Here is a 45,604-nt window from a genome sequence, read left to right as displayed (position 1 = left end):
TCCAGCGGCGGCGCAATGTATCCTCTAAAAGGTACAAGTTTTGCAGGATGGTCCCCTGTTGTAAACCAGCTTTGATTGAACCAATCTACAAATTGAGGACTACTATAATTTGATGAATAAAGTAAAGAATCAGTTTGAATAGTTTCTTCCGGAATTAAGAGGTTAGGATAATCAGCATCTTTACCATAATTGCCATGGCAGCCGGAGCAGGATGCTTCAAAAATAAGCTGGCCGTCGTCAGCAAGTTTTACATTAATTGCCTTGGGATACTTTGGTGGCTGCAGTGAATAAATATACGCAAGCACGTCATTAAAGTGTTTATCCACTTCTGCTGCTTCACTTGTATCGGTAACCGTTAGTAAATTAGAAGCCATTAAAAATCTGCCGAAATCTCCTCTCCCAAATCCATTATAAAACATGGCATGTTTCTTTTTGAGCAACCACCAGGGTGGCACGTCGGTAGGTATTAATTCTTCGGGTATGGGCATCTGTGAGCTGTCTTTCCAACGGAAAGTTTTTGGATCTCTGTGAGCCACGAGTAAGGCGGCAAGCCGGTCCGCGACGTTTACTCCTTTAGTTTCAGTTACGAGGTAAGGTGAAACCGCCTCAATAGATTGAATAAAGTTTTTAGCAGCATCATATTTTAAATTGTTGCCGGGGCCGTTCTTCAGAAATTTTTCCAGGAGCCTGGCCGTGCCGGAATGATCAGTTGTGTAATCAGATAATGAGTTGCCCATGCCAATTACCAATTTACCATTGAATTCCTGTGAATGACATTGAAGGCAGTTTGGTGACACGATCTTTTCACCATTTGGTGCGATTACGGCGTTGAATGAATAAGGAATACCCTTGTTAATTCCTTCTCTTCCCAAATCTTCGGCGCTCTTGCCAATACCCATTTGAAAGAATGAAAATGGAATTCCGCTTTTCAAATAATCACCTGTTGTTAGATAATTATAGCCTTCTTCAGCATTACCCGCCCTTTGTTTCGATGCTTCAATATAGACAGGATCTTCCTTCTTTTTTTCTTTTGTAAAAAAACTAAGAGCGACAATAATAGAAGCGAGAAAAAATATTATAAGTTTCGATTTCACGAAGGCAAAGTTATTTTATAATCAAAATTTTTTTATGGGTTTAACATCATCTAAATTTTCTTTAACCAGGAACCAGATAGATTATTTACCATAGATATTGAGCATTTGTTTTAAATCGTCTAATGTATTTATCTCATCAACGGTTTTGTCGTGTCTCCAACGACTCATTCGCGGGAATCTCAATGCCACGCCACTTTTATGACGATTGCTGGCTGCAATACCTTCAAAAGCAATTTCAAAAACCAGTTCGGGTTTTACGGTTCGCACCGGCCCGAATTTTTCAATTGAATTTCGTTTTACAAAATTATCAACCTGGGCAAATTCTTTATCAGTTAAACCTGAATAAGCCTTTGTGAATGCAACCAGGTGATTGCCGTCTTTTACGGCGAAAGTGTAATCTGTGTATAAATTACTCCTTCGTCCACTTCCCTTCTGCGCATAGATCATAACGCAGTCTATCGTTAAAGGATCTATCTTCCATTTCCACCAATCGCCCCTTTTTCTTCCAACTTTATAGTCAGATATTTTTCTTTTCAACATCACTCCTTCGCTATTCACTTCCCGCGATTTATTTCTTAATTCCGACAATTCTTTCCACGAAGTGAAGCTGATAATTTCCGAAATTTTTATGGCAGGAATTTTTATGGGAAGAATAATTTCTTCCAGTTTTTTTCTTCTCTCCGTAAGTGTCTTAAAACGCCAGTCTTCGAAATTGTACTCCAGGAGATCGTATGCAAAAAAACTTATTGGTGCATCAACCAATTGTTTTTTACCAATATTTTTTCTCCCAATGCGGGTTTGTAAAACTGAAAAGGGCAGGGGTTTGCCATCCACCGCCGGAATAATTTCTCCATCGAGAACGATACCGTCAGGCAAAAGATCTTTCAATATATAATATTCAGGAAATTTATCGGTCATCAATTCTTCGCCGCGGCTCCACGCAAATAGTTCGTTATTGCGTTTAATCAGTTGGCCACGAATGCCATCCCATTTCCATTCGGCTTGCCATTCGCCAGGGTCACCTAAATTTTCTGGCTCTTCTTCTAAGGCATAGGCTAAATAGAAGGGATAGGGTTTTGAAAAATCAGTTAACGATGCGGCTTCACTTAGTAGATTATCAAACGAAGTTGTTGAAGGATCCCAATTGCCACTAATTCGATGCGCAATTATTGACGATGATAATTCAATTGTTTTCGCTAATGCGTTCACAATTGTTTTTTGTGAAACGCCTATTCGAAAGCTGCCGGTTATTAATTTATTAAACACAAATCTTTCATCACGATTCATCTGGTTCCAGCTTTCAATAATAAATTTTTTTCTTACCGCTTCATCCTGTTTTTCAATTGATATAAATGTTTCCAAATAATGTGATAAACTTTTGTTCTTCTGTTCTTCCTTTTTTGTTTCTGGCAAAAGCAAGGCAAGTGTTTCAGCAAGATCACCAACAGTAGAATAGCATTCATCAAAAAGCCATGATGGATAATTGGTGATTTCTGCTGACCATTCCCGCATGAGCCTGGAACTCACTGTGCGCCTGGGTCTTCGCCCGCTGAAAATTGCTATCACCCAAACTTTATCGTTATCCGGAGCAATGGCAAAATAATCGGTAAGGATCTGGAGTTTGTCATTTGTTTTTGTTGAAGAACTTAATTCACTGACCAGTTGTGCAAACAACTCCAGCCCGGAAGTGTCTGTGTCATTTCCGGGATTTTCCTTTGCGTTAATAATATTTAGATTCTCTGTCATCACCTTGTGCTACACTGTAATTTCTTTCTCATTTTCGTTTTTTGCTAGTTCTCCAGTTATCTCCTCTTCTTCATTCCCGTACTGCGTTCTTACTTCTGCCGCAATAGCAATTTGTTCTTCATTACAGTAACGGGTAAACGCAGATTTAAATCCGTGAGTAACGTAAAGTCTTTCGGCGCCGGTTGCTTTCACAGCTTCCAGTAATCCGTCCCAGTCAGCATGATCGCTCAATGCAAAGCCTGCATCTACATTTCTTCTTCTCGCATTACCTCTTACCTGCATCCAGCCGCTACATACTCCAACGGAATAAGGGGCAAATTTTTTCATCCAGGTAGTTCCATCTGCCGAAGGAGGAGCAATTACGACGGCACCTTTTAATAAGTCTTTAGGGGTCTCGGGAGTTACTCTTACAACTCGTGCGATATTCCATCCAGCATCTATCAGCATTTGTTGCATATTAAAAATAGCCCCATGTGCGTAAATGGTTTGGGTGGTTTCTTTGATTGCCTGTAACACACGTTGTGCTTTGCCCAAACTGTAAGCAAGTATTATACTTGCTTTGCCATTTTCTTTATTTTTATTGATCCAGTTTATGATGTTATCATAAATTTCCTGTTGCGGTTTCCATTTATAAATGGGTAATCCAAAAGTGGATTCAGTAATGAAAGTGTTGCATTTCACTGGCTCGAATTTGCCGCTCAGGCCGTCGTCCTCTAATTTATAGTCGCCACTTACAACCCAAACTTCTCCTTTGCACTCAACTCTTATTTGCGATGAACCAATGATGTGGCCCGCAGGATGCAACGAAACTTTTACGCTGTTAAAGTAAATTGGTTCATTCCATTGTAGCGTTTGATAATTATTTTCACCAAGTCGTAATTGAAGTATGGATTTTGTATCAGTATGACATAAATAATACTTGTGGCCAAAATATGCATGATCTGAATGGCCATGAGTAATAATTGCTTTATCTACCGGTTTCCACGGATCAATAAAAAAATCTCCTTTCTCACAATAAAGCCCTTTATCAGTAAATGTGATTAAGTCATTCATTTGTTAGAAAGTTACAAAATGCTTGCCTGATTGGCACCCTGTTTTTAGTAACATTTGTTTTTCCTAAAAGTTTTCGATATAGATCTATATCATGAGTTCTCTTTAATAATAAAAGCCCTCGAGAAGGGCTTTATTATTATGAGTTATTAATCCGGAAAATCAACACCAAATATTCTATTGCTTCAGCAAAAGGATATATTTAACCATTTGTTCTGCATCAGCTTCACTTAGCTCGGGATGGGGCGTCATCATTACTTCTCCCCAAACTCCTTTACCGCCCGAAATTACTTTATGAGCGAGGTAAGTGAGTGCTGTATCGTTTCCTGCATATTTGTTGGCAACGTCTTTATATGCCGGTCCAATTAACTTCTCATTTACTTTGTGGCATGTTAAGCAATTTGATTTTGCTACTAACGCTAATCCTTTTTCATAATCGGGATTGGAAGACAGATCGCTGGCTGCGGGTTTTGCTGCTGTGGCAGTATCGGATGTTGCATTGGCTGAATTTTGTTGATCGCTGCTGCCTCCACAAGACGCAATTAAGAAAAGTAAAGGAAGCACTGTGAGAATTTTTTTCATTGTTAAAATATAATTTTAAAATTTTATGGTTGGAACGAAATGAAGGTTAAAGGTATAATAATCAATATTCTGAAACGAAATTTTTTTTCTTTTTTATAGTTAGAAAGAAACGGTGGGATATGAAATGCATTTTCGAAATAGATTCATTTTGTTACAACTAATGATATGTAAAGGGTAGTAGATAATCTATAATTTAATTATTGTGTAATTTTTATTTCTCCTTCTGTAACTTTATCTCAAATCCAGGATCTCAACATGAATTCCTTTTTCAGAAAATTACCTCTTTCAATCAAGTTAATGCTAATAGGCATTATTCCTGTACTGTTTCTGATTTACTTATCCGGACAATTGTATAATGATAAAAAGCAGCGGGTAAAATTAATAGCAGATTATATCGAACATATTCATGAGTCGCAAAACGTGGCGAAACTTATGAGTGAACTTGAAAACGAACGAAAATATTCGTTCCAATACGCTTTAAAAAAGACCAACTATAGCAACATCATATTACAAAGGACCCGAACAGACGCGGTTATTGCATTGCTCGATAAAAGTAAAGATCTGGCCATTTCACAATTTGCTGACTACACATTTTTGAATAAATTATCCAGGATTCGCAATTCGATAGATTCTTCCGGCAATTTCCCGGCGGATGAGCTGATGAAATATTATACCAGCGTAATCTCACGACTTAATACACTAATCTCTGTAGCTTCTGCGAGCAATGCTTTTTTACAACCGGTTTATAAAGACCTGATTGCACAAAAGACGCTTTTTGAAATGGTCACACTTCTTGGTATCATCAGAACGAATATTTATACCTCTTTATATACAAAAAAATATAACAAGGAAACTTTTTCGCAAAATATTACAACATATAATTTTTTAAAAAGTTACGAGGCTGAATTTTTGTTAAAAGCCTCACCCGCATCGATTCTTGCCTACAAGAAACTAAAGGATTCAACTGCACTAAATGCTACGCTGGCTTACATCGATAACCTTGTTGCCAAATCGCTACCGGATACATCAATAAGTGCAGAAGATTGGTGGATACTTTCATCAAAAGGTACTGATGTATTAAAAAAAGAAGGGAATGATTTAGGAATAACGATTGAAGCAGGGATGGATCATATTTACAATGCGGAGGTGAACTCGAGAAACAGGACGCTGATTTTTCTTATTGCTGCCATAGTTTTAGTTATAAGTTTTGTGCTGTTTACGATAAGAGTAATTAGTAAGATGTTGAGTGAACTTAAAGTAGCGGCTCAAAAAATATCTGCCGGCGGTACCGGATTAAGATTAACGAATATGCCGAATGATGTAATGGGTAACCTGGCGGATTCTATACTGGAGATTGACAAAAATAATATAGAACTCGCTCACGCGGCCAACCTGATAGGATCTGGAAATTTTGATGTGAAGGTAAATCCAAGAGGCGAAGAAGATTTGTTGGGCAATTCAATTAAAAAAATGAAAAGAGATCTTCGTGAGCTAACAGCTGAAAAAGATAAAGTGCAGCTGGAGACTCTGGAACTTATGAACAGGAAAGATGATTTTTTAAGTATTGCAAGCCATGAGTTGAAAACACCGGTGACTTCATTAAAGGCGTATACGCAACTTCTGCAAATGGATGCTATCGAAAACGCAGACGACAGAAGGGCGTCTATGCTTGCTAAAATGGACAGCCAGATAGATAAGCTAACCTCTCTGATAACTGATTTGCTCGACACATCAAAAATGCAGAATGGAAAGTTGATATACAATAAAACTTTTTTTCAGCTAGACGAACTTATAAAAGAAAAAGTTGACGAAATACAAGTAACTAATGTTTTTCATAATGTCATTATTGAAAAAAATATTCCGCTGCAATTGTATGCCGATAGGGAAAGAATAAGCCAGGTACTATCAAACTTATTAAGTAATGCAATTAAATATTGTCCCGACTGTAAGGAGATTATCGTAAGGCTGGAAAAAAAAGGTGATGCAGCGATTTGCTCTGTACAGGATTTTGGAAACGGCATAAACAAGGCCCAGCAAAATAAAATATTTGAACGGTTTTACAGGGTAACCGGGAATAATCTGCATACTTACCCCGGCTTAGGCCTGGGGCTGTTTATTTCCAGAGAAATTATAGAAAGGCATAACGGAAAAATTTGGTTAAACAGTGAAGAAGGAAAGGGGAGCACATTCTATTTCAGCCTTCCCATTTCAGTAAATAAAGGTAGATTAGTTCAGTCGGCAGTAATGCATAAATAACATCTAAAAGGATAACCTGCAAAATCAATTTTCCAATTTTTCCCCAAGTTCAACAACTCTGTCTGTTAGAATCTTAAAATCTTCCCTGATAGTTCTATGATTCGTATTGGCAACTCTTAAAGAATATTTGCCTTTCAATATTGTGTAGGAAGGCAGTGCTACGCCGCTCTCGTGCAATTGAAACAGCAATTCTTTATTTAGAGAATTTAATTGTTCTTCGTCAGTTAAATTTCCTTTATACCGAAAGCAAAGAAGGTTAAGTGGTGCGGGGGCTGTTAATTCCAGTTTAGGGTTATTGTTTACAAGTAGTTTTAGATATTGCACCTGTTCAACGTTCTGGGTTACCATTCTGCCAAATTTCTTTATACCATGCTCTTTTATTGACATCCAGATTTTTAGGGCTTTAAAGCCTCTTGATAATTCAACACCATAATCACTAAACCAAATATCGCCGCCACCCATGCCTCTTTTCTCATGCTGAAGATAGGCGGCCTCCAAAGAAAATGCATTATAATGGGTACTCTTATTACGTACAAGCACACACGAAGCTTCATACGGCACATACATCCACTTATGCATATCCATCGCCAGCGAATCAGCCCGTTCAATTCCGGCCACTTTATGTTTATATTTTTCAGATAAATTGAGCATGGCTCCAATTGCGCCATCCACATGAAACCATAGATTTTCTTTTTTGCACAAATCGGCTAAAGCATTAAGATCGTCACAGGCACCGGTATTTACAGTAACCGCATTGCCAATAACACAAAAGGGTTGCAGACCTTGCTTAACATCTTCCTGGATTTGTTGATGCAGATTGTCAATGTTAATTTCATAATTATCATTAACGGGTATTAATCGTAAGGAATCGCTTCCCAGTCCCAAAAGTTCAACCGATTTGTTTACACAATTATGTACCTCTGCTGAAGCATATACCATCATTCTTTTTTGAGAACCATATATTCCTTTTTTACGCAAATCAAAATCGGCTTTCGCATATCGTGCAACAGTAATGCCAATAAGATTTGCCATTGAACCGCCGCTTACGAGCAGCCCGCTTGCACCAGCAGGAAACCCAAATAATTCAATGAACCAATCTATCAATTGTTTTTCTACAAGCCCACCCACCTGGTTGCCGCCGCCCTGGTTAATATTAATGCCTGCAGCAAGCATGTCGGCAAGCATAGCAAAAGGCGTTCCGGTTCCCATTACCCAACCCCAGAAACGCGGATGAATATTGCCAGTAGGGTATGGCCGGATTTTAGTTTTAAAGTCTTCATAAATTGACTCATGCATTTGTCCCTCTGTGGGTACCCTTTGATTAAAAAAATCTTTTACTTCGAGTGGTGGCTCCTGCCAAACTTTTCGTTCGCGAACCGTGGAAAGGAACTGCATCATATCTTTTACCATTTCCATTCCAAGTTGTTCCATCTTTGACCAGTCAGCAGGGTCGAGGGTTTCTTCGTTTGTATACATGTTCTATTTTTTTTATTCTAAATGACAATGCCCGGCAGGCCGGCTTTTTTTATTTCACGATTAATTAAAGAAATATCTGAAGTTTTAATTTTCATCCAAATTGCTTCGAGTTGTTCAAAATCTTTTTTTGAGCTGCCTACTAATTCAACGGAGGTGCTCGTTGGTGGCATGTCCGATTCCTGTAATCTGCTGAAGAGAGAACTGAATGAAGTGTTTACCATGCTGAAACTTTTCGATTTATCTATAGTTTTTGCATTCTCGACATTTATTATTTTTTCATCCAAACTGCTTAACGATGCATGCAGATCACCTTTTGTTTTGGGTAGTAATTCTTTAATTTGATTATGAATACTAACGGTCTGTCTTGAGATTTTCATAATTTGTAGTCTGCCCTCGTAGCAAACCATAGATAGATCATGTTGCTTTTGCAAATCTTTTGCAGATGTTTTTACTCTTGGATCCATTTTAATAATTAATGGTTGCGAAAAAGTTTCATTATTCACTTTTAATATAACGGTATAATTCCCCGGCACCACCCAGGGAGAAGTGGATTCGGGTGCTGTGTTTTTATAAATTGCCGCTATAGGATAGGATGCCGGAAGGTTGAGAGGGGTATAATGTAAATCCCATATAAACCTGTGTGAACCTCGCTCTCCTGATAAAATTTGCTGCGGGCGAATCCAGTAAAGAGGAATGTCAACCTCGGGAATTTTATATAAAGTATCGTTGCTGCTGAATCGTCTTACAAGGTTACCTTTTGCATCGATAATTTCGAGTATTACTTCTCCGTTAGCCTTACCGCTTAAATAATAATCAATAGTGGCGCCATCAGGAGGATTTTGCCCGGCAGGTTCATCTGGCGGCAAAGGAGTATCAGTATTGTTATCCCATCGTACTCTTGTTGCATTTGCTGGTTTAAATAAAATGTTATGCTCACCTGTTTTATTATTAATCTGCCTTAGTGATGTCATGTTATCTAGTATCCAAAAACCTCTGCCATGGGTGGCAATCGCCAGGTCGTCATCTTTAATAATTAGATCACGTACAGATGTGGCAGGCATATTTAAACGAAGTGATTGCCAGTTGTCGCCATCATTAAAAGAAACGTAAACCTGGGTTTCTGATGTGGCGAACAACAGTCCCTTCTTTTCGGTATCTTCTCTTACTGCGTTTATGGGATCGTTAGGTAAGCCGGTTACAATTTTTTTCCAGGTTATTCCGCCGTCGTTTGTTTTATAGATGTAAGGGAGCAGGTCATCACATCTTAACCTGTTTACGGAAGCATAGGCGGTATTCACATCGAAGTGGCCGGCATCTATCATAGATATTTTGCTCCATGATGTTATTGCTGCAGGTGTCACATTTTTCCATGTTTTGCCGCCATCTTTAGTAATGTGAATTAACCCATCGTCCGTTCCTGCCCAGATCGTATTAATATTAATTGGTGAAGGAGCTACTGAATATATTACCCCTCGCCTCTGCATTTTTTTTACAGCATCGTCGGCATAAATTCCTACACTTGCTGGAATATCCCAACTTTTCCTTGACAGGTCGGGGCTGATGACCCGCCAATTGTTACCACCGTCCACGGTTTTGAATAAGACATTCCCTGCATAGTACAATGTTTTGTGATCGACAAGTGAAAAAATAACCGGTTCGGTGCGGACAAAACGATATCCGGAATTTCGTTTATCCGCCGGAGTTATACTTTGAACCTGCCCGGTTAGTTTATTGTATTTAGATAATTTGCCACCATACACAATATTTGAATTCAGAGGGTCTGCCGCGACATATCCATATTCCTGGGCGCCTACCGGGTGCCAGTCGCGAAAGGTGATTTCTCCATCATTACCCCTTGAAGCAATACCTACAGAACCACTTTCCTGTTGGCCACTATATAAATTGTAAGGGAAAGCATTATCGGCACTCACATGATACAATTGCGCAGTAGGCTGGTTGTACCAGGAACTCCATGTGTCGCCACCGTTTACCGTTATTATGGCTCCCTGGTCGCCAGTTACCAACATTACTTGTGTGTTGTCAGGATTGATCCAGATATTTTGATAATCATCGCCACCAGGCGCTCCGCGAATACCCGTCCATGTTTTACCACCGTTAACTGATTTCCAAACGACGATGCTGGTACTATATATCGTTTCGGGATCTTTGGGGTCCACCATAATTGTTGGAACGTCACCACCGCCAATTCTTGCCTGCGGCCTTCCGTCTTCGGTTATTTCATGCCAGTCTTCTCCTCCATCTTCTGAACGGAAAAGCCCCATTCCTGTTCCCGTTCCGTATTCGTTTTCTTTATCAGTACCAACCACTGCATACACAATGTTTGATGACGATGGCGCAATGGCGATATGTGCTTGCACCATATCAGTTGGTAAGTCGTTTGACAATTTCTTCCACGTATTACCACCATCTGTCGATTTATAGATTCCTCCTTTTGTCCCAGACCATTCGCCATTTTCCCATGGACCTTCCCGTGATTGCCATAATGTGGCAAGAATAACATCTGAATTATTTGGATCAATCAATACATCGTCTCCACCTGTATTTTCGTCTACGTGTAGAACGTTAGTAAATGTTTTTCCTCCGTCTTCCGATTTGTAAATTCCTCTTTCCTTATTCGGTCCGTAAGGATGGCCTAACACAGCAACGAAAATTCTATCAGGATTTTTGGGATCAACATCAATCTTAGGAATTTGTTGCCCGTCCTGCAAGCCAAGATGTGTCCATGTTTTGCCAGCATCTATTGATTTATACATTCCGTTGCCGGTTGAGAGATCAGGGCGATGCAAACCTTCTCCGCTGCCTACATAAATAACATCGGGATTTGACGGCGCAACTGCAATGGCACCGATTGAACCGGTTGATTGTTCGTCAAAAACGGGAAACCAGGTTCTTCCATAATCAGTAGTTTTCCAAACGCCACCATTATTTACGCCAATGTAAAATACATTTGGTTGTTGTGGAACGCCTGCGGCGCCTACCGTTCTTCCTCCACGATAAGGGCCGATGCTTCGCCAATGGAGACTGCTGAATAACGACGAATTAATTTGTTGTGCCCTTAAGGCCGGAGGAAGCAAGAATACGCTTGCAAGAAATAAATAGGGTAAGTACGAAATATTTTTTTTCATGAAATAGGCGTAAGTATTTTTTTGGATAAACAAGGCTCCTAAGGTAGGCAGAAATGAAATAGGAGCGTTAGCTCAGAATACAATCAATCTACATAGAAAATTTTTATTCCTTTATGATAGTCTTTTCAATTCGGCGGTCTGGAATGAGCCACATGGCGGCGACGCAAGCATAAAGAAATAAACTAATCGCAGGATTATAGAATGCGACGGCAATAGCAACAAGATATATTACAACTGAAATAATACCTTTCCTATCTTTTCCAATAGCTTTTGCTAATGTTGAATCTTTCCCATGCAGTTTTACGAGGGCCTGCGCAAGTATATAATATGCTAAGCCCGCCATAAAAAGAATGATTCCATATACTACCACGGGCCATTTGGTAAAGTTATTTTCTCCCATCCATCCCGATGCAAATGGTACTAATGAAAGCCAAAAGAGTAGATGAGTATTTGCCCATAACACCGCGCCGTTAACATGTTTCACACTATACACCATGTGATGATGATTACTCCAGTAAATTCCTATATAAATGAAACTGAGAATATAACTGAGGAACACCGGCAATATCGGCCGGAGATCATTTAATTCATCACCATGTGGAATTTTCATTTCCAATAGCATTACGGTAATTATTATGGCGAGTACTCCATCACTAAAAGCTTGTAATCTTTCCGTTCTCATATTTTTTGAGTAATACTTTGCAGAAGAAATTTTATTGTTATGTAAATCTATAGCAAAAAGAAAAACGCTTAAAGCATCGGTTACTTACCATTCTCTCACGACATCTCCGTTTAGAATTTCCATTATAAAAAGATGTTTGTTTTCATAATAGTCAGGTGTTTTGTTTTGCTTTTCGATGTAGACCGGCCGGAAATTATAATTATGAAAAACAGACAGGGTGCTGTCATTTAGATGAGACATAATTTCACCGGGATATTTGAGCAGCAAGCTTGTGAAATACCAGGTTACTCCAAAACCCTTATAAGCCATGTCCGAAGGTTTCGTCCTGTATAATTGGAAATACTTCTTTATTAATAAACTGTCAGCTAAATTATTTTTTGCTTCATAGTGAGGGGTGGTATAGCGTATGGGAAAATCGGTGTAAGCATCTTTTTTATATAGGCTTCTAAATCCGTCCCAGTTGGGCATTCCTATTAAAACCACGGAATGTTTTTTTTGAATTGCATAACATGCATCAGCGAGGCTTTTTGCCAGATCTTCATCTAAAGTTGCTCCAATAATAACGGCAGTGTGTAAGGTGTCTATTCTATTGATTAAGCTATAGGCAGATATAGTACTATCAACCATAATAGTCCTAATATTCAATAACGGTTTCCCTTCCTCATAATTAATGCTTCTTAAATAATTCTCTACCCTGTCATCGCCTTTCTTTTTAACGATATAAATTTTATCGGTTCCATGTTTTTGTAAAAGATAACTAAATATGCCCTCGCAGTTAGCCTTTAATGTTGAGTTAACAATAACCAAAAATGGATTTGCGAGTATGCCCCCATCGTTAGGATAGGTTGCAGAAATAAAAGGAATATTTTTTTCTAGTGCGAAATCAGCCAATTCTCTATAATCGGGATCTTTTACTGATCCTATAATCAGGTTAACCTTATCAAGCTTTTTATATTTAATGAGCCATGATATTGGTTGCCGGTATGATTTTGAATCGTAAATAGACGCTTCTACAGATTTTCCATTAATATTCAAAGTATCAAGAGCAATATGGGCCCCCTGCACAAACTCAACTGCAGGCAAAATAAGTCTTGGAATTGAATTATCGGAAGTTAATTGACCGTTTGAAAAAACAGAATCGAGATATAAAGGAGCAAATATTGCTATATGGTAAGTTACGGGTGGTGCAATCGTTGTGTCGTTCTGGGCAAATAATGTTTGCGGGGATGCTGCAATCATAAAAAGGCACAAAATCAAAATATTTTTCTTCATAAATTAAAGCCTATTAGCAATATACATTATTCAATAAATTACCCAGCTATAGTTGCAAAAAGAACCAACACTTATTCCCATTCAATTGTTGCAGGTGGTTTACTGCTGATGTCATAAACAACTCTATTAATACCTTTTACATTATTAATAATTTCATTAGAAACATGGGCAAGAAATTCATAAGGAAGATGAGCCCAATCCGCCGTCATACCATCTACAGAAGTTACCGCCCTGAGTGCCACAGTAAATTCATAAGTTCTCTCATCGCCCATTACGCCTACACTTTTAACAGGGAGTAAGATAGCACCAGCTTGCCAAACAGTTGCATACAAATCGTATTTTAATAAAGCATTAGTATATATGGCATCTGCTTGTTGCAACAAGTGCACCTTTTCTTCCGTTACTTCTCCTAAAATTCTTATGGCAAGGCCCGGACCAGGGAACGGGTGACGATTTAAAAGTGCCGAAGGAAGACCAAGTTCGGCGCCAACTTTTCTTACTTCATCTTTGAAAAGCGAGCGCAAAGGCTCTACCAGCTTAAGCTTCATATAATCCGGAAGACCGCCCACATTATGATGCGACTTGATAGTTTGAGAAGGACCATGAACGGACATTGATTCAATTACATCAGGATATATAGTGCCCTGTCCTAAAAATTCTATTCCTTCGATTTTATGTGCCTCTTGATCAAAAATTTCAATAAAGCATTTTCCGATAATTTTTCGTTTTTCTTCCGGGCTTACTTTGCCGGCAAGTTTTGCATAAAAATGATCTTTTGCGTCTACGCCTGTTATGTTTAATCCGATGCTTTTGCACGAGGTCAACACCTGTTGAAATTCATCTTTTCGCAATACACCGTTATCTACAAATATTCCAAACAAATTCTTGCCGATAGCTCTATGAATGAGCGTTGCTGCCACTGTTGAATCGACGCCGCCACTTAAAGCCATGATCACTTTTCTATCGCCAATGGTATTTTTGATGGATGCAACCGTGTCATTAATGAAATGCGCCGGTGTCCAATCCTGCGTGCATCCACATACATTTATTAAAAAATTTTTAATAATTTTTTTGCCTTCGGCAGAATGATAAACCTCCGGATGGAATTGTAACCCGTAAAGTTTCACGTTTTCATTTTCATATTTAAAGGCGGCAACCGGAATACTATGCGTTGTTGCAGACAATGAAAAATTTTCAGGCAATTTCACGATTGTGTCGCTATGACTCATCCACACATCCGAATCATTTTTTACATCTCTCAACACTTCATGATTGTCTTTAACCTGCAACTTTGCTCTGCCATATTCACGCTTATCGCTTTTTTCAACAACTCCGCCGTACAATTTTGATGTGAGTTGGGCACCATAACATATTCCAAGGACGGGTACTTTTTCCACGATTGATTTTACATCAACCGAAGGTGCATTTTGTTCATTTACAGAAAAAGGAGAGCCTGAAAGGATAACTCCTTTAAGTTCCTTTGTAAATTCTATTTCTTTATTGAAGGGAATAATCTCGCAGTACACATTTGCCTCCCGAACGGCCCTGGCAATCAGTTGTGTGTATTGTGAGCCGAAATCGAGGATCAGTATTTTTTGCGTCATTTGCTGCGAAGTTAAAAAGTTTATTGAAGTTTGTATCTTGCCGACTGATAATCTTTAAAAACTACACGATGAAATATTTTCCGATCATAGCGGCCTTCGTTTTAATGCTCAGTTCCTGCAACATGATTTCCGGAAACGGCAACATCCGTTCGGAAAAAAGAAATACCGGAGATTTCAGGGCTGTAAAAACTTCCGGTTCAATAGACATCGAAATAAACAGTGGTGATACTTATGCTGTAGCAGCGGAAGATGACGATAATTTGCTTTCTTATATTGTTACCGACGTAAACAATGATGGTACGTTAAATATACATTATAAGAATAACACTTCAATAAGTAACGATCATGCAAAAGTATATGTAACTGCGCCTTCGCTTGACAAGGTAATCGTTTCAGGGTCGGCAGATGTGGATATCCGCGATGTTCTTAAAAATTCGCAAAAAATTGAAATGAGCGTTTCAGGTTCAGGAAATATAAAAGGTGCACTGGATGCTCCGGCAGTTTCTATTAATATAAATGGCTCGGGCGATGTAACCTTAAAAGGTAGAACCAAAGATTTTGAAGGCAATATTAGCGGGAGCGGAGATATTAATTGCGGCGCTCTTCAAAGCGAAAATGCGACGGTTAGGGTTTCTGGCAGCGGCAATGTGCATGTATTTGCCAGCGTTCACCTCAAAGCTTCAACCTTTGGAAGCGGCGACATATATTATGCCGGGAATCCCCAAAATCCTGAAATTCATACCACAGGAAGTGGGAGTGTGCAGGCGGAGAAATAATAATGGCGATTCATTGACATGTTGTCAGCATAAATAGTGTGGCATTTTTTTTGAAAACTAAAGCAAAAAAATACCACACATGCAAAAAGGAAGTATAAGAGTACAGACCGAGAATATTTTCCCAATTATTAAGAAATTTTTGTACAGCGACCATGAAATTTTTATTCGTGAGCTGGTGAGTAATGCCGTTGATGCAACGCAGAAATTGAGAACCTATTCTTCCCTTGGAGAAGTTAAGGGAGATATCGATAACGTCGACATTAACATTATTATTGACAAGGAAAAAAAGACATTAACAATTTCCGACAAAGGTATCGGGATGACTGCTGAAGAAGTTGATAAATACATTAACCAGGTTGCGTTTAGCAGTGCAGAAGAATTTTTGGAAAAATATAAAGGAAAGAATGAGGCCAATATTATCGGGCATTTTGGGCTGGGTTTTTATTCGTCTTTTATGGTGAGTGATAAAGTTGAGATCATTACAAAAAGCTTTAAAGAAGATGCCAAAGCAGTAAGATGGGAATGTGATGGAAGCCCGGAATATACTTTAGAAGAAACCGAAAAAGAAGGACGGGGAACAGATATTATTTTATACATTAATGAAGAAAGTGCAGAGTTTTTGGAGACTGAGCGGATTCAAAATATGCTTGAAAAATTTTGTAAATTTTTACCCGTTCCGATTAAATTTGAGGATAAACAAATAAATAACACAAATCCGGCATGGACGAAAAAACCTGCTGATCTTACCCCCCAAGACTACCAGGATTTCTATAAAGAATTATATCCCTTCAGCGAAGCGCCATTATTCTGGATTCATTTGAATGTTGACTATCCGTTTAACCTTACTGGCATATTGTATTTTCCCAAAGTAAAACAGCGTTTCGAAATTCAGAAAGATAAAATACAATTATACAGTAACCAGGTGTTTGTAACTGATGAAGTGAAGGATATTGTTCCCGAATTTCTAATGTTGCTGCATGGCGTAATTGATAGCCCTGATATTCCTTTGAACGTAAGCAGGAGTTATTTGCAGGGCGATCCGAATGTGAAGAAGATAAATTCTTACATCACTAAAAAGGTTGCGGATAAACTGGATGAAATTTTTAAAAGTGATCGCAAATCTTTTGAAGAAAAATGGGAGAGCCTTGGATTGTTTGTAAAGTACGGAATGATAACGGATGATAAGTTTTTGGAAAAGGCAAACAAGTTTAATTTGTTTGAAGATGCTGATGGAGGCAAATTCTACACGCTTGAAGAATATCGCACCGCAACTGAAACGCTACAAAAAAATAAAGATGGAAAGCTGGTAATGTTGTACACTACTGATCCCGTACAACAAAACAGTTATATACAAGCTGCGAAGAAAAAAAATTATATCGTTGTAAAGCTGGAAACTATTGTGGATGCAGCTTTCATCAACAATATGGAAATGAGATGGAACGACGTTCAGTTTGTACGTGTTGACGCTGATATAACCGATAACTTGATTGATAAAGGCGATCATATTGATAGTGTATTAAGCAAGGATGATCAGCTGAAACTGAAAGATATGTTTCACTTTGAAATTCCCGAATTGCATGTTTCAGTGGAAGTGAAAGGATTATCAGCAGACACACTACCGGTTATAGCTACACGCCCGGAATTTATGAGAAGAATGAAAGACATGGCCATGACCGGAGGTGGAGGAATGGGAAGTTTTTACGGAAATTTACCGGAGGAAGTTACGCTTACCGTAAACGGCAATCATCCGGTATATCAAAAAATATTGAACGAAGAAAATAAAGATAAACAGGAAAAAGAAGTTAGAAATTTAGCAGACCTTGCTTTGCTTTCACAGGGATTATTAAAAGGCAATGAACTTACTAATTTTATAAACAGAAGTGTTGAAATGATGGAAGGGAAAGAGAAGAGTAAAATAATATTGGAGGTTTAATTTAGATGATACGGTTTTAATAGCCCTGGAATTTTCAGGGCTATTTTATTTAAATGATTTTAGTCGTGAGATTCTTGATATGCTTCTTTTGATAAAATACTCAATTCCAGGTATTGTAATTTTTTAAAATAATATTCTTCCTCGAACCCGGCGCTTAAGAATATTTCTTTATGAACAGGGTTTGCATACATAATATAAATCTTTCTATCTTTTTCCTTGATAGATGAGAGAATATTTTTTACTACTTTCAGCATAATTACTTCGTCAAACGGATTAAAGAAAAAGAAAACAGTTTGATCTTTTTGTATTTTATAATTAACCACATCATCACAAATAATATTGAATTTGGCTGAAGGAAAAAGAGAGTTTGTGTTTTGAATATTTTTCTCTGCCATGAGACATAGAGCTTTCGCAAAATCAATCCCCGTGATAATGCGAAAACCGTAGTGTGAGGCAACAATCATCGCCCTTCCTTTTCCGCAGCCAAAATCGGTGAAGTTTTTATTTTCGTTTATGCTTGCCAGGTAGTTAAATCCTTTTTCGAGGATAAAGTAATTGCAGGCCTGGTAAATCGAACCGTGATCAAGATTATCACCTTTCACAGTTATTTTTTTCAGCCTGTCTAATTCTATGGTATCGAGGTTATATTTTCTTTCACCTCTTATCTCATGATAAATGCTAAAAAAAGCAAGAGGAAAATTCCAATTCATTCCTATAAAAAACCAGTACCGTATATAATAAATAAACTTTTTTATAGAGAGATAATTTAATTGAGATGAGTTTCAGAAAGCCTGAAATCGATAATCTTTAGCTGTAGATTTGTTTCGCCATTCCATTCATTTTCATCAATGGTATAAACAATGTCAACTGGCTTTTGCATTTGTAACAAGTGGAATTTTTCTGCCATATTAAAACCAATTCCGGTTAACACTACATTATCCTGTTTTAATACGAAGCGCACATGAAGTTCTTTCACAATTTTTGACCACGACGTATCCAAAATATTCTTTGTAATAAACACCGGCCGAAGATTTTCTGGTCCGTATGGTTCCATTTGTGTTATGATATTGTAAAAGCTTTTGGTGATATGTTTAAATTCAATTTCAGCATCTATTACAATTTCAGGGATAAGGAGTTCTGGTTCTATGCATGAAGAAACAATTTCCTCAAATTTGTTACTGAACGCAATTACATTTTCAGGCAGCAGGGTTAACCCAGCCGCAGCAAAATGTCCACCATAACCAATCAGATATTCGCGGCATCCATGAATAGCTTCATATAAATTAAAGCCCGGAACACTGCGTGCGCTCCCCCCGATATATTCACCACTTTGTGCCAGAACTACCGTTGGGCGGTAGTATTTTTCTATCAACCTGCTGGCCACAATTCCAACTACACCTTTATGCCAATGAGATTTAAAGACCACAGTAGTTTTTCGGTTTACCATGTTTTCATCAGCTTCAATAATTGCTAATGCCTCCTCAGTGATATTGGTATCAGCTTCTTTACGATCGGTATTGTCACTATGTAACATTTCCGCATATTCTTTGGCCTTAGTATAATCGTCTTCAATGAACATCAAAACTGCCTTTCTTGCATCATCCATTCTCCCAGCCGCATTTACGCGTGGCGCAATTATGAATACAACATTGTTAATTGAAAATTTTTTTTGAACACCACTCAGTTCAATCAATGCTTTTATTCCTGCCAGAGGATTGCTGTTCATCTTCTCTAGACCGTAATAGGCTAAAATCCTGTTTTCTCCGGTAATAGGAACTATGTCAGCTCCTATAGCCGTTACAACCAGGTCAAGATAACAGTTATATTCTTCGTCGGGTAGCCCTAACCGTTTAGAAAGTGCTGTAATAAGTTTATAACCGACTCCGCAACCACAAAGTTCTTTATAAGGATATTCGCAGCCTGGTTGTTTAGGGTTTAATATTGCGATGGCAGGTGGAAGTTCATGGTCTGGCAGATGATGATCGCAAACAATAAAGTCTAGCCCTAACTGTTTCGCATACCCGATAAGTTCAACAGATTTAATTCCGCAATCGAGCGATATTATAAGTCTAAAATTATTTTGTTTCGCGAAATCAATTCCTTGTTGGCTTACACCATATCCTTCTCTATAGCGGTGTGGGATATAAAAATCAATATTATCTTCGGTATAAATCTTTTTTAGAAACCGAAACATACATGCCACAGAGGTCGTTCCATCTACATCATAATCTCCAAAAACAAGAATTTTTTCATTATGATTTATTGCTGTTAGTATTCTTTCCACGGCTTTATCCATGTCCTTCATCAGGAATGGATCGTGAAGCTGCGAAAGTTGTGGCCTGAAATAATTTTTTGCTCTTTCAAAAGTATTGACCTGTCGCTGCACAAGAATTTTGCAAAGTTCATAACTTATTTGGAGCGTTTGCTGTAACGCGTAAACCTTACTTTCATCAGCCGATAATATTTTCCAATTTCTTTCCATTAATAAGTTTAACAAACTATCCAATCAGCAGATTAATACTTTCTGTCTGTTGTATACATAACGAGCTCTTCAAGTCCTTTCCTGATATCACTCTCAGGAAATTCAGACAATATCTTCAAGGCTTCATTGCGGTACTCAACCATTTTTTTTGCTGCATATTTAATACCACCCGCTTCAATAACCTTTGCCAACACGTATTTTATCTTTGCAGGATCCTTATTTTGGTTTTTTATTATATAGATAATCTTTCTCTTTTCAGCGGCATCAACATTATTTAATGTGTAAATTAATGGAAGCGTAAGCTTTTTTTCTTTAAGATCATTTCCGGTAGGTTTCCCGATATCTTCATTACCGTAGTCAAAGAGATCATCTTTTATCTGGAATGCGATTCCGGTTTTTTCACCAAATGATTTCATTTTTTCAGTAATGGCTTCATCCTGGCTGGTACTCCATGCACCGACTGCACAAGCTGACGAAAGTAATGATGCTGTTTTGCTCCTTATTATTTCGAAGTAAATATCTTCTTTGAGATTTAATTTTCTTGATTTTTCTAATTGAAGCAATTCGCCCTCGCTCATTTGTTTTACCGCCTCCGATAGAATGTGCAGGTGTTTAAAATCGTTGGCACTCGTGGAAAGGAGTAGTCCTTTTGAAAGCAAATAGTCTCCTACAAGAACGGCAATCTTATTTTTCCACAGTGCATTTATTGAAAAAAAACCTCTCCTTTCCAAGGATTCATCCACTACATCGTCGTGCACTAATGTAGCTGTGTGTAATAACTCCACAAGGGCTGCGGCCCGATAAGTGGATTCGTTTATAGGACCATGGAGCTTTGCGCTTAAAAATACGAACATCGGGCGTAACTGTTTACCTTTTCGCTTAATGATGTATTTCATAATCCGATCTAGTAAAGGTGTGTTGCTTTTTACCGATTGAGCAAATTTTTGTTCAAAGATGTTAAGTTCTTCCGCAATAAGGTCTTTTGAAAACTTCATGATTTTATTAAAAGGCAATATAGTGCAAAACACTAATTAAAATCTTATTATGATAGCCGATAATTTTAGTGCAACTTTTTGAATAGAATCAAATAGTGTAAGTGCAAAGTAAAAACTTCATGACGATGCAGCTAAAACTCTAATTAGCAGGTCCTTTGTTTACGAAATTGTAACGATATGTAAATGGCTCAAAATCTAAATAATTGCTAAAAAAAATTTGAATTTTGACATTGGTTTAATATTTTTGCAAATAATCAACTAGTTTATTTTAAGAAATCATTAATCAAAAAGTTATGGCAAGCAAAAAGTACAAATTTTTATTAATGGGGATATTATCCCTAATGTCCTTCGGTGTTTTCGCCCAGGATACCGGAGTTTATAATATTTATGACTCAAGCGTAATTACTCCCAAAGGTCAAGCGCAACAAAATGAGTTTATGAATAATACTTATGATTTCCCGGCAAAACCGAGAAACGAAGTTGAGGTTGGTATTTCAGGAGGTATGTTTTCAGTAAGTGGCGACGTTGCTGCTAAATTACCTACACCTGGTGTTTCGATTCATATTCGTAAAGCTCTTGGATATGTGTTTTCTTTAAGATTACAATATTTATACGGAGTTGGTAAAGGATTGAACTGGAAGCCTTCGTATGGTTATAAGAATGATCCTGTGTGGGCTTCTTACAATTCAACTGGTGCCAACCCAGAACCTGTTTATTATAATTATCGCACGCATGTTAATGATCTTTCTTTGCAAGGAATTTTCACTTTAAACAACGTTCGCTTTCACAAGCAAAAGACTGGTTTTGTTCTATATGCTGGTGCAGGCTTTGGCGCAACTATTTATGACACGAAAGTTCAGGTTCCGGCAAGTTTTAGTTCTATTCCTTTTATATCACCTATCACCGGTAACGGATATAGTAGTAGAAAAGATACACGCAAGAAATTAAAAGACTTATTAAAAGGTGTTCCTTATACTCAGGCTGAAAATAACAGAAATAATTCCGCTCATTTAGGAAATAATACCTTGCGGTTCTCAGGTACGGTGTTAGCTGGCGTGGCATTTAAACTCAGTAAACGAATTAACCTTGCTCTTGAGGATAGATTTACTTTCATAAAAGATGATTTATTGGATGGGCAACAGTGGCAGGAACATCCAATATCGGATCCGGTTCAAACTCGCGATTATGATACTTATAACTATGCTTCGATTGGATTGAACTTCAATATCGGCAAAAAATCTGTTGAACCTCTATGGTGGATCAATCCGCTTGATTATGCTTATAGTGAAATCAACAACCCTAAACACATGAAAATACCAAAACCGGTATTTGATGATGCAGACGGCGATGGAGTAGTTGACCAACTTGATAAAGAACCAAATACACCTGCTGGTTGCCCGGTTGATACTCACGGTGTTTCAAAAGATACTGATGGTGACGGTGTTCCTGATTGCAAAGACAAGCAATTAATAACTCCTACTGAATGTCAACCCGTTGATGCTGATGGCGTAGGAAAATGTCCAGACCCAGAATGTTGCAAAATAATAGATAGCCTTAGAAATAGTATGAACGCATGTAAGATCGGAGATCTTCCTAGTGTTTCTTTTAGAGGCAAGGGCGGTAGCCTTAGCAGCGATGCAAAGGCAATGCTATCCACAGTGGCCTCTAGATTAAAAGATAATGCTGCTTGTTCAATAATTGTTACTGGTTACCCTGCAGCATCTAAAGCATCTCAAGCGCTTTGCAATAAAAGAGTTGCTGCTATTAAAGCTTATTTAACAGAAAAAGAAGGAATTAGTGCTGATCGGGTTGATACTGACTGTCAAGTTGGAGGAGGCGATGTAAATACTGTTGATATTAAAGCTAAATAAAAAGTCCACTTTTTGCTCAATGATAAGACCCTTCCCATTTGGGGAGGGTTTTTTATGTTTATCAAAATATTAACTGCTTCTATTTTGCGTGCCTTTTTTTTAAGGTCATTTTTGTTTAAAATCCCTTAATTTCGCACCTCTTTATGATGAAATTAGCCTTAGTTTTATTGTTACCAATCTTTTTGATAGTCGGCTGTTCCAGGCAATTTAATAAGGTGCTCAAAAGCAAAGACTACGATTACAAGCTTAAAATGGCTGATAAATATTATGAGAACAAAAGGTACAAGAATGCGGAAGAGCTGTATGTAGAATTATTTCCCGTCTTTAAAGGTTCTGATAAATTTGAAGAGTTATATTATAAGTATGCTTATTGCTCGTTTTACGAAAAGAACTATCCCGATGCAGAAAATCTATTTAAAGGATTTTTGGAGGTGTTTCCGAATAGCGATAAGGCAGAGGAAATAGCTTATATGCATGCTTATTGTTTTTATTTGCAATCACCGAGAGTGGAACTTGACCAAATAAATACGAATAAAGCTATTGGAATGATGCAATCGTTTATTGGCACGCATCCTAATTCAGCAAGAGTAAAGGACGCCAATGAAATTATTGCTAAATGCAGGGCTAAGCTTGAACTAAAGGAATATAAAAGCGCTCAACTATATTATGATCTTCAACAGTACCGTGCCGCAGGAATTTCTTTTTCCAACTTATTGAATACTTACCCCGAGTCGAGCCAGGGAGAAGAATATATGTTGATGGCTGTAAAATCATACTATCATTTTGCTAGAATGAGTGTTTTAGATAAACAAGAGGAACGTTATCAAAAGGTATCGACAGAATATTTTGATTTTGCAGATAGGTATCCCGAAAGCAAACTCTTAAAAGATGCCGAGAATTATAAAAACATTAGTCTGAATAACATTAAAAAAATACAAAATGAGCAAATTAAGACGCCAGCAGAGCGCTAACACCAGTAATGTTGTTGAAACCAAAAACCTTACAGATGTAAAAGCGAAAACCGGTAACTTGTATGAGTCAATTGCTGTAATAGCAAAAAGAGCAAACCAAATTAATATTTCTATTAAAGAAGAATTGCATAATAAACTTGAAGAATTCGCCAGCCATACTGATAGCCTGGAAGAGATTCATGAAAATAAGGAGCAAATAGAAATTTCGAAAGCCTATGAGAGAATGCCTAATCCGGCATTATTAGCTACAGCCGAGTTTATGGACGATAAAATTTACTATCGTAGGAATGAAGATAATCTCTTTGATTAACTGAGGCACAGGGGTTTATGATAATGTGATTTTAAAGTAATCTTTGCATAAGAAATGATAATTTTAATGGCGGTCTTGGTCCGCCATTTTTATTTTGGTAACTTATGGATTGTAGTCTGATTTTTGAATAAAACAGGGATATTTGCATTAGTTACCATATAAATGCATGTGAATAAATGCAAACTGAAATTTTTAAAGGAAAAAAGATATTGTTGTGTGTGACGGGAAGTATTGCCGCCTACAAAGCAGTTGTATTATTGCGTTTGTTAATTAAGAATGGAGCAGAGGTAAAGGTGATATTAACGAAGGCTGCAATTGATTTCGTTCCACCGCTAACCTTCTCAACTTTATCAAAAAATAAAGTATTATGTGAGCTTTTTGATAGTGAAACCTGGGCTAATCATGTTATGCTTGGCAGATGGGCAGACGTAATGTTGGTAGCGCCGGCTTCCTGTAATACGTTGGCTAAGATGGCCAATGGAACTTGCGACAATCTGTTGTTGGCAACTTATCTTTCGGCAACTTGCCCTGTATTAATTGCTCCGGCTATGGATGAAGATATGTGGCATCATGTATCTACTCAAAAAAATATTGAATTTCTTAAAAAAGCTGGCAATGACCTGTTGCCGGTCAATGAAGGAGAACTTGCCAGCGGTTTAAAAGGGGAAGGCAGAATGGCGGAGCCAGAAGAAATTATCAGTTATCTCGAAGTTTTTTTTTCAAAAAATTTGAGTTTAAAGGGACTTCGGGCATTAGTTACAGCGGGTCCTACACGTGAGGCCATTGATCCCGTAAGATTTATTGGAAATCCATCAACAGGTACAATGGGTGTAGCCCTTGCGGAAGAATTAGCGGCAAGAGGAGCTCAAGTTCATTTAATTCTCGGGCCTTCAGAAGTAAAAATCTCTTCAAATATTAAAGTCACAAGGGTTGTTTCTGCAAATGAAATGTACGAAGCAAGTTTAAAATACCTAAGTAGTAGCGATATCATTATAATGGCTGCGGCAGTTTCTGATTATACCCCTGAAAATCCGGAAAAGGAGAAGATTAAGAAGACCAATGATAAGCTAACCTTGAAATTAATCAAAACGAAAGATATATTGGACCAGGCAGGTAAGCTAAAGACATCACGACAGACGCTCGTAGGATTTGCTTTAGAAACGCATAACGGGAGAGAAAATGCTTTGACAAAACTTGAGAAAAAAAATGCAGACCTGATAGTTCTTAACTCATTAACCGATGAGGGCGCAGGCTTTGGAAACACTACCAACAAGATTATTATTTTTGATCAGAGAGGCAACGAATATAAATTTGATACAAAGACTAAGAAAGAGGTGGCCCGTGATATTATAAACACTATTATCAATTATCGAAATGCATAAGAGTATTCTTTTTCTATTTTTAGTTTGTTCTTCTACTATTATTAAAGCTCAGGAACTTAGAGCGAGAGTGAGTGTTCTAAGCAGTAGGGTTGCAAATAATGTAGACAAAAAAGCATTTCAGACGTTGCAAACAGCTTTGGATAATTTTATCAACACACGTAAATGGACAACTGATAACTTTGCCCCGCAAGAGAAAATTGATTGCAGTTTTTTACTAAATCTTCAATCCACGGGGGATGCAAATGTTTACAAAGCATCTCTCACAATTCAATCTGCCCGGCCTGTTTTTAATTCTTCTTATGTTTGTCCCCTGGTCAATTTTCAGGATAATGATATAGTATTTAAATATGCTGAATTTCAGCAATTGGAATTTAATGACAACAGGGTGTCTGGCACAGATGCCTTGGCTTCAAATCTAACGGCCGTCATAGCTTACTATATAAATATTATTTTGGGCATGGATTACGACTCATTCTCGCAAAGGGGAGGAGATGCATATTTTCAAAAAGCACAAAATATAGTAAATAATGCACCTGAAGGGAAAGACATTTCAGGATGGAAAGCGTTTGATGGTACAAGAAACCGCTACTGGCTTGCGGAAAATTTATTAAATAGTAAATACACTATTATTCACGATGCCATATATGACTACTATAGACTTGGAATGGATAAGCTTTACGACGAAGAAGCAAATGCACGGGTTCAAATGTTGAATGTGCTCAATATTCTTAATAATCTGAATACTGAGAATCCAAATACTATGATTCTTCAATTTTTTTTCCAGGGGAAATCGCAGGAACTCATAAATATTTTTTCAAAGGCTTCTCCTCCGGACAAAGCGAGAGCTTTAGAATTTTTGCAAAAATTAGATGTTCCTAATGCGCCCAAATATAAAGAAGCACTTAAATGATGAAAAACATTTTGCGTGTAATTATTTTTAGTTTGCTCTGGTCGTGTTCGGGGAAAAATAAAATCCCTTCTGAAATTATTCAACCAAACGAAATGCAAAACATATTGTGGGATATAATGCGGGCACAGGCTCTTTCAACTGAGATTGCCAGGAAGGACTCTACTGTAAACGAGGTAACAGAGACAAAAGTGCTGGCGCAAAAAATATTTGAAATTCACAATATTTCATCTACGGCTTTTACCCTTAGTTATAACTGGTATACTAACCATCCGGATGTAATGAGAATTATGTTTGATAGCCTTAATGCACAAAACCAGCGGGAAACCCAGCTGGAAATTAAAGAAAAGCACCATCCCTTGAAATTAGACACGTCAAAAAAATTGAACCCATTTAGAAAATTTACTCCAACAAAAGATTTGAGACAATAAAAACTGAGAACCAATAAATGAACAAAGTATTTAGAAATGCCGATGAAGCAATAAGCGATATTGAAGATGGAAGCATCGTAATGCTTGGCGGCTTTGGTTTATGCGGAATACCCGAAAATTGTATAAATGCCTTGTCTAAAAAGAAGGTTAGGAACCTTACTTGCATTTCTAATAATGCGGGAATAGACGATTTTGGAATAGGGCTACTATTGCAGCAAAGACAAGTGACAAAAATGATTGCGTCTTACGTTGGAGAAAACGCAGAGTTTGAGAGACTATTATTGAGTGGCGAACTTGAAGTTGAATTAATTCCCCAGGGCACATTAGCCACCAGATGTATGGCCACCGGATATGGCATACCTGCATTCTTTACACCAGCTGGCGTAGGAACAGAAGTCGCTATAGGCAAAGAAATGCGTGAATTCAAGGGCAAAGAATATCTCATGGAATTTGCATTTGAGTCTGATTTCGCATTAATAAAAGCATGGAAAGGTGATGCCGCAGGGAATCTTATTTATAATGAAACTGCCAGAAATTTTAATCCACTAATGGCAATGGCTGGCAAAATTACCATTGCGGAAGTAGAAGAGTTATTGGAACCGGGTGAACTTAATCCAAATGAAATTCACACTCCGGGAATTTATGTTCATAGAATTTTCCAGGGTAATAATTATGAAAAAAGGATTGAACACAGAACCGTACGAAAAAGTATCTGACTATACAAGATTTTGAAATTTGTTTTTGATATTTTTCGAAGCGCTCAACCATAGCATTAAGTATGTTAGATAAAAATCAAATAGCACGTAGGATAGCAAGCGAATTGCGGGACGGGTATTATGTAAACCTGGGGATTGGAATTCCTACTCTTGTTGCTAATTATATCCCCGAAGGAATTGATGTCGTTTTGCAGTCTGAAAATGGCTTATTAGGAATGGGACCTTTCCCCATGGAGGGTGATGAAGATCCTGATTTGATCAACGCAGGAAAACAAACCATAACGACAGTGCCTGGCTCGGCTTTTTTTGATAGCGCAATGAGCTTCGGTATGATTCGTGCCGGAAAAGTCGATCTTACTGTGCTTGGTGCCATGGAAGTGAGTGAAAATGGTGACATTGCTAACTGGAAAATTCCGGGAAAAATGGTTAAGGGGATGGGCGGCGCTATGGATCTTGTAGCCAGTGCAAAAAATATTATTGTTGCAATGATGCATACTAACCCTAAGGGGCAGTCGAAATTACTATCGCGTTGCACACTTCCGTTGACAGGTGTTGGTTGTGTTAAAAAAATCGTAACAGAACTTGGGGTTCTAAATATTACTCATGATGGGTTTCAATTAATCGAAAGGGCGCCGGGAGTAACGGTGGAAGAGATTAAGAGTAAAACAGCGGGCAAGCTTTATTTTGAAAGTGAAGTACCGGAAATGAAATTGTGAAATCTCGAGTATGATTTTGAGTTTTGCCCGGAAATCTAAAAAATAAAATCGCCTACTCTATGAGTGAATTTTTCATGGCGAAGAAGACAAGTCCAACTGAGTTTTTTACACCAAATCTTTCCATCAACCTATCCTTAATAGCCTCAACTGTTCTTGCGCTTATATCCATTTTTTGAGCAATTTCCTGGGCAGTATATTCAAGGCAAACCAGAGAGAGAACTTCTTTTTCCCGATCACTTATAACCACCTCGCTATTAAGATTTGGATTAAATTTTTGCTTCGAATAATTCTTTTTGATGAGAACCCGGTTAACAAAGTTGTTTAGGTAAAAACCGGTTCTCATTACATCCATGATTCCTTGTTTTATTTCCTCGGGATCCGTGCTCTTTAATAAATATCCGTTTGCACCACTATCCATTAAATGGCCCACAAATCGCTCGTCTTCGTACATCGTTAAGATCAATATTCTAATTGCCGGAAAATGTTTATTGAGATATTTTGTTGTTTCAATGCCATCCTTTACAGGCATTTTAAGGTCCATCAGAATTATGTCCGGCTTTGCGTCTTCCACCCCCTGGATAAGTTCTTCCCCATTTTCAGCTTCCAGTACAAATTGTATATTATGATAGGGTTTTAAAGAAAGTATAACCCCCTTTCTAAAAATTTTATGATCGTCAGCTATAGCGACTTTAATTATATCCATGGTCAAACAAAGGGGTTAATAAAAAGTAAAGATCAGTTACAAAATATATTATTTATGATTGACTTATTTACCTGGTTCTCTTGGTACTTCAATGGTTACCTTATAGTAAGTTTGTGTGCTGTCAATTTCAAATGAAATGCTACCATTTAATACTTTAATCCGGCTTTCTATATTTTTTAAGCCCAAACCACCAGAAGCATAATTTAGCTTTTCAAATTCTTCCTGAAGAATACCTTTCCCGTCATGGTGTATGCGAAAGTAAGAAAAATTCCCTTGTACATTTTGGGTGAGGTGAATAAAACCCGCACAGCTATGTTTTATAATATTAGTTACCAATTCCTGAAGTACACGGAAGACAAGCAATTCCTGGTCTTCCCTTAATCTTTCCCTGTTATCATGAAAGCGGGCGCTGGCGTTAATTACACCCGAACCATTTATTTTTTCAAACAAATCTTTCATTGCCGATTCCAGCCCGAAGTTCTTAAGGGTTGGTGGCATAAGGCTGTGAGATATATTACGGATTAATTGTATACTATCGTCAATAATTTGCTTGGCGCTGAATATCGACTGCAACTGCACTGCGGTTTCCTGGTGGATCAGATTCTCATTAAGGTAAAGCCTGGCGGTTGCTAAGAGTGGCCCCGCGTCATCATGAAGATCAGCGGCAATCCGCTGCCTTTCTTCTTCCTGGAAGTTGATAGAAGCCTTCAGCAACATCTGCTGTTTCTCTTCCTCCATTTTTTGCAATTGCTTATTAAATTTAATTACCCTGCGTTGGTGAAAAACAACCACAGATACAAGAGTAATTGCCATTACAAACATGCCGAGAGTACCAAATATTAGTATGTTAGTTACGCTAAAGGAGTTATCAGGAGTTTGTAGAAAAAACATGCCGAAGTTTAAGCTTGATTTTTTAGTTTAAAAGTATGTAAGTCGTCGTCCCAGCCTTTAACCTTTGGCTTTTGGATATTTGCGGGTGTCGGTTTCATTAGCATAGCAATTGAAAGTAAAATATTCTTTAAGATATTGAATACTGAATTTATTACAACATATTGATGTTGGAAGCTTTTACTCCTAGCCATATTTTCAGTCATAATATAAAGAAAAAAAGTACCTGATAAATAAATCAAAAACGTAATTATTATCCAAAAATTGGATGACGAGTAGACGAATAGACTATTACTACCTTTTATTTGCACGACTAAATAGTATATGCACAGTAGTATAATTAAAATGGATTCTAAACCAGCCGTAAATGAATCAAAATTATTCATTTGATTGATAAGGAAAAAATCGATAAACGCAAAAATTACAAATATTCCAAGTATTATCGGAAGGATTATTCTTATTATCCTATTTTGCAATGCGTAATAATAATAACCGCAAAAAAATGCAAATTCTATAACGGTAAATAGTGCAAAAAGAATCGTATCGATATCTATGTGATTCTGATATGTATAATAGATAACTATTTCATTTAGATTGCAATATAAAACATAAAAAAAAATTACCCATAGTGTCCTTTCTTTATTATTTCTCTTAAATAATAAAAAGAACACTATGGGTAATAAGTTCGAAAAAGTACCTAAGTATGAAATTAATTTATAAATAGCAGGTCAGTTTAAGACCAAATATAACTATCTATTTTAATTTTTTGAAAACTTTATGCGCTAAGTACTTCGATCACGCCGTTTACATCGTCCCAGTAGATTGTTCTGTCGGCAACAATAGCATCCTGCTTAACGATGTCGCCGGAATTGGTAACTACTGAAAATTCAAGGATGTCTTTTCCTGTGGCATCAACGCCTGTGTAAACTAAATGCTCTTCATTCATGTTTGTGAGGCATTTGCGGAAGTTGATACCAACGCAACCTGGCTGAGCTAAAATTTGCTCAAGAATGTTGCGACCGATGTAATAACCTTTTGTTGCTTCCGGATTAGCGGATCTGAAAGCGTTAACTAATTCACGGCCTTCTTTAAGCCCGATGTTTTCGCCTACTTCGGCGAGTGTTTTGGTTTCTACGAGTGTGTTTTGTGTCATAATTGAAAGTTTTTAGTTGTTTTTTTGTGGTTTATTTTGATAAATCAATTGCTAACTTCCTCAAAAAAAAATTATGATCCAACCTGTGTTATTACGTAATAGTTCGATTGCTTTTTGCTAAAACCCGCGTTGGGAAAGAGTTTTAACGAAAAAATAATACGTAAATGTATCACTAAAAAGGGGTAAATATACGTAAAAAAATAGTAAAATTACTATGCAGATTTTTGGAATCTTCACGATAGTATAAATACTTTAAAATGGATTGTAAAAAAAAGGGGTGAGATTTGAAATGTCGGTAGGTTATAAATCAGAAGCAAAAGTAAACGACGTTAACCCTTGCCGATGAGCAAATATAATGTTTTAATAAATTTTTCATTTAAACATTTTAATACTCGCCGTTTAGTGCTTCGAAATTTAGAGTTCCACAATTTTTAAATTTTCTAAACCTTAGTTTAAAATTTTTTTTTTAATTAAAATAGTATAGAGCATAATCCCTTATTTTTTGGGATGTAGTTAATACACCAATTTAAGTTAAAATGCAAAGTTCATTGAGTAAATAATGAAAATTGAAGTAGTAAAATTCCCAGCGTATTAGTACCGGTAGAAATTCATCAATTGGAAAAAATAATGGGTGATTTCTGAAATAGATTGGTATATTGTTCGTTATAGTTTTATATTTTTACTACTGATACTACCATTAAAACCGTAAGCTTATAAATCCATGTCTATAACTACAGTAATTAAGATTGCTATTGCCGACGACCACAAGATTTTCAGGGATGGTATAAAGATGGCACTATCGGCTAAAGAAAATCTTAAAATGATATGGGAAGCGGAGGATGGAAAAGATCTGATGCACAAGATTGAAATCAAAAAACCAGATGTATTATTAATGGATATTAGGATGCCTGAAATAGATGGCATTAACGCCATTTCTATGCTCCGTAAAGAACATGAAGATGTAAAAATAATTGTTCTTACGATGTACGACGATCAACAAATGATTAGCAGAATGATGGAGATGGGGGCAAACGCTTACCTCACCAAAACTACAGATCCGGATGAAATTTACGAGGCAATACTTACCTGCATGAATGATGAGTTTTACTTTAATCAGTTAGTGAATAACGCTGTCATGGGTAAGTTAATGCAAAAGAAAAATGTGCGCCATCATTATGGAACCAGCGTGCCTATTGCCTTTAGTGAAAAAGAACTGAAAATATTGCAACTTCTTGCAGAAGATAAAACAACCGAAGAAATTTCTAAAATTATCTTTTTAAGTCCAAGAACTATCGAAACTATTCGCCAGAATATGAAGAATAAAGTAGGTGCTAAAACTATAGGGGGCTTAATAACCTATGGTATGCGCAATAAGATTATTGAATAGATGGATGTCTTTTACTTCCGTAGCAGAATATCTTTTCATTATTATTTTCTTATATAATTCGCGTAGTAGTGACTCATGAGTTTATGCAATTCATTTTTCACCAATTCAAAATCTTCTAACTTATTTACCGTAACAGGTGGTAAAAAATGCAACTCCATTTTAGATGGCCAGAAATAAAATATTTTTCCGGGAGGTAAAACTTTTTTCGTATTGAATATAAGAGCTGGCAAAATACTGGTTCCTGTTTCAACGGCTAGCTTAAACGCTCCATCGTGAAATTCTTTTAACGGCAACTCGGTTTTATTCCTCGTTCCCTCAGGATAAATACACATATGCAATCCCTGGGCCAGAACGTCTTTCATTTTTTTGAAACTACTTTTTCTGCTGTTTTTATCATTCCTGTCTACCAGAATAGATCCTCTTTTATAAATCAACCCGAATACCGGAATTTTTGCCATTTCCGCTTTGGCAATTGTTTTGTTGCCGCCCGGTATAAATGGGGTACTAAGTGGTACATCCATTAAAGAATTATGATTGCAAACAACAATATAGTTTTCTCCTCGCTTAAAATTTTCTTTTCCTTTCACTATCAAACGGCAGCCTGTTGAGAAAAAAAATATGCGCATCCATATTTTTGAAATTGAACGGAAAATATTCGTTCGCTCAGGTTCTTTAATAACTCCAATAACCCATATCAGAAGTGCTGCGGGCAACATGGTAATAATAAAAACTATAAGGGCCCAGGCTGCAAAAAATCTGGCAAAAAAAATCTTCAATGTCTTTTAGTTTAAACTATATTAAAGCTTCCAATCAATAGGTTTTTTATGTTGTAATGCAAGTAAGTCATTTGTTTTTGAAAAGTGTCTGCAGCCGAAAAAACCTTTATCTGCGCTAAATGGCGAAGGATGGGCCGCCTTAAGAACATAATGTCTAGTCTCGTCAATAAGAGATTGTTTCTCCTGGGCAAATTTCCCCCATAATAAAAAAACGATTCCCTTTTTATTATCAGAAATTTTAGAGATTACTGAGTCAGTAAATTGAAGCCATCCTATTTTACTGTGGCTCCCGGGCTCATTTTGTCGAACAGTTAGTGAGGCGTTTAAAAGCAATACTCCTTGCAGGGCCCACTTCTCGAGATTTCCATTTTTTGGTGTAGCAATGCCTAAATCACTCTCAAGTTCTTTAAAGATATTAACTAACGATGGAGGTTTTGGAACACCATCAGGAACCGAAAAACTCAATCCATGCGCCTGCCCCTTGTTGTGATAAGGATCCTGTCCCAGTAAAACAACTTCTATGTTTGAAAATGGAGTTTTATTAAACGCGTTGAAGATTAATGGGCCTGGTGGATAAATAATTTTGCCAGCCGATTTTTCCGCTTTTAAAAAAGTTACGATTTGTTGGAAATAGATTTTATCAAATTCGTCCTTCAGGATATTCTTCCAACTTTCTTCAATCTGAACGTTAATCATCTTAATTTTTATGATAATAATGAAGGAAAAATACCATCAAAAATACACTAACGTGATTACAGTACTCGACTCAAGATTAAACAAGCAATTTCTGCGATGTCCGACAATTTTAACTGTATAGAATTTGGTAGTGACCCCGACACGATTCGAACGTGTGACCCACAGCTTAGAAGGCTGTTGCTCTATCCACTGAGCTACGGGGCCATAATTGCAATCATTATGGTGTTTAGTTGACCTTAAAAAGATATAGCTCTATAAGGCTCTGGATTCTTGAATTTACCCCACAATGTTTGTTTAAAAATGTTGCAAATATAACTTAATTACAAAAATGAATTGCAAATATAAGACGGTCTTATTTGAGAGGCATTTTTATAATTGAATACTAATGTTAGTATCTTTGCAGCACTAAACGTTATGATTTTAATTTAAGTTTAATTACCTATTTATTAACTACAATCATTGATATATGAAACGAAAACTACTGATTGCTTTTTTGGTCTTCGGTATAGCCAATTCAGCATTAGCCCAAAAATTTTTATCTCCCGTTAAACAATCGCTCATCGGATTTCATTATGCACTGGTCGATTATAATTCACCTACACAAATAGATACCACTTCGTTAAAACAGGTTTTTAAGAAAGGTGATATATTCAATCCAACAAAACTAAGTTCTGCCGTCACGATTTCCTATTGGCATGGATTAAATAAGTTCGTCGATTTTTCGGGAAAATTTAATGGCATATTTTACGATTACGCGTTAAATAATTCCGGACAATCTTATTCGAACGAATTTGGCGCTGAACTTGAGGGTGCATTGAACTTCCATCCAATAAGCGATGACCACCTTTTCACTCCTTTTTTAACCGCGGGCATTGGCGGTGGATATTATACCAACAAATATGGAGGTTATGTGCCGTTGGGTTTAGGCTTCCAGTTTAATATTAAGAGCCAGGTTTATTTCCTTCTGCAAACCCAATACAGGGTTTCATTGAGTAAAGAAGTTTTTCCAAATAATTTATATCATTCACTTGGTGTTGCGGTAAACATAAGCAAAGAAAAACCTGCAGCGCCGGTTGTGGTGCCTATGGTGGAAGTTAAAGATCGCGATGGCGATGGAGTGGTAGATAGTTTAGACGCGTGCCCTGATCAGGCTGGTTCTGCTGCATTACAAGGGTGTCCTGATCGTGATGGCGACGGTATTGCAGACAAAGATGATAAATGCCCTGACGTTGCCGGGTTAGCAAAATATAACGGTTGCCCCATACCCGATACCGACAAAGACGGTATAAATGATGAAGAAGATAAATGTCCAACAGTACCTGGGGTTGCCCGTTACCAGGGTTGCCCGATTCCTGATACCGACGGAGACGGCGTAAACGATGAAGAAGATAAATGTCCGAAAGAGGCGGGACCCGCATCTAACTTCGGTTGTCCTGTGATCGACGTTGTAGTTGTTGAAAAGGTAAACAAGGCAGCTAAAAATATCTTCTTTGCAACGGGCAGTTCAAAGTTGCTCGCAAAGTCATATAAGTCATTAAAGGAAGTTGCCCAATTATTGAAAGACAGTTCAAGCTATAAAATAGATATCGATGGGTATACCGATATAACAGGCACACCAGAAAAAAACCAGGTTTTATCTGAGAACAGGGCCAACTCGGTTAAGCAGTTTCTCATAAGCAATGGAGTTGATGAAAGCCGCATTACAGCTACTGGTCATGGAATTAATGATCCAATAGCAGATAACAAAACTGCTGCCGGTCGTGCTAAAAACAGAAGGGTTGAAATGAAGCTGAGAAATTATTAAAGGAATTTATTCATAAACGTTTAATTAAGAACCCTGTAAAATTTTACAGGGTTCTTAATTTTTCCGCCCAACCGAAATTTGTTTTAAAGTTGAAATAAGAGTTCAAATTATTTTTTAGAAATATCCTCCACTATGAATTTTAAGAAACCTTTTCTTCAAGTTCCATTAGCTTTTCAAATACCTTTTCATATTCTGCATTAGCCTTTTTTAGCTGGTTTGAATTTTCCTTGTATTTATTCTCTGCTGTTAAGAATTTTTGTTTTTCAAGATAAATTTCTGGTAAGGCAAGATCTGCTTCAAGTGCTATTTTTTCTTTGCTGAGCTTTGCAATTTTTTCTTCAACTTGTTGAAAAAGTTTTTGTGTGTTCTGCAGCTCTTTTTGCAAGTCTTTATTTGGTGAGGCATTACTATTTACTTTTTTCTCATTAACTACCTGAGGTTTCTTTTCAACGGCAATTTCTTTCTTTTTTGAAGACTCAACTTCAGCAGATTTTCTTTCCTGCTTCCATCTTTCCCATTCATCGTAAGTGCCAACAAATTCTTTTATTTTATAACCTTCAATTTCCCAAATTTTATTAGCTGTTTGATTTACAAAATACCTGTCGTGACTTACCAATAAGTAACTGCCTTCATACTTGTTTAACGCCTCAATAAGTAAGTCTACTGAATGTATGTCGAGGTGATTGGTAGGTTCATCCAATAGCAAAAAATTTGCCTTGCTAACAATTGTTTTTGCTAACGCAACTCTTGCTTTTTCGCCACCGCTCAACACCTTTATTTTTTTATCAACATCATCTCCGCTAAATAAGAAGCAACCCAATAAAGTTCGCAGTTCAAGTTCTGTTTTGCCACTTCCCGAATAATTCATTTCTTCCAAAACGGTGTGGTTAAGATCTAATGCTTCAAGTTGATGTTGCGCATAGAATGCATCTTTTACATTGTGGCCTTCAATTCTTTCACCCTCAAATGTTTCGGTGCCCGCCACAATTCTAAGCAACGTCGACTTACCTTTACCGTTAGCTCCAATCAATCCTATTTTATCGCCACGATTTATTTCAGCTTTTGCATGCTCCACTATTTTTACGTTTCCAAAGCTTTTTGAAACATCTTTTAATGTTGACAATACTCTGCCCGGCGTTATACCAACTGTAAAATTGATGCGCATGTTTGGTCGTTCAAGATCAGTATTTTCTATGCGTTCAATCTTATCAAGACGCTTCATGATACTCTGCGCCTGCGCAGCTTTGGAGGCTTTTGCCTTAAAACGTTCTACAAATCTTTCCTGTTGGCGAATATAATCCTGTTGATTTTCGTATGCTCTTTTTTGTAGCTCAATACGTTGTTCTTTCTCTTGCTGATAATAGGTATAATTGCCTGTATAAAAATGGAGTTCCTGCTGATACAACTCAACAATTTTAGTTACCATTCTATCAAGAAAATATCGGTCATGCGAAACAATTACCACAGAACCCTGGTAATGTTGTAAATATTTTTCGAGCCATTCAATTGAAGGAAGATCAAGATGGTTGGTAGGTTCATCAAGCAGTAACACATCAGGATGCATCAATATCATTTTTGCCAATAACACCCTCATGCGCCATCCTCCACTGAATTCTTTGTACGGCCTTTGTAAATCTGCGTTGGGAAACCCTAATCCTTGTAAAATTTCTTCCGTTTTATGATGGATATCGTAACCGCCTAAAATTTCAAGCTCATGTAGTTTATCAGCGTATAAATGTGCCAATGCTTCATCAGAACTCTTTTCTAATTCAATACCTATTTGTTCAATCTCCTTTTCTAAGGCTATTACTTTTTCAAAGGCGCCCAATGCTACTTGCAAAATTGAATCTTCCGTATCAAAACTTAACAGGTCCTGGTGCAAAAAGCCGATAGTTGTTTCTTTGCCTTTTTCCACCGTGCCTTTTGACGGCAAGTATTGGCCTGTAAACACTTTCAGCAATGTTGATTTTCCCGTTCCATTATAGCCAATCAAACCAATTCTCTCATTAGGTTGAATGTGCCAGGTAGCATCTTCAACAATAACTCTTGCACCAAATTCAAACGTGACATTTTGTAACCCTAATAACATAAAAACTTTTTATAAGGGTGCAAATTTAAGTTCTATTTGGCGTAATAGATCAGTGCATCATATTAGCTCATGTTAATATGTTAATTTTGAAAAAAATTATATTGAATGAAAAGATTGTTGGCAATTATTTTTTTGGCGGTTATCATGTTTGGTGCATATTGGTTCTTTTTTAAGAAAGATTCCCATCCCTCTGAGGCAAAACAGCAAGCGATAAAAATTAAAAAGCATTCCGAAGAATTTAATCGAAGTATCGCAAATGCATTAAACGAATATTTTAATATGAGGAATTTTTTTGCAGACGGCGACACTGCAAAAATAAAGGCGCAAGTTCCAAAATTTAATGCATCGGTAGATAGCATAAAACTTGACGACCTTAAGAAAGATGACTCGCTCATTTTAGCATCAGTTCAACAACAGGTAAGTGATATAAAGGCTAACGCCGACGATATTTTATTACAAAAAGATATTATTGAAATGCGGGAAGATTTCAGAATGGTTTCTGAGAATTTATATCCCTTCCTAAGAACAATAGCGTATGAAGGGCCGAAGCTTTACTGGCAAAATTGCCCTACGGCTTTCGGACAAGATAAGGGAGGAAGCTGGTTGAGTAATTCTTCAGAAATAATAAATCCCTATCTCGGCAAAAATCATCCTGAATGTGGTGAACTGAAAGATTCCCTTCAATAACCATACTTCTTAATCTACCTTATGAAAGTGAAAAAGATATTTGCTATTGTTCTTCTATTGCTACCATTTTTTTCTTTCGCTCAAAATAGATTTACCCTTAGCGGATACGTAAAAGATACGCTCTCCGGCGAAACCTTAAATGGCGCTACAATAGTGGTTTTGGGAGAATCAAAAGGAATTACTTCAAATCAATTTGGATTTTATTCAATAACACTTACGGCAGGTACTTATAATTTTATTTGCTCCTACGTTGGTTATGTTCCTCAAATGAAGACAATCAATTTAACTGCGAATGTCGAATACAATTTTGAAGTAGCGCCAAAAATTACCACCGAACAGGCTGTAATTATTTCTTCGAAAAAAAGAGACGCCAATGTAAAGACGGCGCAAATGGGAAAGATTGATCTTTCGATTAACCAGGTAAAATCAATCCCGGCATTTTTGGGTGAAATTGATATTTTAAAAACTATCCAGCTTTTGCCTGGTGTTCAAAGTGCCGGAGAAGGAAGTTCAGGTTTGTACGTGAGGGGTGGTGGCCCCGATCAAAATTTGATTTTACTGGATGACGCAGTTGTTTACAATACTGGCCACCTGTTTGGATTCTTTTCAATTTTTAATGGTGATGCTATTAAGAGTACTTCTTTAATTAAAGGTGGAATGCCTGCTCAATATGGCGGGCGACTATCAAGCGTACTCGATATTTCGATGAAGGAAGGTAACGATAAGAATTTTGTGGTACAAGGTGGCATTGGATTAATAGCTTCCAGGCTTTCAATAGAGGGCCCGATCAAAAAGAACAAGGCTTCTTTTATTGTATCTGCCAGGAGAACTTATATCGACGCCCTGGCAAAACCATTCATAAAAAAATCAAGTTCATTTTATGGGTCAGGATATTATTTTTACGATTTAAATGCCAAGATCAACTATAAATTTTCTGAAAAAGACAGAATTTATTTAAGCGGATATTTTGGAAAAGATAAGTTTGATTTTGTCAACGGGCAACAATCTTTGAAAGTGCATATTCCGTGGGGAAATTCTACCGGAACACTCCGGTATAATCATGTTTTTAATAATCGTTTATTTTCGAATACAACTGTTGTTTATAATGACTACAAATTCAATTTTGGCGCCAATCAAAATAATTTTCAACTCAATCTTCTTTCAGGAATCAGGGACTGGAATGTGAAAGAAGATTTTGATTTATATCCTTTCACAAATCACAAATTAAAATTTGGGGCGCTCTATACCTATCATACATTCACGCCTTCGGTAGTGAGCGGAAGCCAGGACACGGTACTGTTTAAGCCAAACAATGCACAGCAAAAGTATGCGCATGAAGCCGCTGTTTATATACAGGACGATTGGGACGTTAGCGATAAAATAAAAATAAATGCCGGTATTCGTGAAAGTGGTTTTCAGCAAATCGGTCCTTATAAAAATTATACAACAGATGCTAACGGAAATCGCACAGATAGTACTATTTATGCAAAAGCAAAACCTGTAATAACGTACTATGGATTTGAGCCGCGATTTACAATTCGTTACGCCGTTAACGATGAAACATCTGTTAAAGGGTCAGTAACGAGAAACCTGCAATACATCCACCTGGTAAGTAATGCAGGAACCACTTTGCCCACTGATCTATGGGTGCCAAGTACGTTGAAAGTAAAGCCACAGGAAAGTTGGTTATACGCTTTGGGCTTGTTTAAAAATTTTAATGACAACACTTATGAAACATCAGTAGAAGTTTACTACAAACAATTAAAAAACCAAATTGAATATGAAGAAGGTTATACACCTGCGACATTAGAAGACACTGAAAACTTTTTTACGTTTGGTAAAGGATGGAGTTATGGAACTGAATTATTTATTAATAAAACCAAAGGAAGATTAACCGGTTGGATTGGTTACACATTAAGCTGGACCTATCGCAAATTTGCTGGTTTGAACTCGGGAGAAAAATATTTTGCTAAGTACGACAGGCGCCACGATCTTTCAATAGTTGGCGTTTATGATGTTTCAAAAAAGTGGAAGCTTTCCGGAACATTTGTTTTTGGATCGGGAAATGCAGCAACCTTACCACAACGTTTTTATATTTTTGATGGCGTACTAACGCAGGAGTATAGCCGAATAAATGAATACCGGCTACCATCATACAGCCGCCTTGATCTTGGCGCCATTTATACGCCCAACAAGCATCCTGGCAAAAGGCTCAAAAGCCAATGGGTGTTTAGTGTTTACAATGCTTATAACCGTAAGAACCCATATTTTATTTATTTTGATCAAACGGGAAATCCTTATGATGGAAGTTTGAATGTGCAGGCAAAACAGGTTTCCATTTTCCCGGTTATTCCTTCGGTAACGTGGAATTTTAAATTTTGATCTGTCTATCTGTCTGTCTCTCTCTCTCAAATTGGAACGAGCTTAACGTTACTTCCCATGTTCGAATACCACGCTGCCGCTTTTTTCAGTATCTGAGGAAATGTGCACTTCATATCGTTTATTGCCATCCGTAACGATCATCAGTGCGGTATTAGGAGGAATGGTGCCTAAATTGTCGGCGTACATCGTTATAATGTTTTCTTTCACATTTTCGTCTAAGGCTAGCGTTAGTGATATGGGTTTTGTGGAGAGCATTTTATGTGAAAGGATAATTTTGTTATTGTAAAAAACGGTTATCGAATCCCCATCAATTTCGCCATTATCATAAAAATCAACTTTAAAAGTTGGCTGGTAAATAGGGATGGTTTTTATAATATCCTTCCTACGTGGTTCAAAACCTGTAATTCGTTGTTTAATAGTATCTATCTTTTTTATTTCAGGAACTAGCGAAGGAATCTCTCTCTGTATATTGTTCTCTTTTACTGTGGGATTTTTTATTTCAACGTGTGGTTTTGCAGGAGTTTTATGAGCAGTTTTGGGAACATATTTTTTTGGTTTGGAAGCGACTACTTTTTTCGGTGCAGGAACATCTGCAGTCTTTTCAACAGGCTTTGTTCCCAATGCCATTTTCTTTATTATTCTTCTGGAAAGAAATGTCGTTCCGTAGCCGCAATTCCCATCCTGGTTAGGCGCAGGAATCCATGACCCCCTGAGCGTTTCTATGTCACCACTATCCTGAACATAATGCAGCTTGTGTGTTTGGAAACAATTTTGGAATCCCGGAGGTGTGTTAAATTTAACCCTTTCAACTTCCGTTACCACAAGGTCTTTTGCAGAGCGGTCCAGCGTTCCTGTTAATTTACAAATGGTATAATATCTTTTTGTGCCTTCATTAAAATAGGTATAGGAATACCCGGAAACATCTGAGCCTTTCGTTTGCAATTCCAAAACATAATCGATGCCACTGCCTCCTAATCCGGAAAAACCATAACTTGATTCGTTGAAACTCCCTTTCCACTGGCCATTAAAATCCTGGCCAAAAAGTGTTGAAGAAATGAGCAATAAAATAAAAAAGTAAAATATCTTCATACAGTTTCGTAACAAATTATTAAAATAAATCAAAGTTTGAAGCGGGTCTTTAATTTCTTTGCCGAAGGATATTGTTTTTACTAAATACAAAATTATAAGTAATTAAAAGTATATCATTCAAAGGAATAGCATCTTTGTCTAATACTTCGTTAAATTTGCATTCCCAAAAAATAAAAAGAAACGATTAAAAGGAGTAAGACTGAATTATGAATATAACTTTTCCGGATGGCGCTGTAAGGCAATACGAGCAAGGATCTACAGCCTTGGACATTGCAAAAAAAATTAGTGAAGGGCTCGCGAGAAAAATTCTTGCAGCCGAGGTAAATGGCGAAGTTTGGGATCTTTCGAGGCCAATAAAAAATGATTCAACCGTTAAATTTCTTACCTGGGATGATGAAAAAGCGAAGTCAACTTTCTGGCATTCATCTGCACATTTAATGGCAGAAGCAGTTGAGGGCGCTTTTCCCGGGGTAAAGTTCTGGGTAGGTCCACCGATCGAAAAGGGATTTTACTACGATATCGATCTCGGTGATAATGTAATTGGTGAAAGTGATCTTGAAAAGCTTGAAAAGAAAATGAGTGAGCTTGCCAAACAAAATAACTCCTTCATAAGAAAAGAAATTTCTAAAAGAGATGCTGTAAAATATTTTGCTGAAAAGGGTGATGAATACAAACTTGATCTTTTACAGGGACTCGAAGATGGCAATATTACTTTTTACACGCAAGGAAATTTTACCGATCTCTGTCGTGGTCCTCATATCCCATCAACAGGTTTAATAAAAGGAATAAAACTCACCAGTATAGCCGGTGCTTACTGGAAAGGTGATGAGAAAAATAAGATGCTTACCCGAATTTATGGGGTCACTTTTCCAAATCAAAAAGAATTGGATGAGTACCTTGTTTTTTTAGAAGAAGCAAAGAAAAGGGATCATCGCAAACTGGGTAAAGAATTGGAGCTATTTACTTTTTCTGAAAAAGTAGGAGCAGGGTTACCACTATGGTTACCGAAGGGCGCCATGCTTCGCGAAAGGCTCCAGAATTTTTTGCAGAAAGCGCAAATAGAATCGGGGTATCTTCCGGTAATTACGCCGCATATTGGTTCTAAAAACTTATATGTAACAAGTGGTCACTATGAGAAGTACGGAAAAGATAGTTTTCAACCAATAAAAACACCGGTAGAAGGAGAAGAATTTTTCTTGAAGCCCATGAACTGTCCGCATCATTGCGAAATTTATAAATCATCCCCAAGAAGTTACAAGGATTTACCTTTGCGACTTGCTGAATTTGGAACCGTGTATCGCTACGAACAATCCGGAGAATTGCATGGCCTTACAAGAGTAAGAGGGTTTACACAGGACGATGCGCATTTGTTTTGTATGCCCAACCAGGTTAAAGATGAATTTAAGAAAGTTATTGACCTCGTGTTATATGTTTTCGATTCATTGGGATTTACTGATTACACTGCCCAAATTTCGTTACGCGACCAGCACGACAAATCGAAATACATTGGAAGCGATGCCAATTGGGAACTCGCAGAAAAATCAATTATTGAAGCCGCGGAAGAAAAAAATTTAAAAACCAACATAGAATTTGGCGAAGCGGCATTTTATGGCCCGAAACTTGACTTTATGGTTCGGGACGCAATTGGCAGAAAATGGCAATTGGGCACTATACAAGTTGACTATAATTTGCCCGAACGGTTCGATTTAACGTATATTGGAGAAGACAATGCGAAGCATCGGCCGGTGATGATTCACAGGGCGCCGTTTGGTAGTATGGAGCGCTTTATAGCTGTATTGACTGAACATTGTGCCGGTAAATTTCCGATGTGGCTGGTGCCGGTTCAGATTAAAATTTTGCCCATTAGCGATAAATTTTTATCTTATGCTGAAAATATTTTATCTGAATTAAAAAATAATGATATTCGTGCTGAAATAGATGATCGGAGTGAGAAGATCGGGAAGAAGATAAGAGATACCGAATTAGCAAAGGTTCCGTTGATGCTGATTATCGGGGAGAAAGAAGTAAACGAGAGCAAAGTTTCACTAAGAAGACAAGGTAAGGGCGATGAAGGAGTTAAAGATATAACTGAGGTAATTGAAATGATTAAACACGAAGTACAAAATAAAAAAACAGCATTAGCTACTGCTTAATTATAGCAAATAAAAAAAATTTTAAACTAAAATCAATTAATGGCATTTCCACCAAGAGCACCAAGAGGTGCATTTAATCCACGTTTCAAAAAAGAACAACAACAGGAACACAGAACCAACCACATGATAAAAGTACCACAGGTACGATTGGTTGGCGATAATATTGAAGTAGGAGTTTATTCGATAGCGGAAGCTCAAAGAATAGCAAATGACCAGGGACTAGACCTGGTTGAAATTTCTCCGCAGGCAGATCCGCCGGTTTGTAAAGTAATTGACTATAATAAATTTCTTTACGAAAAGAAGAAGAAAGAAAAAGAAATGAAGGCTAAGAGCAAGGTTTCTGAGGTTAAAGAAATTCGCTTCACGCCCAATACCGATGACCATGATTTTGATTTTAAATCCAAACATGCTGAGAATTTCTTAAAAGATGGCAATAAGGTAAAAGCATATGTGCAGTTTAAGGGAAGAGCCATTATGTTTAAGGAAAGAGGCGAATTATTACTATTGAAATTTGCTGAAAGATTGGTAGAAGTAGGAACTCTTGAAAGCATGCCTAAACTGGAAGGGAAGAGAATGTTTGCAATTTTTGCCCCTAAAAGTCAAAAGAAAAAATGACTTCTAAATAAGAATTTCGGTTTAATAAGGCACTGTTTATTACAGTGCCTTATTGTTGATAGAGGTTTTATGTTTGCGAACCGATTTCGGATATGTTTGGAATGCCACCGGAAGATTCCTTCAGTTGCGGAAGCGTTTGCTAAACAATTTATGATCTGAAATAACGTTTATTAAGAAGTTTTACGTTTGGCTTTAAGCAATTGCCCGTTTTTAAGGTTCATTTGTGAGTATAATTACTATTGATATAAATTCGTAATTATTCTGTATAATTTACCATTTAAAACGCAGACATTTGTAAATTGCGACTCTAATTTTAAAAAATTACTAATTTCCGATGAAGACCGAAAACGAAGAAGTGATAAGGCTGATAATTGCTGATGACCATGTACTCTACAGGGCGGGCGTTAAAAATGCCCTTTCATCCAAAAAAAATATTAAGGTAATTGCTGAAGCAGATAATGGTTCTCATCTTTTGAATATCTTGAAAGGCATACAGCCGGATGTTATTTTACTCGATATCCAGATGCCGATAATGGATGGGATAACTACATTACCGGAGATTAAGAAATTATATCCCCATATAAGAGTTATTATGCTTACGATGATGGATGACCAAAGTATGATAACCAAGTTGATGGAACTTGGCGCTAACAGTTATCTTACTAAAACATCTGATTCTGAAATCTCGCCCTTGACGCCGTCAAGGGCGAGTCCAGAGACAGCAAGCATTCCGAGACGATCGATGTTCTGTCCTGGTCCTGGGGCCTGTCGCAGTCGGGAACCG

General features: G+C 37.3%; 36 protein-coding genes, 1 tRNA gene and 2 pseudogenes. 19 read left to right on the top strand and 20 right to left on the bottom strand.

From position 1 onward, the window contains the following. The 4 genes from ACO1O5_RS12385 to ACO1O5_RS12370 all read right to left on the bottom strand — a co-directional run. Positions 1–1,094 (bottom strand): c-type cytochrome (locus ACO1O5_RS12385; RefSeq protein ID WP_486270631.1); only part of this gene is annotated, 1,094 nt, incomplete at its 3' end. 81 nt (positions 1,095–1,175) lie between these two features. After that, positions 1,176–2,840 carry an ATP-dependent DNA ligase gene (locus tag ACO1O5_RS12380; RefSeq protein WP_486270629.1) on the bottom strand — a complete coding sequence of 555 codons (1,665 nt, stop codon included), beginning with the start codon at positions 2,838–2,840 and terminating at the stop codon, positions 1,176–1,178. A 9-nt stretch (positions 2,841–2,849) separates the two neighbouring features. Further along, positions 2,850–3,893 carry a ligase-associated DNA damage response exonuclease gene (locus ACO1O5_RS12375; RefSeq protein WP_486270627.1) on the bottom strand — a complete coding sequence of 348 codons (1,044 nt, stop codon included), beginning with the start codon at positions 3,891–3,893 and terminating at the stop codon, positions 2,850–2,852. Positions 3,894–4,067: 174 nt separating this feature from the next. Continuing rightward, positions 4,068–4,472 (bottom strand): c-type cytochrome, encoded by a 405-nt coding sequence (locus tag ACO1O5_RS12370; protein ID WP_486270625.1) that lies wholly within the window; start codon positions 4,470–4,472, stop codon positions 4,068–4,070. A 297-nt stretch (positions 4,473–4,769) separates the two neighbouring features. On the opposite strand from ACO1O5_RS12370, the gene ACO1O5_RS12365 reads away from it, so the two are divergent. Continuing rightward, positions 4,770–6,728 carry an ATP-binding protein gene (locus tag ACO1O5_RS12365; RefSeq protein ID WP_486270623.1) on the top strand — a complete coding sequence of 653 codons (1,959 nt, stop codon included), beginning with the start codon at positions 4,770–4,772 and terminating at the stop codon, positions 6,726–6,728. A gap of 24 nt (positions 6,729–6,752) precedes the next feature. On the opposite strand, the gene ACO1O5_RS12360 is transcribed toward ACO1O5_RS12365, so the two are convergent. The 5 genes from ACO1O5_RS12360 to guaA form a co-directional block, all read right to left on the bottom strand. After that, positions 6,753–8,204 (bottom strand): pyridoxal phosphate-dependent decarboxylase family protein, encoded by a 1,452-nt coding sequence (locus ACO1O5_RS12360; RefSeq protein ID WP_486270621.1) that lies wholly within the window; start codon positions 8,202–8,204, stop codon positions 6,753–6,755. A 17-nt stretch (positions 8,205–8,221) separates the two neighbouring features. Then, a complete protein-coding gene (locus tag ACO1O5_RS12355) occupies positions 8,222–11,350 on the bottom strand; it encodes a WD40/YVTN/BNR-like repeat-containing protein (protein ID WP_486270619.1) in 3,129 nt (1,042 codons plus the stop codon). 103 nt (positions 11,351–11,453) lie between these two features. Beyond that, positions 11,454–12,032 carry a TMEM175 family protein gene (locus ACO1O5_RS12350; RefSeq protein WP_486270617.1) on the bottom strand — a complete coding sequence of 193 codons (579 nt, stop codon included), beginning with the start codon at positions 12,030–12,032 and terminating at the stop codon, positions 11,454–11,456. Between the two features lie 84 nt (positions 12,033–12,116). Further along, complete coding sequence (locus ACO1O5_RS12345) at positions 12,117–13,304, bottom strand: ABC transporter substrate-binding protein (protein WP_486270615.1); 1,188 nt, start codon at positions 13,302–13,304, stop codon at positions 12,117–12,119. 71 nt (positions 13,305–13,375) lie between these two features. After that, on the bottom strand, positions 13,376–14,908 hold the full coding sequence (gene guaA, locus ACO1O5_RS12340) for a glutamine-hydrolyzing GMP synthase (protein ID WP_486270613.1): 1,533 nt from the start codon (positions 14,906–14,908) through the stop codon (positions 13,376–13,378). Positions 14,909–14,976: 68 nt separating this feature from the next. Between guaA and ACO1O5_RS12335 the strand changes: the two genes are divergently transcribed. Beyond that, on the top strand, positions 14,977–15,684 hold the full coding sequence (locus tag ACO1O5_RS12335) for a head GIN domain-containing protein (protein WP_486270611.1): 708 nt from the start codon (positions 14,977–14,979) through the stop codon (positions 15,682–15,684). Between the two features lie 79 nt (positions 15,685–15,763). Further along, positions 15,764–17,617 carry a molecular chaperone HtpG gene (gene htpG / locus ACO1O5_RS12330; RefSeq protein ID WP_486270609.1) on the top strand — a complete coding sequence of 618 codons (1,854 nt, stop codon included), beginning with the start codon at positions 15,764–15,766 and terminating at the stop codon, positions 17,615–17,617. A 59-nt stretch (positions 17,618–17,676) separates the two neighbouring features. Here htpG and ACO1O5_RS12325 read toward each other — a convergent pair whose 3' ends face one another. The 3 genes from ACO1O5_RS12325 to ACO1O5_RS12315 are packed head-to-tail and all read right to left on the bottom strand — an operon-like array spanning position 17,677 to position 21,094. Beyond that, positions 17,677–18,327, bottom strand: a complete 651-nt coding sequence (locus ACO1O5_RS12325; RefSeq protein WP_486270607.1) for a hypothetical protein — start codon at positions 18,325–18,327, stop codon at positions 17,677–17,679. A gap of 56 nt (positions 18,328–18,383) precedes the next feature. Then, complete coding sequence (gene recJ, locus ACO1O5_RS12320; protein WP_486270605.1) at positions 18,384–20,099, bottom strand: single-stranded-DNA-specific exonuclease RecJ; 1,716 nt, start codon at positions 20,097–20,099, stop codon at positions 18,384–18,386. A 32-nt stretch (positions 20,100–20,131) separates the two neighbouring features. After that, positions 20,132–21,094 (bottom strand): polyprenyl synthetase family protein, encoded by a 963-nt coding sequence (locus ACO1O5_RS12315; protein ID WP_486270603.1) that lies wholly within the window; start codon positions 21,092–21,094, stop codon positions 20,132–20,134. Between the two features lie 293 nt (positions 21,095–21,387). On the opposite strand from ACO1O5_RS12315, the gene ACO1O5_RS12310 reads away from it, so the two are divergent. From ACO1O5_RS12310 to ACO1O5_RS12275, 8 genes are all read left to right on the top strand, one after another. Next, positions 21,388–22,965, top strand: coding sequence for an OmpA family protein (locus tag ACO1O5_RS12310; RefSeq protein WP_486270601.1), 1,578 nt, complete (start codon positions 21,388–21,390; stop codon positions 22,963–22,965). Positions 22,966–23,108: 143 nt separating this feature from the next. After that, positions 23,109–23,936, top strand: a complete 828-nt coding sequence (locus tag ACO1O5_RS12305; protein WP_486270599.1) for an outer membrane protein assembly factor BamD — start codon at positions 23,109–23,111, stop codon at positions 23,934–23,936. Next, positions 23,905–24,246 (top strand): DNA-directed RNA polymerase subunit omega, encoded by a 342-nt coding sequence (locus tag ACO1O5_RS12300; protein WP_486270597.1) that lies wholly within the window; start codon positions 23,905–23,907, stop codon positions 24,244–24,246. Before ACO1O5_RS12305 ends, ACO1O5_RS12300 begins: the two co-directional genes overlap by 32 nt. 176 nt (positions 24,247–24,422) lie before the next feature. Next, entirely contained in the window at positions 24,423–25,628 is a 1,206-nt protein-coding gene (gene coaBC / locus ACO1O5_RS12295; protein WP_486270595.1) for a bifunctional phosphopantothenoylcysteine decarboxylase/phosphopantothenate--cysteine ligase CoaBC, read from the top strand. Next, the gene (gene porD, locus ACO1O5_RS12290; protein WP_486270593.1) at positions 25,621–26,538 is read left to right on the top strand and encodes a type IX secretion system protein PorD; all 918 of its coding nucleotides are present in this window, start codon (positions 25,621–25,623) and stop codon (positions 26,536–26,538) included. Before coaBC ends, porD begins: the two co-directional genes overlap by 8 nt. Continuing rightward, the gene (locus tag ACO1O5_RS12285; protein ID WP_486270591.1) at positions 26,535–26,966 is read left to right on the top strand and encodes a DUF4296 domain-containing protein; all 432 of its coding nucleotides are present in this window, start codon (positions 26,535–26,537) and stop codon (positions 26,964–26,966) included. The genes porD and ACO1O5_RS12285 overlap by 4 nt, the downstream gene beginning before the upstream one ends. A 17-nt stretch (positions 26,967–26,983) precedes the next feature. Next, the gene (locus ACO1O5_RS12280; RefSeq protein WP_486270589.1) at positions 26,984–27,682 is read left to right on the top strand and encodes a CoA transferase subunit A; all 699 of its coding nucleotides are present in this window, start codon (positions 26,984–26,986) and stop codon (positions 27,680–27,682) included. A gap of 62 nt (positions 27,683–27,744) precedes the next feature. Beyond that, positions 27,745–28,398 carry a CoA transferase subunit B gene (locus ACO1O5_RS12275; protein WP_486270587.1) on the top strand — a complete coding sequence of 218 codons (654 nt, stop codon included), beginning with the start codon at positions 27,745–27,747 and terminating at the stop codon, positions 28,396–28,398. 52 nt (positions 28,399–28,450) lie between these two features. Here the strand turns inward: ACO1O5_RS12275 and ACO1O5_RS12270 are convergent, their stop codons facing one another. From ACO1O5_RS12270 to ACO1O5_RS12260, 3 genes are all read right to left on the bottom strand, one after another. Then, positions 28,451–29,101 carry a response regulator gene (locus ACO1O5_RS12270; RefSeq protein WP_486270586.1) on the bottom strand — a complete coding sequence of 217 codons (651 nt, stop codon included), beginning with the start codon at positions 29,099–29,101 and terminating at the stop codon, positions 28,451–28,453. 63 nt (positions 29,102–29,164) lie between these two features. Next, the gene (locus ACO1O5_RS12265; protein WP_486270584.1) at positions 29,165–29,992 is read right to left on the bottom strand and encodes a sensor histidine kinase; all 828 of its coding nucleotides are present in this window, start codon (positions 29,990–29,992) and stop codon (positions 29,165–29,167) included. Positions 29,993–30,764: 772 nt separating this feature from the next. After that, the gene (locus tag ACO1O5_RS12260; RefSeq protein ID WP_486270581.1) at positions 30,765–31,142 is read right to left on the bottom strand and encodes a hypothetical protein; all 378 of its coding nucleotides are present in this window, start codon (positions 31,140–31,142) and stop codon (positions 30,765–30,767) included. Positions 31,143–31,863: 721 nt separating this feature from the next. Between ACO1O5_RS12260 and ACO1O5_RS12255 the strand changes: the two genes are divergently transcribed. Then, entirely contained in the window at positions 31,864–32,529 is a 666-nt protein-coding gene (locus ACO1O5_RS12255) for a response regulator (protein WP_486270579.1), read from the top strand. Between the two features lie 41 nt (positions 32,530–32,570). Here the strand turns inward: ACO1O5_RS12255 and ACO1O5_RS12250 are convergent, their stop codons facing one another. The 3 genes from ACO1O5_RS12250 to ACO1O5_RS12240 all read right to left on the bottom strand — a co-directional run bounded on the left by ACO1O5_RS12250 (position 32,571) and on the right by ACO1O5_RS12240 (position 34,205). Beyond that, positions 32,571–33,305, bottom strand: a complete 735-nt coding sequence (locus ACO1O5_RS12250; RefSeq protein WP_486270577.1) for a lysophospholipid acyltransferase family protein — start codon at positions 33,303–33,305, stop codon at positions 32,571–32,573. Positions 33,306–33,326: 21 nt separating this feature from the next. Then, on the bottom strand, positions 33,327–34,001 hold the full coding sequence (gene ung / locus ACO1O5_RS12245) for a uracil-DNA glycosylase (RefSeq protein ID WP_486270575.1): 675 nt from the start codon (positions 33,999–34,001) through the stop codon (positions 33,327–33,329). Between the two features lie 131 nt (positions 34,002–34,132). Next, positions 34,133–34,205, bottom strand: a tRNA-Arg gene (locus ACO1O5_RS12240). 262 nt (positions 34,206–34,467) lie between these two features. Between ACO1O5_RS12240 and ACO1O5_RS12235 the strand changes: the two genes are divergently transcribed. Further along, complete coding sequence (locus ACO1O5_RS12235) at positions 34,468–35,805, top strand: OmpA family protein (protein ID WP_486270573.1); 1,338 nt, start codon at positions 34,468–34,470, stop codon at positions 35,803–35,805. 139 nt (positions 35,806–35,944) lie between these two features. Here ACO1O5_RS12235 and ACO1O5_RS12230 read toward each other — a convergent pair whose 3' ends face one another. Further along, positions 35,945–37,894: an ABC-F family ATP-binding cassette domain-containing protein gene (locus tag ACO1O5_RS12230; protein ID WP_486270571.1), complete on the bottom strand. Its 1,950-nt coding sequence runs from the start codon at positions 37,892–37,894 to the stop codon at positions 35,945–35,947. Between the two features lie 105 nt (positions 37,895–37,999). Between ACO1O5_RS12230 and ACO1O5_RS12225 the strand changes: the two genes are divergently transcribed. Then, the gene (locus ACO1O5_RS12225; RefSeq protein WP_486270569.1) at positions 38,000–38,581 is read left to right on the top strand and encodes a DUF3347 domain-containing protein; all 582 of its coding nucleotides are present in this window, start codon (positions 38,000–38,002) and stop codon (positions 38,579–38,581) included. A 21-nt stretch (positions 38,582–38,602) separates the two neighbouring features. Beyond that, positions 38,603–40,963, top strand: coding sequence for a TonB-dependent receptor (locus tag ACO1O5_RS12220; protein ID WP_486270567.1), 2,361 nt, complete (start codon positions 38,603–38,605; stop codon positions 40,961–40,963). 48 nt (positions 40,964–41,011) lie between these two features. Here ACO1O5_RS12220 and ACO1O5_RS12215 read toward each other — a convergent pair whose 3' ends face one another. Next, positions 41,012–42,052 (bottom strand): hypothetical protein, encoded by a 1,041-nt coding sequence (locus tag ACO1O5_RS12215; protein ID WP_486270565.1) that lies wholly within the window; start codon positions 42,050–42,052, stop codon positions 41,012–41,014. A 206-nt stretch (positions 42,053–42,258) separates the two neighbouring features. Between ACO1O5_RS12215 and thrS the strand changes: the two genes are divergently transcribed. The 4 genes and pseudogenes from thrS to ACO1O5_RS12195 all read left to right on the top strand — a co-directional run. Next, positions 42,259–44,205, top strand: coding sequence for a threonine--tRNA ligase (gene thrS / locus ACO1O5_RS12210; protein ID WP_486270563.1), 1,947 nt, complete (start codon positions 42,259–42,261; stop codon positions 44,203–44,205). A 39-nt stretch (positions 44,206–44,244) separates the two neighbouring features. Beyond that, entirely contained in the window at positions 44,245–44,820 is a 576-nt protein-coding gene (gene infC, locus ACO1O5_RS12205) for a translation initiation factor IF-3 (RefSeq protein ID WP_486270561.1), read from the top strand. 334 nt (positions 44,821–45,154) lie between these two features. Next, a pseudogene (locus tag ACO1O5_RS12200) lies at positions 45,155–45,487 on the top strand (response regulator); the annotation flags it as partial. Positions 45,488–45,549: 62 nt separating this feature from the next. Next, positions 45,550–45,604, top strand: a pseudogene (locus tag ACO1O5_RS12195) (hypothetical protein); the annotation flags it as partial.

This window comes from Ginsengibacter sp. (assembly GCF_057362405.1).
Note: the sequence above shows the minus strand (reverse complement) of the source record. Positions and strands in the feature narration are given on the sequence as shown.

Bases quoted from the DNA above. Each gene is read 5' to 3' on its own strand.
- ACO1O5_RS12380 (WP_486270629.1), bottom strand. From the start codon at position 2,840: ATGACAGAGAATCTAAATATTATTAACGCAAAGGAAAATCCCGGAAAT.
- ACO1O5_RS12375 (WP_486270627.1), bottom strand. From the start codon at position 3,893: ATGAATGACTTAATCACATTTACTGATAAAGGGCTTTATTGTGAGAAA.
- ACO1O5_RS12370 (WP_486270625.1), bottom strand. From the start codon at position 4,472: ATGAAAAAAATTCTCACAGTGCTTCCTTTACTTTTCTTAATTGCGTCT.
- ACO1O5_RS12365 (WP_486270623.1), top strand. From the start codon at position 4,770: ATGCTAATAGGCATTATTCCTGTACTGTTTCTGATTTACTTATCCGGA.
- ACO1O5_RS12360 (WP_486270621.1), bottom strand. From the start codon at position 8,204: ATGTATACAAACGAAGAAACCCTCGACCCTGCTGACTGGTCAAAGATG.
- ACO1O5_RS12355 (WP_486270619.1), bottom strand. From the start codon at position 11,350: ATGAAAAAAAATATTTCGTACTTACCCTATTTATTTCTTGCAAGCGTA.
- ACO1O5_RS12350 (WP_486270617.1), bottom strand. From the start codon at position 12,032: ATGAGAACGGAAAGATTACAAGCTTTTAGTGATGGAGTACTCGCCATA.
- ACO1O5_RS12345 (WP_486270615.1), bottom strand. From the start codon at position 13,304: ATGAAGAAAAATATTTTGATTTTGTGCCTTTTTATGATTGCAGCATCC.
- guaA (WP_486270613.1), bottom strand. From the start codon at position 14,908: ATGACGCAAAAAATACTGATCCTCGATTTCGGCTCACAATACACACAA.
- ACO1O5_RS12335 (WP_486270611.1), top strand. From the start codon at position 14,977: ATGAAATATTTTCCGATCATAGCGGCCTTCGTTTTAATGCTCAGTTCC.
- htpG (WP_486270609.1), top strand. From the start codon at position 15,764: ATGCAAAAAGGAAGTATAAGAGTACAGACCGAGAATATTTTCCCAATT.
- ACO1O5_RS12325 (WP_486270607.1), bottom strand. From the start codon at position 18,327: ATGAATTGGAATTTTCCTCTTGCTTTTTTTAGCATTTATCATGAGATA.
- recJ (WP_486270605.1), bottom strand. From the start codon at position 20,099: ATGGAAAGAAATTGGAAAATATTATCGGCTGATGAAAGTAAGGTTTAC.
- ACO1O5_RS12315 (WP_486270603.1), bottom strand. From the start codon at position 21,094: ATGAAGTTTTCAAAAGACCTTATTGCGGAAGAACTTAACATCTTTGAA.
- ACO1O5_RS12310 (WP_486270601.1), top strand. From the start codon at position 21,388: ATGGCAAGCAAAAAGTACAAATTTTTATTAATGGGGATATTATCCCTA.
- ACO1O5_RS12305 (WP_486270599.1), top strand. From the start codon at position 23,109: ATGATGAAATTAGCCTTAGTTTTATTGTTACCAATCTTTTTGATAGTC.
- ACO1O5_RS12300 (WP_486270597.1), top strand. From the start codon at position 23,905: ATGAGCAAATTAAGACGCCAGCAGAGCGCTAACACCAGTAATGTTGTT.
- coaBC (WP_486270595.1), top strand. From the start codon at position 24,423: ATGCAAACTGAAATTTTTAAAGGAAAAAAGATATTGTTGTGTGTGACG.
- porD (WP_486270593.1), top strand. From the start codon at position 25,621: ATGCATAAGAGTATTCTTTTTCTATTTTTAGTTTGTTCTTCTACTATT.
- ACO1O5_RS12285 (WP_486270591.1), top strand. From the start codon at position 26,535: ATGATGAAAAACATTTTGCGTGTAATTATTTTTAGTTTGCTCTGGTCG.
- ACO1O5_RS12280 (WP_486270589.1), top strand. From the start codon at position 26,984: ATGAACAAAGTATTTAGAAATGCCGATGAAGCAATAAGCGATATTGAA.
- ACO1O5_RS12275 (WP_486270587.1), top strand. From the start codon at position 27,745: ATGTTAGATAAAAATCAAATAGCACGTAGGATAGCAAGCGAATTGCGG.
- ACO1O5_RS12270 (WP_486270586.1), bottom strand. From the start codon at position 29,101: ATGGATATAATTAAAGTCGCTATAGCTGACGATCATAAAATTTTTAGA.
- ACO1O5_RS12265 (WP_486270584.1), bottom strand. From the start codon at position 29,992: ATGTTTTTTCTACAAACTCCTGATAACTCCTTTAGCGTAACTAACATA.
- ACO1O5_RS12260 (WP_486270581.1), bottom strand. From the start codon at position 31,142: ATGACACAAAACACACTCGTAGAAACCAAAACACTCGCCGAAGTAGGC.
- ACO1O5_RS12255 (WP_486270579.1), top strand. From the start codon at position 31,864: ATGTCTATAACTACAGTAATTAAGATTGCTATTGCCGACGACCACAAG.
- ung (WP_486270575.1), bottom strand. From the start codon at position 34,001: ATGATTAACGTTCAGATTGAAGAAAGTTGGAAGAATATCCTGAAGGAC.
- ACO1O5_RS12235 (WP_486270573.1), top strand. From the start codon at position 34,468: ATGAAACGAAAACTACTGATTGCTTTTTTGGTCTTCGGTATAGCCAAT.
- ACO1O5_RS12230 (WP_486270571.1), bottom strand. From the start codon at position 37,894: ATGTTATTAGGGTTACAAAATGTCACGTTTGAATTTGGTGCAAGAGTT.
- ACO1O5_RS12225 (WP_486270569.1), top strand. From the start codon at position 38,000: ATGAAAAGATTGTTGGCAATTATTTTTTTGGCGGTTATCATGTTTGGT.
- ACO1O5_RS12220 (WP_486270567.1), top strand. From the start codon at position 38,603: ATGAAAGTGAAAAAGATATTTGCTATTGTTCTTCTATTGCTACCATTT.
- ACO1O5_RS12215 (WP_486270565.1), bottom strand. From the start codon at position 42,052: ATGAAGATATTTTACTTTTTTATTTTATTGCTCATTTCTTCAACACTT.
- thrS (WP_486270563.1), top strand. From the start codon at position 42,259: ATGAATATAACTTTTCCGGATGGCGCTGTAAGGCAATACGAGCAAGGA.
- infC (WP_486270561.1), top strand. From the start codon at position 44,245: ATGGCATTTCCACCAAGAGCACCAAGAGGTGCATTTAATCCACGTTTC.